This window comes from Pontibacillus yanchengensis Y32 (assembly GCF_000770635.1).
Classification (GTDB): Bacteria; Bacillota; Bacilli; order Bacillales; family BH030062; genus Pontibacillus; species Pontibacillus yanchengensis.
This window is the reverse complement of record NZ_AVBF01000015.1, coordinates 1-57,671: the sequence shown is the minus strand read 5'-3', so window position 1 is coordinate 57,671 and position 57,671 is coordinate 1. Positions and strand designations below refer to the sequence as shown.

Sequence of the window (57,671 nt, the reverse complement as noted above, 5' to 3'; positions counted from 1 at the left end):
TGGCGAATCCTTAATTAATGCAGTGGTAGATAATGCAACTGTTCCTGTACTGGAAACAGGTGTAGGAAATTGCCATATCTACATTGATAAGGAAGCGGATGTGGAGAAAGCAATTAGTATTCTTATTAATGCGAAAACGGACCGGCCAGCCGTTTGTAATGCAGCTGAAACGGTAATCGTACATCAAGACTGGCTACAAGAGCATCAAGAAGCATTCAAAAACGCACTAGCAGAACATGGCATTCATGCTCATGCGGATGAATATGCACAAGCTCTTCTTCCAGGAGCTGATGCTGCAACAGAAGAAGATTGGGCGAATGAATATCTTAGCAGAGATATTGCCGTGAAGACTGTAACAGATGTACTAGAAGCTATAGAGCATATTGAACTTTATGGTACGAAACACTCTGAAGCGATTGTTACGGAAAACCAAAAGAATGCTGACACATTTATGAAACTTGTCGATGCAGCAGCTCTTTACCATAATGCGTCTACTCGTTTCACTGATGGAGGGGCACTTGGATTTGGAGCGGAAATTGGTATTTCCACCCAAAAGCTTCACGCTCGTGGTCCAATGGGACTACCAGCACTTACAACGATTAAATATATGATGACTGGAACAGGTCAAGTAAGATAAATACCAAAATGATGCCTCTCCCGGAGATAAGGAGAGGCATTTTTTATTGCTTAGCGTACTGATGCGGCCACGTCCAGCTCCATCGTGCAGCAACATCGAACCAACCCACGTCGTGTGGGCCGCAGCATATACGTCGCTAGCAGGGCGCCCCGAGCTTTTGTTCTTGTCAGACGGTATGCGCAAGAAAAAGATTCTGCTGTCCTACAAAAGTTTGCATAAATATTGTTACTTCATCTCTGATTACTTATATTAATACAATGTTATACGGTAATTCTTCAAATTTTTTATTGAGAAAATAAAGCAAACCCCTTGCTAAAAATGTTTTGTTTGATATGATGAAAGATATTTAATTCTTCGTAATATTCAATAACAGGAATATTCATTCATATGAAGAATACATATTCTTATCATGAAAATATGTAAGGTACATGCCATAGAAAAGGAGTGAGTGGATGATACACGACAAAGAAAACAAACGGGTTGTCGTAAAAATTGGTAGCAGTTCGTTAACTAGCTCTCAAGGAGAATTAAGTCGACGAAAGCTAGAAAAGTTAATTAACGAAGTAGTGTTATTGAAAGATGAAGGATACGAAGTGTTACTCGTATCATCCGGAGCGGTTGCTGCGGGTTATCGGAAGTTAGGATGTTTAACAAGGCCTGACTCCTTACCCGAACGTCAGGCTGCAGCATCTATTGGCCAAGGCTTGCTAATGGAGACTTACTCTGAACTATTTGTGTCGCACGGTTATATCGCATCGCAAATTTTATTAACTCGCAGTGATCTCGCGAACGAAGAGCGATACAATAATGCTCAAAATACTATAAATGTACTATTAGAACGCGGTGTAATCCCAATTGTAAATGAGAACGATTCCGTCACCACGGATGAACTGAAATTTGGTGATAATGATACGTTATCTGCAAAAGTGGCTGCACTAGTAGATGCACATCAGTTAATTGTACTTTCTGATGTAGATGGGCTTTATGATGGGGATCCTAAATCTAGTGACTCAAAGCTTATTGAACACGTCTATGATATTACCGAGGAAATAGAAAGCGTAGCCGGAGGGTCTGGAAGCAGTGTAGGAACTGGTGGTATGAAATCGAAAATTGATGCTTTTAAAATTGCCATGGCTTCTGGTATCTCAGCATTTCTAGGCAGAGCTACCGTTTCTAATATTATTTATGATGCAGTTCACTTACAAGCAAGAGGAACGTATTTTGATCCCAATCCTGAGTCACTTAATCTGGATAAGAAACAGCAATGGATAGCGTTCAATTCTGGTCCAGAAGGTGAATTAGTGCTTAAAAACAGCCGTGTTGGCGAAGTCATCGAGGAGGAGGTTCATATATATCCTGCAGATATAGAGGCAGTTCGAGGTAGTTTTGAGAAAGAGGCTGTGGTGCGTATTTTAGATGAAGCCAATGTTGAAGTTGGTCTAGGAGTAGTGAATTTCTCATCCTCTATGATTAAGCAGTGGAGTGATGTTGATTCTAACTTGAAATCCGGGAACGAAATTGCAATTGATAAAGAACAGTTTGTGTGCCACCTTACCACAAAGGTATCGATGAAGTTGTAGAAATCAAGCTCTCCCTTCTAAGGGAGAGCTTTTTTATCGTCTTGGAAATTATAAAATTCAGTGCTTGTGTATAACTAAAAAAGTAAAGTGGCCACGTCCAGCTCCAGCGCCCAGCGACTAGTGTGCTTCCCTCACCTCTGTACGATAAGTCAACATCGAATCGCTATGGCTCTTCGTGTTTCCTTTATCTCCTACGGTTCAGTCCAGCACATACGTCGCTACCCGGGCGCTTGCGCTTTTGTTCCTTGTATAAGCGTGTTTATTTTGCTAGAGAGTTGTGCCCACATCTAGCTCCAATACCCGTTTTCACAATAAATTCACAAAATGAAAATATAGTCAAATTTTTTGAAAATTTTTCTTGTAATCTCTTTGAATTGAAACTATAATAAATTTAACGAAAGCGCTTTCGAAGTGATGAGGTGGATGCTATGGTTACTATTTATGATATAGCGAAAAAGACAGGTTACTCTGTTACAACTGTATCCAAAGTCATTAATAATTATCAAGATGTCAGTGAAAAAACCAAAAAAGCCATCCAATTAGCCATGGAAGAAATGGGATATTTACCTAACTCTCATGCTAGATCACTGACTACTAAAAAATCCTGGACAATAGGTGTCGTATTTATTGAATCATTAGGTATTGGTATGAAGCACCCTTTCTTCAACGCTGTCATCGAGAGCTTCCGAAAGCAGGTCGAACTATTGGGATATGATTTACTTTTTGCCTCTAGAAGCATTAGTAATCAAAAGAAAAGTTATTTAGACCACTTTCGTTATAGAGGTGTGGATGGGGTGGTTATTGTTTGTTCAACGTATGATGATGAACAAGTGCAAGAATTAATAGAAAATTCCATTCCAAGTGTCGTTATTGATCTTAATAGTAAAGAATCAAGCGCAGTCTATTCAGATAATTTAGATGGCAGTAAACAAGCAGTAGAGTATTTATATGGTCTTGGTCACCGTGCAATCGCACACATTAGCGGACACCAATCCACTCATGCTGGGGAACAAAGATTACTTGGGTATAAACAGACTTTAAAAAGCCTAGGGATACCTATTCGAGAAGAATACATTGAGAATGGGAAGTATTTTTCAAGAGATGGTGGATATGAAGCAATGGAGAAATTACTCACTTTAAAGAATCGTCCGACTGCAGTTTATGCAGCTGGGGATAGTATGGCGATTGGTGCCATTGAAGCTATACGCAATCGTGGTTTACGTGTCCCAGAAGATATATCGGTTATTGGATATGATGACATTGAATTATCACAATATGTTCATCCACCGTTAACTACTATTAGACAAAAGACAGACTTAATAGGAAATGAATCTGCAAAACTATTAGTTAAACAAATTAATGAAAAAGAGAAATGTATAGAACATCATATAATACCAGTAGAATTAGTGGAAAGACATTCTTGTAGTAGCTTATAATTTTTTTCAATAATTTCGAAACCGATTTCGGATGGTCACATGTATATGCCATTTTTTTTAGAATGAAACGAAACCGGTTTCAATTAAGTTGATTAGTTTAAGGCGTGATTGCCTTTCTAATACATTAAAAAAATACTAGGAGGTTTTCCTTGTGAAAAAAAGGTTTGGTTTGTATTTCATGTTAGTGCTAATGTTACTTATTTCTGCTGCTTGTTCGTCTGACACAAATGCTAATTCTGGTTCAGATTCAAAGGATGATGTACTTAAGGTTTGGTCTTTCACCGATGAATTAAAAGAGCCAATCAAGACATTTGAAGAAAGAAACGGCGTTAAGGTTGAGCTAACGATTGTACCTATTGCCGATTACCCTACTAAGCTGAAGCCAGTTTTAGAAAGTGGAGTAGGAGCACCTGATGTCTTTACTGGTGAGATTGCTTTCTTAAAGCAATGGACAGATCGAAATTATTGGGAAAACCTGTCTGAAGAACCTTATAATGCTGATCAATTATCAGATGATTATGTTGATTATGTATTTGATTTAGGTAAAGATTCTGAAGGTAATGTTAAAGCGCTTTCATGGCAAACCACACCTGGTGGTATTTTCTATCGTAGAAGTATCGCAAACGAAGTACTAGGAACAGATGATCCTAATGAAGTGGGCGAAATGATGTCTTCTTGGGATGGTGTGTTCGAAGTAGGCGAGAAAATGAAGGAAAAAGGGTATAGCTTATTCCCAGATGAAGGAGCTATTCGTTGGTTCTCCAAAGGGGAAGACCCTCAGCCATGGGTGAATGAGAATGATGAATTAATCATGACAGATGCGAAATTAAATTACTTTGATCATGCTAAAAAATTACGTGATAAAGAATACACTGCTTTTGCACCGGAATGGTCTCCTTCATGGATTGAATCAATGAACGGTCCAATTGGTATTGATAAAGATGGTGAAGAAGGCGAACAAGAAGCAACTGGCGAAACAGAAGTGTTCTCTTACGCTCTTCCAACTTGGGGCTTACACAGTGTTCTAAAAATAAACGCTGAAGATACAGCTGGAGATTGGGGAGTTACGAATGGTCCTTCTCCTTATTTCTGGGGTGGTACTTGGTTAGGTATCTATAGTGGATCAAAGAACAAAGATCTAGCATGGGATTTTGTGAAAATGATGACTCACGAAGAAGAATTCTTAACAGATTGGGCTAAAGAAACAGGAGACGTACTGTCTTATCTTCCTGTAACAGAGAAGATTAAAGATGATTTTAGCGAGCCATTCTTGGATGGTCAAAATAACTATACTTTCTTCCTAGAACAAGCACAAAAAATCGAATCTGGAATCGTAACGAAATACGACCAGCAAATTGATACGTTGTTGGGGGCTCAAGTACTAGAATACGTTGATGGTAAGAAAACAAAAGAAGAGGCTGTTAATGAGTTTTACAAGCAAGTTAAAAACGCATATCCAGAATTAAAAATGCCTCAATAAGTGCACTAAATATGGACACAAGTTGGGATATAAGCAAATGCTTTTATCCCAACATTTTTATAAAGGTATAAAACATTTCATCCTAACTAAGGAACTTCTAGCTCAAGCTTCTTTCCCCCAATATGATATTTAAGGCAAATTGTCATAATGAGAACACATTGGATACGTTAAGGTTTGTCTTAATAACTAATGGAGGAGAAAGTTGCTTGTAGCATTTCTTTAGCCTAAGAGAAAGAAGGAGTGCTATATGAAAAAATTAGATTACAAAGGATACTTCTTTATAGCCCCGTTTTTTGCAATCTTTCTGGTATTTAATATCTATCCGGTTCTACTTACCTTTTACTACACTTTTACTAGTTATGAGGGATACGGAACACCTGAATTTATTGGGCTTACTAATTATATTCGCATTTTTTCAGATACTTATTTTTATGAAGCATTTTTCAACACTTGGAAAATATGGGGATTAAACTTTGCCCTCCAGCTAGGGATTGCATTGCTATTAGCAGCATTGTTTTCTGATCTACGATTTAAAATTAAGGGGCTTGGGTTTTTTAGAGCCATTTTCTATCTACCAAACTTAATAACTATCAGTTCTGTCGCTATTCTATTTAGTATTATGCTAGATTGGCGTCACGGTTCTGTGAATATGTTCCTTCAACAGATAGGAATCATTTCAGAACCAATAAACTGGCTAAATCAACCTGTAACTGCTCAGGTTTCTGTTGCGCTTATTCTCACCTGGATGTGGTTCGGATACACATTTATTGTATTAATGGCTGGGGTTTCCGGTATCCCGGGAGAATTATATGAAGCAGCACTAATTGATGGGGCTAACCGCTGGCAAACCTTTGTACATATAACGCTACCTCTTCTAAAACCAATAATGTTATATGTCATGATTACTTCGTTGATTGGTGGTCTTCAATTATTTGACTTACCAATGCTTATTACAGATGGTTTAGGAGCACCAGAAGGTTCACTAAATACGATGGTTTTGTATTTATACAACCAAGCATTCCGTTACAACAATTATGGCTATGCGGCGACCATTGCATATGCATTATTCCTTATTACAGTAATCTTTTCAGCAATTACATTTAAATCTATGTATCGTAAAAGTGTCAAAGAATAGGGGGGTCTTAAGATGACTAGAAAGCAATATATCAAACTGATTGTCTATGTGTTCTTAGCTTTATTGGCTGTAATCAGTGCCCTGCCTTTTTATATGATGATTGTAAATGCCACACGTGACACAAAAGAAATTTTATCAGGCTTCTCCTTTATACCAGGAAGTTCCTTAGTGGAGAACTATGAAACAATGATGGATTACGTGAATATTTGGCTTGGGTTCAAGAATAGCTTAATTGTTTCTGTTTCTGTGACGGTTCTAAGTGGGTATTTCTCCGCCTTAACTGCATTTGGTTTCGCGGTTTATAACTTTAAGGGTAAAAACCCGCTATTCATTTTTATGCTATTGATGATGATGGTACCAGGCCAGTTAGGGTTAATTGGTTTTTATGAACTAAATAAATTTATTGGGACTCTTGATACATTTATTCCATTAATAGTTCCAGCCATTGCAAGTCCGTTTGTAGTGTTCTTCTTAAGACAGTATTTAGCGACCACCTTGCATCCAACACTATTAGAGGCAGCTCGTATGGATGGGGCGAGTGAATTGAAAATTTTCCATACGATTGCACTTCCAATTATGATGCCGGCAGTAGCTACCATGTCTATCTTTACGTTTATCGGATCTTGGAATAACTATATTGTTCCATTGGTTGTTCTGTTTTCACCAGAGAAATTCACGTTACCTGTATTAATGGGTTTCTTAAAAGGTTCGCAAGTTGCACAGAATTTAGGCTCAATGTATATAGGAATTGCAATTTCGGTTGTGCCAATTATGGTAGCCTTCTTGTTCTTCTCTAAATATATCATAAGCAGTATTTCAGCTGGATCTGTAAAAGAATAATAGAAGAGGTGTAGAGTATGCAAACATTTTCAAAGGATTTTATTTTTGGAACAGCAACGTCTTCCTATCAGATTGAGGGGGCGGCTAATGAAGGAGGAAGAACACCCTCCATATGGGATGAGTTTTCAAAAACACCAGGAAAAGTGTGGAACGGGGATACTGGTGATGTAGCTTGTGATCATTATCATCGTTTTGAAGAAGACATCGAGATTATTAAGGCGCTTGGAGTTGACTCTTATAGATTTTCCATTGCATGGCCAAGGATATTTCCTAGTGAAGGGCAATATAATCCGGAAGGGATGGAGTTCTACAAGAAGCTGGCGAAAAAATTAAATGATGCAGGGATTAAGCCGTTTGTAACCTTATATCACTGGGATATGCCGAAATGGGCGTATGATAAAGGTGGATGGGTGAATAGAGATTCTGTACAATGGTTTTTAGATTATGCAGAAAAATGTTTTGAAGAGTTAGATGATTTAGTCTCTATGTGGATTACGCATAATGAACCATGGTGTGCAGCACTTCTGGGGTATTATGAAGGCGTTCATGCACCAGGTCATATGAACTTGGACGAAGCTGTAAGAGTTTCTCATCATTTGTTGTTATCTCATGGCAAAGCTGTAGAACTCTATAAAAATCAACTTCACTTAACAAAACCGATTGGAATTACATTGAATCTATCTCCTGTTTATCCTGCTAGTGAACGTGTAGAAGATGAGCTTGCGGCTAACAATTATGATGGGTATCTGAATCGTTGGTTTTTAGATCCGGTATTCAAGGCTAGTTATCCAAAAGATATGATGAACTTATACTCCAAGCAAGTTTCAAGCTTTGATTTTATTCAAGAAGGGGATATGGGTACTATTGCAACTTCTTGTGACTTCTTTGGAATTAACTTTTATAACCGAGCACTGATCCGTTATTCTACTACCTCACCACTTCTTTTTGAGCCAGCAGAATCAGATTATCCTAAAACTGGTATGGGGTGGGATGTATCACCGAATGAATTTAAAGAACTAATTCGCACGCTTAGAAGGGATTTTACTGACCTACCTATGTACATTACGGAGAATGGTGCAGCATTTCAAGATGTTCTTGAAGAAGATGGAACGGTGAAGGATGTAGAACGAAGAGAATATATGGAGCAACATATTGAAGCCATAGCTTTTTTAAATGAGGAAGGTATGAACATTCGAGGGTATTATTTATGGTCTTTGCTTGATAATTTTGAGTGGGCATTTGGCTATGATAAACGGTTTGGAATCACTTATGTGGATTTTCAGACGCAAAAAAGATATATGAAAGACAGCGCAAAACGATATGCAGAGATTGTGCATAGTAGACAACTTTAGGTAAAATAGAAACCGGTTTCGTTCATGGAAGGAGTGAAAGTATGAGAACAGTAAAACAATTCATAACTGCACGAGACACAGAAGATCGACTAACAGAAAAGGAAACAGTGTTGTTTGAGTCGGATAGTCAGAAGGTGGATGTTTGTATTGATCCGTCCATAACCTATCAATCTATCTTTGGTTTTGGAGGCGCTTTTACAGAAGCTGCAGCTTACACGCTTAGTCAAATGTCAGAGGATAAACGTGCAGAAGTACTGCATAAATATTTTGATCAAGAAGAGGGAATTGGGTACAACATTGGTCGTGTTCATATTCATAGCTGCGATTTCGCGCTAGAGAATTATACGTACGTTCAAGAAGAAGATGTTGACTTAGCAACATTCGATATTTCTCGTGATCATAAATGGGTACTACCGCTTCTAAAAGATGCTATGAAAGTAAAGGGAAGCCCAATCCCACTCCTTGCATCTCCATGGAGTCCTCCTGCTTGGATGAAAACGAATCAAGATATGAATAATGGTGGAAAGCTTTTGCCAGAGTACCAACAAGCATGGTCGAACTATTATGCAAGATTTATTCAGGAATACCAACGTGAGGGAATGGACATATGGGGCGTTTCAGTTCAAAACGAACCAGCCGCTGTTCAAGTCTGGGACTCTTGTATTTATTCTGCTGAGGAAGAACGAGATTTTGTGAAAAATTATCTCGGACCTACTCTGCATGAGAATGGACTAGAGGATATTAATATCATTATCTGGGATCATAACAGGGATCAAATCGTTGACAGAGCTTCCACTGTTTTGTCTGACCCTGAAGCAGCAAAATATGTATGGGGGACTGGGTTTCATTGGTATGTAAGTGAAGATTTCGATCAGGTTGGGGAGGTTCATAACCGATTCCCTGATAAACATCTCTTGTTCACGGAAGGATGCCAAGAAGGTGGAGTAAAGCTGGGTGAATGGTTTACAGGTGAACGATATGGAAGAAACATGATTGGTGATTTAAATAATTGGACAGAAGGTTACTTGGATTGGAACATGGTTCTCAATGAACAGGGTGGGCCTAACCATGTACAAAACCTTTGCGACGCTCCAATCATTGCCGATACCAAAACCAATGAACTTCATTACAACAGTTCGTACTATTATATAGGACATTTTAGTAAGTTTATTCGTCCTGGAGCTCAGCGAATTGGCGTTACGAATCATCATAGCGACTTACAAATCACGGCATTTGTAAACAAGGACGGAAGTATTCCTGTAGTCGTTATGAATGAGTCTGAGAAGAACCAAGTATTTTCTTTAGGAGACCATAGTTATCAAGTAAATCTTGAACTACCTGCCCATTCTATCGCTACGTATATTGTTACCGAATAATTTATTATGGATAAGGAGGTATCATATTTATGAGAAACAGCCACTATTATTATGATGCGCAAAAAGGGTTTGTTATTGAAAATTTTGATAAGGCAAAGACATTTTCTAGTTTTCTACCTGGGATAGCAGGGGTGAAAGGAATCCCAATGTGGACGTTCTACGTAAATAGAGGGCAAGGAATTTGTAGCTTTGGAATTGAGAATAAAAATTCCCCAATCATGGAATTTTCACCGGCGAGTATTGCCTATCGCAATGTTTCGAAAAACGGCTTTAGAACGTTTATTAAAGTGAAAAATCAGGAGCGCATAATAGAGGCTTTCAGTCCTGACGTAGATTCGGAACACATTCAACGAAACATGTATATCAAAGAAAACCGACTAACAATTGAAGAAATAAATGAAGAAGTCGGAATGAGCGTTACTGTGAACTATTTTCAAATTCCTCATGACCAATTCGCAGGACTCGTACGTAATGTGGAGATTACCAACTTAAATGACACACCATTGGATTTGGAAGTCGTAGATGGTATGCCAGAAGTTCTTCCTTATGGAGTAGAAAATATGGCTTATAAGGAAGTAGGCAATCTATTAAGAAGTTGGATGGAAGTGTACAATCGAGAGAATAACATTCCCTTTTATCATGTTCGAGCAAGTATAGGCGATGAAGCAAAGGTAGAGGAAGTGACCAAAGGGCATTTTTATCTATCTTTCACAGATGATAAGCAGCTACAGTCACCTATAGTGGATGCAGATATCTTATTTGGTACAGAAAGCTCGCTTCGTTTTCCAGAAGTTTTTATGCAACATTCCTTGGATGAGATAGCTACTTTTTCACAAGTTACAGCCAATAAAGTACCTTGTGCTTTTACTCCTGTCAAAAAGTATCTAGATTCACAAGAATCTTTTACTATCTCTAGTATTATAGGCCATGTAGAAGATATTGATGTAATAAATACTAGAGTCAATGATCTGACAAGGTTGAATTACATACAAGAAAAGCAGCAAGAAGCTGATGATCTCGTTCATCAACTTACAGATTCCATTCAAACTGAAACGAATTCAGCTGTTTTTGACCAATATTGTCGTCAAACGTATTTAGACAATGTGTTACGTGGAGGCGTTCCATTATTGTTAGAAAATGGAGAAGATAACTTTGTTTATCACGTTTTTTCTAGAAAGCATGGTGATATGGAAAGGGATTATAATTTCTTCCGTATAGCACCGGAATATTATTCACAAGGTAATGGGAACTTCCGTGATGCTAATCAAAATAGACGAAATGATATCTTCTTTAATCCTAAGATTGGTAGCTTCAATGTCAAAATGTTTATGAGCTTAATTCAAATTGACGGCTATAACCCACTTTCGGTAGAGGGATGCACGTTTGAAATCCCACAAGCACACCTAGATAAGGTGAGACAAGTTATAGAAACCCATTTATCTTCCCATCAAGAAGAAATTATGCAATTGCTTTCTTCCCGTTTCACTCCTGGTAAACTCATGCATTATATCGCTCTTCATCAGGTAAACGTAAAAGGGGATGATGATGAATTCTTAGCAAACATTTTATCCTATAGTACTCAACAAATAGAAGCTAGTTTCGGAGAAGGGTTTTGGACGGATCATTGGACGTATAACCTTGATCACATTGAAAGTTATTTGGCTATTTATCCAGATCAAATTGAAGCTTTCTTATTTGATGATCGTACGTATGCGTTTTTTGATAGTCCTGTACGTGTGCTTCCTAGAAAGCAAAAGCATGTTCTCTCTAACGGTACGGTACGGCAGTATGGAGCAATTCAAGAAGACGAGCAGAAAATGAAGAAACTTAGTATTGGTCTGCAGGATACGAATTGGCTTCGATCAAGATCGGGTGAGGGTGACATTTATCAAACCAGTTTATTTGCAAAATTAATTTCGCTATCCTTAGTTAAATTCTCTACCTTAGATCCATATGGGATGGGCATTGAAATGGAAGCAAATAAGCCAGGTTGGAATGATGCCTTAAATGGTTTGCCAGGTTTAATAGGATCAGGTATGAGTGAAACATTTGAGTTGAAACGATTGATTCAATTTATGCTGACAAATTTGTCTAAGTATGAGAATAAATCTATTTATCTTCCTGAGGAAATGACAAGCTTTCTTAACGATGTGAATACTCAAGTTCAGGAGTACTACGCTGGCCATATCAATGAATTTACGTACTGGGATAATGTATCCACCATTAGGGAGACATTCAGAGACAACGTTCGTTTCGGGATAACTGGGAAGGAAGAATCTGTACCATTAGCTGAACTAAAGGTTATGTATGAAACGTTTTTAAATAAAATCAACCAAGGCATTGAACGTGCCATCGAATTAGGCGATGGACTTTCACCAACTTACTTTTCCTATGAAGCAAGCGATTATGATGTCATAGATTTAGACGAAGCTGAACAATTATCTACATTTGAAGGTTTGCCACCAGTACAAGTTAAAGAGTTTACGGTGAAACCTCTTAATCACTTTTTAGAAGCGCCTGCAAGGGCTTTGAAGACTTCTGAAAATAAAGAATCATCCTTATCTATGTATAACACTGTAAAGGAAACAGCTTTATTTGATGAAGAGTTAAAAATGTATAAAACCTCTGTTGATCTAACAAATGAATCCTACGAGATTGGTAGAATTAAAGCATTTACACCAGGTTGGTTAGAGAGAGAATCTGTATTTCTCCATATGTCCTATAAGTATTTACTAGGGTTGATTAAATCTTCCTTATATGATGAGTTTTTTGAGGAAATGAACACATCTCTTATTCCATTTTTAGATGCTGAGAAGTATGGAAGAAGTACACTTGAAAATGTCTCGTTTATTGCTACATCTGTGAATCCAGACCCAGCTGTTCATGGACAAGGTTTTGTGGCAAGACTAAGTGGATCTACAGCAGAGTTTTTAAGCATGTGGAAAGAAATGATGTTTGGGCATTACCCTTTCACTCAGGTAAATGGAGAACTAGCATTCGCGTTAAAACCGATTTTACCTGGATGGCTATTTAATGAGAATGGTGAGGTATCAGCTACATTTTTAGGCAGTACAACCATTACGTATAAAAACAAGGAGAAACGTAATACGTATGGATCAAATAAAGCGGAAGTTACATCTATGAAAGTAATGTACAGTGATGGAAGGTCAGAAACGTTACATGATGCTATCATAGTGGGAGATATCGCTTACGACATACGTAATGGTGCCGTAACTTCTATTGAAGTGGAGATGAGCTAGGCACAATGGGACGGGGGGACAGGTACGTTGTCCCATTTCAGTGAGATATGAAATGAGAGAGATGGGATGAGGGGACAGGTCCCTCATCCCATTCTAGAACACCTGCTTTTGCTTGAGCAGGTGTTTTTTTTGTTAAATTAAGTAGTAAATTAATTGAGACGGAGGGACAGGTCCCTCGTCCCAACTTCAGGATACAGTGGGATGAGGGACCTGTCCCCTCATCCCACTCTTTTTACATCATTATACATATTTTCTGAATACTTTTTGTAAGTATAAGATAAAGGATACTATGACAAAAGAAGGGGGTAATTAAGTGGGGATACCGTTCTTAAAAATGGCTGTTGTCTACTTTTTGGTGGGGATTGGGTATGGAATTTATATGGATATGACGCAGGATTTTGCATTAAAGGGTGCTCATGCCCATATTAATTTAGCTGGCTGGGCTTCTATGGCTTTATTTGGAATTATTTATCACTATTTTCAAAGTATTGATAATTCTTTAGCAAAAGTGCATTTTTGGTTGTATAACATTGCTATGCCAATATTCATGGTGTCTTTAAGCTTTGTTCTGATAGGAAATCTAAGCTTTGTTCCTGGTATTATTGTCGGTAGTAATTTGTTAGCAATTGCCGTTTTAGTATTTGCTTACAACGTTCTATTCAAGTTGAAAGCGAGTAATGAAGCGAAGCTTAAGCAAGAGCAGAACATGCAAGTTTGATTAATGTTTAACAAAGAAAAACAGGTTACTGAATTCTGTCTTTAGACACAAAAATATCAATTTAATACGTTACCTTAATTTCAAAAGGCTGTCTCTCCTAAGGGGCAGCCTCTTTTTAATGAGGTAAGAGAAAATATCTTATACATGTTGGATAATTTATCAAAGGACTTTTTACACAGTTTTAAATTTTCTAAAAATTATGCTTCACAGCGAAATTTATCGTATTGTATAATTGTCATACAAATTAAATGATACCGCTTACATAATTGCGGTGTTTGGGAGGGTATTCATTGTCTGTATGGGATTTAGCTGTTGATTTAGGATTGATTTCGATGTTGTTGTTGGTAGGGGTTGTGCTTCGAGCGAAAGTGACTGGCATTCAAAAAGTATTTATTCCTGCGAGTATTATTGCTGGGTTGGCTGGACTAACTTTAGGTCCAAATGGGTTCAATCTATTACCATTTTCTGATCTGGTTAGTCATTATCCTACGATTTTAATAGCTGTCATTTTTGGTGCTATTCCAATCGGGGCTGCGAAAGTGAATTGGAAGCAAACGTTTGGACGTATTCGTAACATGTGGGTTTATTCTATGATGTTGACTCTGTTGATGTGGGGCGGCGGAGCAATGATTACATATTTATTGCTTGAAAGAGTATGGGACATTCCTACTGGATTTGGCTTGGTCCTAGGAGCAGGTTTCCTTGGAGGTCACGGAACAGCGGCTGCAGTTGGAGAAGCGTTTAGTGGACTTGGCTGGGAGGAAGCGACAGCTCTTGGCTACACATCGGCAACGATCGGTTTAATTTGCGCCATATTAGGTGGCCTATTTTTAATCAAGAAAAGTGCTAGAAACAACCAGACTAATTTCATCTCAGACTTTAAAGATCTACCAAATGAACTTAGGACAGGCCTTGTGCCTCAAGACAATCGTAAAAGCTTTGGCGATGATACTGTTTCTAGTAACACAGTAGATCCCTTATTTTTTCATATTGCGATTATATCCTTAGTGGTAATGGGAAGTTACTTTCTACAATCTTGGGTTGAGTCCGTCTTCCCAAGTATTAGTGTTCCACTGTTAAGTCTATCATTTGTAGTTGGATTGATTGTCCAATTCGTTCTGAACGCCACCAAGGCAAATGACTACGTAGATAAGCGGATTATTGATCGTATTAGTGGCACGGCTACAGATTTAATTGTTGCATTTGGGATTACATCTATTAATCTAGCTGTTGTAGCAGCCTATGCTTGGCCACTTATTGCATTGTTTATCTTCGGTATTATTTGGGCGTATTGCATTTTCCATTTCATTGCACCACGAGTATTTCATCAACACTGGTTTGAAAACGGTATCTTTGGATGGGGATGGAGTACTGGAACAGTAGCAATGGGGATAGCGCTATTACGCATTGTTGATCCAAAAATGAAAAGCTCAACTTTAGATGACTATGCATTAAGCTATGTTGGTATGGTTCCAGTCGAGATTCTAATCATTACCTTTGGTCCGATCATGATGATGTCAGGACTTGGTGGAGTATTCCCACTTATTTTACTAGGAGGTAGTGTGGTTATCTTATTCATAGCAGCAAAGTCAGGTTGGCTAGTCTCAAAAGAAACAGTCGATTATCGAAATAGCAAACCTGTTTATTCCTATGAGGAGGCTCAATGATTGAAATGAAAATAGAACGAAAGAAAGTATCCATGCAAGTATTCGATCGCATAAAAGAAATGATTCAACAAGAAAAAATGAAGCCTGGAGACAAGCTTCCAACTGAGAAGCAACTCTCAGAAATGTTTGGAGTTAGTAGGACGCCAGTTAGGGAAGCGTTAAGTGTTCTCGAGGCGAGTGGTCTTACAACTTCCAAACAAGGAGGAGGAAGTGTCATTCAAGCAACTTCTCTGAGCAATCTGATGGAGGAAACGCAGTTTGAGTTTGTAGATCCAGAGGAAGTACTGAATCTCCTTGAAACAAGAATCATTTTAGAAACAGAAGCTGCAAGGCTAGCAGCTGAACGAAGAACTCCCGAAGAGCTAGATGAAATCAAACAAAATTTAGATGCAATTCGATTATCACAGGATGAAAACCAAATTGGGTACAAGGAGGATATTGCGTTTCACAATGCAATCGTAAAAGCCTCTCACAACCCTATTTTAAATCAAACCATAGAAGGAGTAACGAATTTGTATGAAAAAGCAATTCGTTTCTCTCTTATGAAAAATATGGGTATTTCAGAGAAGAGAGCTCAAGTATTAAGTGAGCATGAGCGTATTTATGCAGCAATTAGCCAGGGAAATGGTCCAAAAGCGAAAGAAGAAATGCAAAACCATCTATCGAATGCGCGAAAGAAATTTGAAGAAGAACTTAATCAAGCAGCTAATTCATAAAAGGGAGAGATAATAATGATCGAAAAACCAGTGCAATTCTACAGTGAAGGACTCCTACTACAAGGGACATTATATTTTCCAGACAACTATCAAGAAGGGGAAAAGCTTCCTGCTATTATTCCAAACTCTGGCTATCAAGGGGTTAATGAATTCTATCCTCGGATGTTCGCTCAATCGATGACAGATAAAGGCTATATTTGCTTAGGATTTGATTATAGGGGATTTGCAGATAGTGAAGGGGATCCTGCTAGGGTTTTATTAGAGGAACAAGTTCAGGACATTCATAATGCCGTTACGTTTCTTCAGCTGCAAGAGGAAGTGGACCATGAACGTATAGGGCTTATTGGTTGGGGCATGGGTGGTTCGAATGTCATTCGGGTTACAGAAACCAATAATAATGTTAGTGCTGTTGCGGCATTAAATGGCTTTTATCATGGAGAACGCTGGTTGAAGACGGTTCATTCTTACGAGGATTGGATGAAAGTGCTAGAAACAGTAGAACAAGATCGCATTCGACGGGTGGTTGAAGGAGAATCAAAGGAAGAGGAACCATTCCTTCATTATCCACTAGATCCTGCTACAAGAGATTATGTTGAGAAAGAATTGGCAGATCGAAAAGGATTTGGTGGGAAGACGCGCATTCAGTTTACTGAATCTATACTAGAGCTTGATGCAGATCGAGCTGCACAAAATCTTGATGACATTCCACTGTTTGTTGGTCATGGAGTAGAAAATATCCTTCATCCTTTTGAAGAAGCTATTGCTTTATATGAACAGGCTGCAGAACCAAAGCAGTTCTACCGCATTGAAGGAAAACATAATGACTTCATGTATAGCGAACATAATGAATATATCGCTCTAATGAATGAATTGGAAACCTTTTTTAACGAGGCATTGGCATAAAAGGGAGGCATTACAATGAAAGAATACTACCATCCTCTTTTACAGGGAGCTTATGATCTTCACGTTCATAGCTCCCCTAGCCTTTTTCCGAGAAAACAAACGGATTGGGAACTTGTTGAAGAGGGGAAGAAAGCTGGCATGAAAGGATTGGTCATTAAAGCACATGAAGGAAACTCCTATGATCGTGCGTATTTAATTCGAGAAAAGATACCAGATATCGATGTGCAAGGTGGTCTTGTATGTAATTTGTTTACAGGAGGGCTTTCTCCTCATGCTGTAGATACAGCTCTGCAAATGGGGGCAAAAATAATTTGGATGCCCACCATATCAGCAAAACAGCACGCTGATTACTTTCAAAATCATTCCCAGGGAAATTTTTTTAATAGTAAAAAGTCGCTGGATTATTCAGCTTCTGTATTAACGATATGGAACGACCAGGGTGAAGTAAAGGAAGAAGTAAGACAAATCCTCTCTCTTATTGCTTCTCATGATGCTGTGCTAGCAACAGGTCATCTTTCTCCTGATGAAGTGGGCGCCTTAGTTGATGAAGCGATTCATATTGGAGTAGAACGTATTTTAATCCAACATGCTGATTTAGGTATTGCCCAAATTCCACTTGATATGCAAGTGGAACTAGCAGAGAAGGGGTGCATGATTGAGAAGTGCTTTCTTGCATGTGGGAATGATTTCAATAATTTATCCGTTCCAGAAATGGCACATACAATCCGGACAATAGGAACAGCATCTTGTGTATTAGTTACCGATTATGGTCAACCGCATAATTCGACTCCAATAAAAGGATTAGAAGAATTTATCGAGAAATTGTTAGTAGCGGGAATAAAAGAAGATGAAATAACGGAAATGGTGTCGACTAACCCAAAATCCTTATTAGGTTGATATCATGTAAAGGAGGTCACATACGTGAACGAATGGATAGAAGCACTACAAAAGCACCTCCCTGAAAAGCAAATCATGACTGATTTAGCAGATCGGCACAGTTATAGCTTTGATGCTTCGTTTGGAGAATATTTACCTGAAATTGTGGTCCAGGCGAAAAACAAGGGGGAGGTTGTTCAGATTGTAAAAATCGCAAATGAACACCAGATTCCCATTTACCCTCGCGGACAGGGAACATGCTTAAGTGGTGGACCGTTACCTGTAAATGGTGGAATTGTCTTGGATTTATCGCAATGGCCTGAAGAAATCGACGTTAGTGCTGATGATTTAACCGTTACTGTCTCACCAAGTGTGTTAACAGCAAATATTGATAAAGCTGCACGAGAACATGGCTTGATGTATGCTCCAGATCCAAGCAGTGCCCATGTAGCAACCATAGGAGGCAATCTTGCCGAGAACTCTGGAGGACCTCGAGGCTTGAAATATGGGGTGACAAAGGATTTCGTACTTGGCCTTGAACTGGTTACACCAGAAGGAGAAATCATTCGTACAGGTGGAAAGACAATTAAAAATGTTACAGGTATCGATTTGACGAAATTGCTCGTTGGATCGGAAGGAACGCTTGGAGTCATTACAGAAGCAACGTTAAAATTAGTTCCGAAACCACCTGCCGTTCAGACGCTAATGGCGGTTTTCGATGATGTGCGTCTTGCTGGCCAGGCTATTTCGAGGACATTAACTTCAGGCATTCTCCCATCTAAGATGGAATTTATGGATCAAGCATGTATTAGAGCGGTAGAAAATTTTCAACCAGCAGGATTACCTACCGATGCTGCTGCTATTGTCATTATCGAATTGGACGGCCATCCGGAAACGCTAAGCATTGAAAAAGAGCTTATCCAGGATATTATGAAAAATATCGGAGCAAGGGATACCGTCATTCCTGAGTCACAAGAAGATGCAGCAAAAATTTGGCACTCTCGTAAACAAGTATCACCAGCCATTGCCAAAATAAAGCCAACCAAAGTCTCCGAGGATGCTACCGTACCAAGAAGTAAAATTCCTGATATGATGGATCGCCTTAAGGAGATAAAAGAACGCCACAACGTCGAGATTGTTGTATTTGGTCACGCAGGTGATGGCAACCTTCACCCTAATGTTCTTTGTGATAAACGTGATCAAGAAGAAATGGGGCGCGTTGAATTAGCTGTAGAAGAAATTTTCCAAGCGGCTATTGATCTTGGAGGGACTCTGTCAGGAGAGCATGGCATAGGTACGATGAAGGCTCCATTTATGGAAAATGAACTCGGAGAAGTTGGGCTAGACATGATGCGTCGAATCAAGGACGCCTGGGATCCAAATGGTATTATGAATCCAGGTAAAATCTTTCCGGAAAAAGGCCAGAAGCTGGTGTTGCGTAGTGAGTAGTGTTAAAACGCTTCAGGAAAAGATTAATTATGACAAGACCTTTGATTGTGTCCAATGTGGCTATTGTCTTCCGGCATGTCCAACCTATGAAACAATGGAGAGGGAAACCCATTCCCCTCGGGGGCGCATCAATTTAGTGAAAATGGTTGCGGAAGGAAAAGCTGCTATTGAAGATTTACAAGAGCCTATAGAGAAATGTCTTGGATGTATGGCATGTACAACAGTGTGCCCAACGGATGTGCAATATGGTGAAATTTTAGAAGGTGCCAAAGAAGTTATTGAAGACAATCAAGTGAAATCGAAGACCCAACAAAAAACAGAACAGTTTTTGTTTGAATCTTTCTTTCCTTCTAAAGGGTGGATGGACACACTAGGAAATGCCACATGGTTGTATCAAAAAACAGGCGTGCAAAAAATAGCCAGATCCTTTCATTTAACGAAGGTAGCCCCAATGAACCTCGATCAATTTGAAAAGGTGCTACCAGATTTACCGTCACCTAAAGAGCGCAAACGACGTGCCAAACGTTTTATTCGCAAGCGTCCTGCTACAGCAAAAGTAGCCTTTTTTACAGGCTGCGTGATGGATAGTATGTTTTTTGATACGAACCAAAATACGATAGAACTATTACTAAGGAGCGGCACAGAGGTTGTACTTCCTGAGCAACAAACGTGCTGTGGAGCTTTGCATGCACATTCGGGTAAAATTGATCAATCGAGAGAACTAGCGAAAGAAAACATTAAAGCCTTTGAAGAAGAGCAAGTAGATTATATTGTGAACAATGCTGGGGGATGTGGCGCTAGATTAATAGAATACCATCATCTCTTTGAAGAAGGTACAGAGTGGTATGAGCGTGCCAAGCAATTTGTTGCAAAGGTTAAAGATATAACCGAAGTTCTCGCAGAGCTTGATCAAATAAACTATACAAAACCTGTAGAGAAAACGGTAACCTATCAACCTTCTTGCCATATGAGCAATGTTCAAAAGGTTAAACAGCCTCCACGTCAACTAATGGATAAAATACCTGGTTTGACATTAAAAGAACTCGATCGTCCAGATTTCTGTTGTGGTTCGGCAGGTATTTATAACATTCTAAACTACGAAGATTCCATGGATGTACTGGATGTAAAAATGAAGGACGTCTGCTCAACACAACCTGAGGGAATAGTAACGACGAATCCTGGTTGCCTGTTACAAATGAAACTAGGAATTGAACGGGAAGGAGCAAGTGAAGACATGGAAGCTGTGCATTTGGTAGACTTACTAGCACAAGCTGGACCTGTTGGAAAATGGGAATAATGATAGCTATAAGAACGAGCTAATATGCTCGTTCTTTTTCGCTGTCCAGGAAATTATAAAATTCAATTCTTGTGTATAACTGAAAAAGTGAAGTAGCCACGTCCAGCTCCAGCGCCCAGCGACTAGCAAACTTCCTGCACCTTCTTACGATAAGTCAACATCGAATCGCTATCGCTCTTCGTGTTTCCTTTCGGTCTACACGACGTAGGTTGGTTCGATGTTGCTGCGTGACGCAGCGGGTCTAATCGAACTTCCATTACCACAGGACAGTTTGTACGTCGCTACCGGGCGCTTGCGCTTTTGTTCTGCTATAATATAACTTACTTTAAAGCAACTATTGGAGGAAATATGGTTATATGTCTTTTGTTTATATTGGATTGATTGGTTTTATAGGGTTGTTGTTTTTTGGTTCTGAGGGTTTTGTGATAGGTGCAATTGTGGGCATGATATGGACAACTCAATCTAATAGAAAAAGAATCCTAGAATTAGAAGATGAACTCTATGAATACAAGTATAATAGAAGTTAAGAAAGAATCATTAAATGAAAATACGCACTATCTCGAGAATATGTCTTATGGTATCGTTGCAGATAAAGGACAATATAATAAAATTCTATAAAAATTGACGCTTAGAAATAAAAAATATATAAAGGATTGGACACTTATACTATTTTTTATACGAAACATTATAGTATATCGCTCATATCGCTTTCCGCTACAGAGAAAAAATGGTTGGAATGATTGTGTTAAAAATACACTTAGCATCTTAAAGGTACATCTTGTTGCTAATTTGCGTACCGTATCGGTAGGCGATATGAATTGCAAAATCACGTTATAAATTTCATATTTGTAATAAAAGGAGGAACGGTATGCGACACGATATAGAGCCAAATGAACGTGCCTTTTCGTCCAAGGCAGTAGCGGATGAACTTGGCATTGCTACAACAACTGTAAGGAAGTATGGTCAAATTCTAGAGAGAAACGGCTATGAGTTTTTTAAAGATGGAGATCGTCGTATATTTGTCCGTTCAGATATTAAAGCGCTTATAGCGATACGCGACACAGCTAAGAATAGAGACGATACAGCAATAGAGATAGTAGCCCAGCAAAAAGAGAGATTAGAAGAAAAACAGGAAGCAATGGAAACAAAACCAGCAACTCAAGATACATATGATTTTTCACTCCAAGACCCCAATCAATTACATGAATTTATAAAATTCCTCTCTAGTGAATTAGCTGCTACACGTGAAATGAATGTTCAACTGCAAAATGATATGTCACATCTTAAATCAACCGTATCGCAACTCCAGCAAGATCACCATGTAATTAGTTCAGGAGTGGGAAATTTCTCGCAAAAGACAAACACAAAAATTGAAAAATTAGTAGAACAACAACAAAACCATTATGAACAATTACTGGAACAAGAAAAGCAAAAAAGTGAACTCTTACAAGAAGAAATAAAGCAGATGCGTGAAGAACAGCAGAAAGAATGGCGTGTACAAAATGATTTTAATAAGCAATTACAGGAATCATTTCAAAAACCAAAAGGGTTTTGGGAGTCTCTTTTCTCTGTATTTCGTAAATAGTTGGTATTCGTACACTCATATTCGAGGTGAACGATTTGAAGGGTATAAAGATTACTAAGAATAGAGCAGCTCTAATATCTCTAACTGCTCTTCTAATAACAACTTTGATATTGACTTCTAATGAAAAAGGAATTTCGTATGTAAGGCGTAACTTAGATATGCATCAGGCAGAAACAGTACCTTATCAAAATGATATTACCTTCACACTAACAACAAAACAAATTCTAAATGGCCTGAGCGAACCTATACATATAAATCAAGTGTACGATACAGATATTTATGTAGAAGAAGTAAAAGAAAAAATGAATGATTTGAAAGAAAAAAAAGAATATTTAATTATTGTGGGATTTAATAGCCATTACCATGCAGACGGTGGAAAAATGTTAAGCTTGTTTCGGTTAAACAAAAATCAAACAAGAACAAATACAATTCGATTAAGAGCGTATGGAGAAAATGGTGATGAAGGGGATTATGGAAGTGGCTTTGGAGATAGTGAAGGTAAGTCAGAACAAATGGCTATGTTTGTCTTTACCAAAAAAGAATTACAAAAAAGTAAGCGATGGACTTTTCAAATGAGCAACATGCATTTATTAAACTATAGTAAAAAGAACTAGTATTTCTTGATGATAGAAATGTAATATTGTTAGTAAAGGGAAAAACCAGTCATTATTATAAAAAAATATATAAGAGGTGATTGTCAGTTGAATATCCAATTGTTTCAACAAATGGCGCAATTACAGGCAATTCGTACGATGGGGTCGGGAAATTCGGCATCGTCTTCTATGAATACGTCATCGTTTTTTACGCAGTTATTGCAAAATGAAATGGCGTCGTTTGATGTTCCAACAGCATCTAAACAAGCTAGAAGCATGACATCTTCCATGCCTCCTCTTTCTATGGGGTCTATGAATCAGGTGATGACATCTTCTAACTCGTTCAAACCTCAAATAGAGGCTGCTGCTCAAGAGCATAATATAGATCCCAAGCTACTAAATGCCGTTATTAAACAAGAATCAGATTTTAATCCAAATGCAGTAAGTAATGCAGGGGCAAAAGGATTAATGCAGCTGATGCCTGCTACAGCGCAAGGATTAGGGGTAGAGAACATTATGGACCCTATCGAAAATATCAATGGGGGAGCAAAGTATCTACGGCAGATGCTAGATAAATACAACGGAGATACAGAACTAGCACTGGCAGCTTATAATGCTGGGCCTGGTAATGTAGACAAGTATGGTGGGATTCCTCCATTTGAAGAGACAAAAGCTTATGTACCGAAAGTAATGGCCAATTATATGAATGCATAAACGATATAAAAAACGCTTGGACAACTATATTAGTTATCCAAGCGTTTTATTTGAATATTAATCGTTAACTCGCTCTCGCTCTAGGTATTTCACCTTGAGAAAGATTAGGTCGAACTAATTGCTTCACAAACCAGCCTGCTACTAGCAACCAGATAATGCCACCTAATATCATGGAAGTGGTGTAGGCTAATCCAAACCCTTCAGGTGCATAAAATATATACGTGCTCACGACAGCTGTCATTGCGAGAGCTGGGATGCTGGCAATCCAGTGGAATTTTCCTTCTCTTAAGAGGTACATCGCTGCGGTCCATAGCATAACGGTAGCTACGACCTGGTTGGACCATCCGACATATCTCCAAAGAAAGGAATAATCTATTTGTGTTAATAGGAACGTTGGAAGGGCTACAGGAATCGACAACCATAGAGGAGTCCATTTCCCTGTCAGCTCTTTTTTACGTAATTGCGTAATTAAATCTCCTAACATCATCCGTGAGGAACGAAGTGCTGTATCACCAGTAGTAACAGGTAAAATAATAACACCAATGACGGCGAGCACCCCTCCAAAGGCACCAAGAGTAGACGTGCTAATTTCATTAACAACACCAGCTGGACCACCAGCATCAAGTGCTTCAAAAAGTCCCTCTGTAGATCCAAAGAACGTCATACCTGCTGCTGCCCATATCAAGGCAATAATACCTTCTGCAATCATGGCTCCATAGAACACCTTACGACCTTCGCTTTCTTTTTTTAGTGTGCGAGCAAGAATAGGACTTTGTGTACTATGAAATCCTGAGATAGCACCACAAGAAATGGTTACCATTAATAGTGGCCATATGGGAGTATCTTTAGCTTCAGGATGTAAATTACTGAACGTTAAATTTGGTATCGGGTTATCAAAGAAAAAGATTCCCACACCAATGGAAACAGCCATAAATATTAAAATAGCCCCAAAAATAGGATAGATTTTACCGATTATCTTATTCACAGGTAACAGTACAGCGATTAAGAAGTAAGCGAAAATAACAAGTAAAGAAGCCATAAAAGTTAAAGGGGTCACTTCCGCCATCAATTGTGCTGGACCAGCTGTAAAGGCAGCTGCCACTAGAACCATTAAGGCAATAGATAACACATTGATAACAGAGCGAACAGGTTTACCTAAGTATTTTCCGACGATAGTAGGATATTGGGCCCCATTATGACGGATTGAAAGCATTCCAGAGAAGTAATCGTGCACTGCTCCACCAAATATAGATCCAATTACAATCCAAATAAAAGCAACAGGACCATATAAAGCGCCTAAAATAGCACCAAAAATAGGGCCAAGTCCTGCAATATTCAAGAGTTGTATTAAACTAGCTTTCCACCAGCTCATTGGCATATAGTCAAAACCATCCTGATAGGTATAGGCAGGTGTACTGGTTTGATCATTAATGCCAAAAATTCGCTCAACCACCTTTCCATAAACAACGTAACCTAAAATTAGTAATAAGATGGATGCAACAAATGTAACCATCGTGACAGCCTCCTTTCGAAATAACGATTTTAGAATATAAAAATTATTGTAAAGTCAGTTGAGGGAAAATACAATTAAAAAAAATGAAAAAAAATAATTTTCTGATAATACTAGGTGAGACATCCGAAAAAGGAATTGTTACAACAAGCGAAAAATGAGGTATACTAGTACAAGCGATTAGCCGTAAAGAAGAGAAAGGATTTTTCTATTATGACAAATGCTCATTCAAATACAGATTTTTATGCAGCACTTCCACCCTTCCTAAAAAACGCATGGGAGAAAGCTCAATTTACAGAACCAACAGCTATCCAACAACAAGCTACCCCTTTTATTATGGAAGGAAGAGATGTGTTAGCGGAAGCACCTACAGGAAGTGGTAAGACGTTAGCTTATCTGCTTCCACTATTAGATAAAATTGATTTTAATCAAAAACAAGTACAAATCGTTATTTTGGCTTCTTCTCATGAACTAGTTATGCAAATCCATCAAGAAGTACAAAAATGGACAGAAGGATCAAACATCAAAAGTACAACCCTTATTGGTGGAGCTAATGTGAAGCGCCAAATTGAAAAGCTAAAAAAGAAACCACAAGTCGTTATCGGTACACCAGGACGTGTTCTAGAGCTAATTAACCAAAAGAAACTTAAAATGCATGAAGTGAAAACAGTCGTTTTTGATGAAGGCGATCAATTACTCATTCCAGAACATCAAGATACAATCGAACGAATTGTAAAAAGTACCCTACGTGAGCGTCAATTGTTACTGTTCTCAGCAACTGTATCTGAACATGTACAAAGGAAAGCGAAAGAAATGATGGACGACCCTGAAATAATAAATGTGCAACAAGGCGAAGGAAATCAACCAGAAGTGGAACATGCTTATATTCCATGTGAGGCACGTGAAAAAGTTGATACACTTCGTAAAGTGATTCATGCAATTGATGGAAAGGCTCTTGCATTTGTGCGTGATGTTGGAAATCTTCAAGTGATGGCAGAGAAATTAGCATACAGAGGTCTTTCCGTCGCAGTACTCCATGGAGATACAAAGAAACAAGACCGCGCTAAAGCTATTCAAGCCTTCCGTTCAGGCGAAGCTCCGCTTTTACTAGCAACAGACGTGGCAGGACGTGGACTAGATATATCCGATATTACCCATGTCATTCATGTCGATGTACCAGACGAACTTGACCAGTACATTCACCGCTCAGGGCGAACGGGTAGACTTGGATCCGAGCAGGGTACAGTATTATCCCTTACAACAAAAGAGGAAGAGAAAGAATTACACAAGTATGCAAAGAAATTAAACGTTCCCCTTCATAAGAAAGCTCTTTATAAGGGAAAACTTCGGGATGATTCCAAGCAGTAATGAATAGATATTAAGTTAAAGCCTAAGTCACAGTTGACTTAGGCTTTTTCATTGATAGGATCTTGCTGGCGGGGTTTGCGAGCAAAAAATTTGATTTGAGAGCAACTTTTCAAATTTGCGAGCAAAATTTTAGATTTCAGAGCAACTTTTTCAATTTCAGAGCAAAAATTGAGTTTTCCGAGCAAATCGGATTTTCACAGTGCTCACAATAGCGAGTGAGCCTGATACATAGTTGGGAATTAATGTTAAATTGATTAGGTAATCTCTTATCATTAAAATAGGGGGAGATGGCTTGCACTTTTTAGCTAACCTTATTGAATATGTATTCTCAAGTAAGAAAACATTGATTTATACCACGTTTAGTAAGAAGGAATATTACCTGATTGTATCGAAGTTGAAAGCTGTGTCTGTTAAGTATCGAGTAGCTTCAACAGCTGATTTTTCCTCAGCACCTGGTGGTTCCTATAGCGATCTTGGGAATGAATACAAGTTTTACGTAGCCAAACAAGATGAGGGAAAAGCATTAGAAGCCATCCATCATAAAAGTAAGTAATTGTTATGCAATAATCAAGAAAGATTCTTGATGAAGGGAGCATCTCCATGAGAGTGTTATTGGAACTGTTACGAATCATATGTATTTTTGGTATATTAGGCGGTGTGTTAGGCGGAATTTTAGATGTTTTTTATGATAACTTTGTTGGTCCTGAAACAACGGCTTATCGATGGTTGGGTTTTGTAGCCATCCTTGTCTTTTTATTTGTACACTATCGAAATCATTGGCAATTCAGTGGTTGGTATAAAGGAAAGGGGAGAGAGAAACTATCGACTCTAGTTACTAGAATGTTATTAGTTATTTCTATAATTCTAGTGATAGCTCCTACCTTTATTGATGTTATTAGAAGGGGGTAGGTATCTGTGAATCAACGAAATAGAATTGCCACCATACTTCAAATTATTGGTGTATTATTCTTCCTAATGGGGATCATTATTGCATTTATTGCTGAGAGTATCCTGTTCTTTTATTTAGCTTTTGTAGTACTCATGTTGTTTCTTGGTTTTGCTGAAATTATTCATTTGTTACAAAAAATTCATGTGGATCTTGTTCTTTATACGAGAGGGGAGGAGTTTATAGAACAGAAACAAGCAACGGATATAGGTGAAGGAAACTTCTATACAATCCACCCCCTAACAGAAAAGGACAAACAAAAAGTATATGATCTTTTTGAAGATACACCAGCAAAACATATGAAACTAATCCATACGCCATACGAACATGTGTGTATCGTACATAAGAAGGATTCGTATTACGTTGTGACGGTGACTGAACAACAGGCGAGTGTTGTTCCTGTAAATCAATTAAGAACTTCCATGCCAGGTGTCATTAAATGGGCAAAGGAACGTAAAGGCATTCAGTTAATTGAGGTTGAGAAAGATGAAGATGGCTGAATTGATGTACACTATAGTAAAAATAATTCTATATGCTGGTCTTGCAATGGCTGTTTTCTCCAATTACTATGAACAAGGTATAGGTCAAGTAGCATCGATTATTTTAATAGCCATCGCAACTAATGAGGTGATTTACGGGATTAAGCGGATTGACAATCGAAATCATTCATGAGGGAGACCATCTCGTTCTTTCACTCTTATCTTTAGCATTTGTATAGTGTGATTATCATCGAGCAGCTCTTGAATTTCCTCTTGTGATCCTCCACTAAATGCTTGAATTTAATTATGGTGTGGACTTTGAACATAAATTCCCATTGTTTTTGTCTCTTCTTCTTGTATTCTATTGTTTTCTCCTTTTCAATGCTATATCCAAATCCATGTGCTTTGTTAGATTTAATAGGGTCACCATCTATAGGCTTATGGCTTCACAGATGTGGCAGTAGAGTATAGGAAAAATTGTTCCTCTTCAGAAAAAATACTTTTTCTTTATAAGCAAAAGTATTTTCTCGTTTCTTGACACGCTGTCCTATATAATGTTATATTAATAATTAATTATTCTTGTTCGTTTGCAAGTTATGAAAGAGAAAGTTTCTAGTAAGTCACTTTAGTCTGGAATGAATATGCAGAGCATTAATAGTAATACATTGTGGATTTTGATCCACGCAGGAGGTAACAATTATGTTACAAGGAAACGTGAAATGGTTTAACGCAGAAAAAGGATTCGGTTTTATTGAAGTAGAAGGTCAAGACGATGTATTCGTTCATTTCTCTGCTATTCAAGAAGAAGGCTTCAAAACATTAGAAGAAAATCAAACTGTTACATTCGACATTGTTGAAGGTAACCGTGGCCCACAAGCAGCTAATGTTCAAAAATAAGTGAATACTAGTAAAAAGAGACTCCCTAAAATAAGGGAGTCTCTTTTTTTGTAGGTAAAGAAATAAGAAAATTGAAGGGCTTTGATGGTAAGCTGCTGTTTAGTAACTTGGATCTTCATACAATAAGTTATCATCGGAGCGCTACTGCTCTCGGTATCAATTAACCTGCTTTTCAGTGAGTAATATCTACCGTTGAGATTGCACCGCCCTATGCTGGACCGGTTGTAACTTGTTCTTGTATAGGAAATTATAAAATTCAATGCTTGTGTATAACTAAGAAAGTGATGCGGCCACGTCCAGCTCCAGCGCCCAGCGACTAGTATGCTTCCCTCGCCTCCGTACGATAAGTTAACATCGAATCACTTCGTTCTTCGTGTTGCCTTTATCTCCTACGGCTCAGTCCAGCATATACGTCGCTAGTCGGGCGCCCTGAGCTTTTGTTCTTGATGTAAACTTAAAATGGAAATCCTCCATATCCTTGGTTTGATCCGAAGAGTTGACCTAACATATTTCCAAAACCGGTACCACTATTAGGTCCTCCATATCCTGGTCCGAATCCTCCGTTATAAAAGCCTGGGCCTTGACCGTATCCAGGTCCATACCCAGGTCCAGGTCCGAAACCCCCGCCATATTCTGGATTGTATCCATTTCCATAAACAGGTCCATTACCTGGTTTAAACCCATACCCATTTCCGTAATTGGGACCGAATCCAGGGTTAAATCCACCATAGCCAGGCCCAGGTCCATATCCTTGATTAAACCCTGGGTTTCCTGGTCCTCCAAAACCTGGTCCAAAACCATTATTCGGTGGACCAAAACCTTGAGGATTATTATTTCCGTTCAATGCTTTATTCAGTAAAAACCCTCCTGCTGTTAGCATGAGGGGACTAATAAATCGTTCATCTTCACCATGTTGCGAGTTAGGAACATGGAAATAGTGATGATGCATGATTGTACCCCCTTTAACACATCGTACATTGTAGCTTATGATATTTGTCTTGATGTGTGCCTAGAAAGAGTGGCGTATGCTGTCTCTCAACTAAAAAATAATTGTTACAATTGAGTGAAAACTAGAATTAATGATTTTTAGGGAGGTGTAAAAATCTTAAAATATTGTTCTATCATTATATTCATTTCGCTAATATTGGTAGCGGGATGTTCCAAAGAATATACTAGTGGGCCTACAGTAGTAGGGTATATCGTAGAAACCAACCCCGATGAACAAGAGATCCTTGTTGTTAACCAAATTAATAAAGAGCAAGCCATGGATTTCAAACTCGATCAATATAGTGGGAAAGATATTGAGGCGTATTATGTAAATGTAGATAAGTTTTGGGATTTCACCTTCGACTATGAGGTGGGACAAAAGGTCCGTATTTGGGTAGATGGGATAGTTGATGATTCCTTTCCAATGCAGGCTGAATTAGGTAAGATTGAAATAATTGAAGAATGATTGTAGTGTGAAAATGTACATATCGTTAATAGAGGTTGGAATAACAATAAAAGTATTAAAAATTTCGGTAAAGCTTTTTAAATCTTACAAGGTATTTCATTAACGGTCATTTTAAGTGCAGCATAGTCGGAAGATACAAGGATATAACATCAGTAGTAGGGTTATTCCCTACTACTGATAAGACTGGTCTTGGATACGTAATTGTTGTTTAGCGAAATTTTGGTATAACGTATGAGTTGAAAAGAGCTCCTGATGTGTTCCTGTGCCAGTAACAATCCCTTTTTCTAAGAAAACAATTTTCTCTGCATCAACTATGGTCGATAATCGATGGGCAATGACTAGCGTTGTTCTACCTTTCATCAAGTTCTTTAGTGCTTCCTGGACGACGATTTCCGAGTGACTATCGAGGCTTGACGTTGCTTCGTCTAGCATAAGGATTTCAGGATCTCGTAAGAAAGCTCGTGCTATTGCTATTCTTTGTCTTTGACCACCTGACAATTTAATGCCACGTTCTCCTACCTCCGTTTGATACCCATTTGGGAATTCTAATATGAAATCATGCGCATAAGCCATTTTTGCAGCAGCTATGATTTTCTCTTCTGGAATATCTTCATCTAGTCCATAGGTTAAATTTTCGACAATGCTACCAGCATAAATAGGGCTTTCTTGAGAGACATAGCCAAGCATTTTCCGCCATGACATCAACGAGAATTCATAAATTTTCGTATCACCATAGCGAATTTCACCTTGTTGAGGTTTATAGAATTGTTCAATGAGTGAAAATAATGTTGTTTTTCCACTTCCACTTGGGCCGACAATGGCTGTAACATCCCCACTTTTGGCGGTGAAAGATACGTCATATACTACTTTCTCAGAATCATCATATCCAAAGGTCACGCCATCAAGAACGAGTTCATTATCGTGTTCAATCCATTTTCCTTCTGTAAAATCCTCTTCTTCTAAATCAAGGATGTATAATACTTTCTCCGTAGCGCCGATTGTTTTTTGAAACTTTGTGAAGAACACCACGATTTGAGTGAGTGGCATAATAATTTGAAACAGATAAATGAAAAAAGCAGCCAATTCCCCTGCAGTCATTGCTCCAGAAGATACTCTTATTCCACCAAATCCAATAATAAGAACAAGGACCACAATGATAAGGGAGGAGACAAGAGGCGACATAATCGCTTGAATCATTCCCTCTTTTAGCCCAAGTTGATAAAGGTTATGGATTCCTGATTTTCCACTTCTATATTCTCGTTCCTCTGCATTAGAAGCTTTCACTAACCGTATTTCTGAAATCACTCTTGTTAAATGGGCAGAGAATTTTGCTGTCTTCGATTGTAAGCTTCTTGAAATTTGAGCGCTCTTCTTGCCGATTGGTATAAGGAATAATAGGGCTATTGGGATAATGGAAAACATAACTAATGTAAGGGGCCAATCTAGAAAAAACAAAATAATGATGGCACCTGTAACAGATATGATTCCTGTCACAAAACCTGTGAAATTGTCAGTGATTAAGTCTTTAATAACCCCTGTATCATTTGTCATTCTGCTAACAGAATCACCAGTCTCATGTGAATCATAGTATGAAATGGGAAGAGCGAGAAGCTTCTCCCACAATCTTTCACGTAGGGCAGCTATGATATGTTGGCCAACTCTAGCCAGGATGTACACGGACACTCCGCCTGCTATCGCCTGTATCAAAAAGGCGATCACAATGCCAACAATGACGGTAGTATTCAGGTTCTCTAAATCGAAATTATCAATTAATCGACTCGCCAGTAAGGGAATGCTTAAACCTGCCATCGTAGTAAGAACACTTAAAAATAGAGAAAAACCAAATAAAAATTTAGGTGGATTTGTTGCTCTAATTAATTGGACAAGATTCTTCCAATTTGCTTTTTTATGTACAGTTTCCATTATGTACCTCTCATCTTAATTAGTCGTTATCTTTTCAAATCATTCGTCGCAAACTATGGTTGCGAGGTGATAAATTCTAATACCTTCCAATTCTATTTTAAACTATTATCGTGATAATTGTAATAAAAAGAGAATGCCGTTACACTTTAGTTGAGACGAACAAATATAAACTAGTAAGGGAGTTTAGTATTATGAAAATTGCCTTGGCAAATGATCATGCTGGTTTCGCATTAAAAGAAGAAATTAAACAATTGGTAGAAGAAGAGGGGCATGAGGTTGTAGATTTTGGAACGCATGACGAGGAGTCTTGCGATTTACCTGATTTCATATATCCTGCATCTCTAGCGGTAGCAAAGGGAGAAGTAGAACGAGGGATATTCGTAGATGGAGTTGGTTACGGAAGTGCGATGATTGCCAATAAAATCTATGGTCTGAATGCAGCGGTTTGTCAGGACCCATTTTGTGCAGAGTTAGCAAGGTCTCACTCCAATACGAATGTGTTATGTATTGGTGGGAAGATTATTGGTTCAGCTATAGCCTTGAAAACCGTTGACGTCTGGTTGAATACTGCTTTTCATGAAGAAGAAAAGTATAAACGTCGTGTGGAAAAAGTAAATAGAATAGCTGAAAAGCATTTGAAAGAAATCTAATTATTTTTGGGGGACTATATGCAATCAACGAATAGTAATATAAAGCAATCTATTCCCATATTTCGTATTTTTGATGTAGAAAAGGCCAAGGAATTTTATATTACGTATTTAGGGTTCTCATTAGATTGGGAGCATCGGTTTGAAGAACATTTCCCTTTGTATATGCAAGTTTCCTCTGGAGGGATTACGCTTCATCTATCGGAACATCATGGGGACTGTTCTCCAGGAGCGGCGGTTCGCGTCGAAGTAGAAGGTCTTAAAGCATTGCATAATGCATTAGAGTCGAAGGCCTATGCATATGCTAACCCCGCCATTGAATCAAAACCATGGGGAACCAAGGAAATGCAACTTACAGATCCATTCGGGAATAAGTTGATTTTTTACCAATGGGTGTAATAGGTGGAGATTTGACTAGGATTGTTATATAATTCGAAAATTACACATTAAGTAAATACATTATGTGTAGATGGTAACCGCAGAATAAAGTAATTGTTTTAAAATGAAAGTAGGCGCATAAATGAAAATGAGTAAAAAAGGGGAATGGCTCGAGATACAGGTACCGGAGCATTGGATAGGAAATTCAATCGAGTACATATTAAAGAATCTCTTACATGTTCCTAAAAAACAATTGCATCAATTACGAATGGAAAAAGGTGCAAAACGAAATGGCGAGGATGTCGCATGGTCAACTGAATTACAAAAAGGGGACAAGCTTCAAATTCATCTATTCCCTAAAGAAGAGTTAGATGTTCAACCTACATATATGGATGTAAAAGTTCTATTTGAGGATGATCATGTGCTAGTTGTCAATAAACCAGCCGGAATGAAAGTTCACCCTAATATGGAAGGGCAGACAGATACCTTAGCCAATGGTGTTGCTTTCCATTTTCAAGGTCAGGGGTTAGAGGCTAAAATTAGGCATATTCATCGATTAGACCAGGATACTACCGGAGCGGTTATTTTTGCTAAGCATGCTTTAGCTGGCTCTAATATGGACCGTTTGCTTGAGCAAAAGAAGATTAAAAGAACTTATATAGCTCTTATAAAAGGTAAAGTTACCAAGAAAAAAGGGATCATAAACGAACTGATTGGCAAGGATCGGCATCACCCTTCAAGAAGAAGGGTGTCACCAAAAGGGCAAGAAGCGATAACACATTATGAAGTAGTAAAATATGATGCTAAAAATAATCAATCGGTCGTAAAAATTGATCTTGAAACAGGGCGAACCCATCAAATCCGCGTGCATATGAGCCACATTGGTCACCCATTAGTTGGGGATGTGTTGTATGGTGGCAAGAAGCAAGCACCAAGACAAGCATTACACGCAGCAAAAATCACCTTTCCACACCCTATTACCGAGGAGGAAATCGAGTGCATTGCACCTTTGTTAGATAATGTATTCCCTCCTGGTTGTACGAACCTAATCAAATAATTAGCAAGGGCTAAATCGTATTGGTTTAGTATCTTTTTTGAGCTAGAAAATGGGGGGAGACCTTATTAGAAAACGAATCTTTGGGTTGGTCTTTATGTCTATAACGATTATGATGGTTGGTTGCTCGAGTGAACAATCAAATAACCAGGAAGTTAGGGAAAAAATTGAAGCTTATATTACTGAATCACTTGAGTATGAGGCAGGATCTTATGTGAAAGTGAATTCTCAAATTGTTATGCGTGGTTCAGGCGAACTTTTAAGTGTAGAAACAAGACAAATTAAAGATTACTTTACGAAACAAGGCTCATACATAAAAACCAAATTGATACGATCATCATCCGATAAGAAAAATGATGAGGAGCAAGTAGTTAAAAAAGGGCCTATAACAATATTGTTGCCTGAAGACTTTTCTTTAGACGAATCTGCGACTTTTCCATCAGGTGAAAAACTTGAGGAAAAAGAAAAGGAAAAAGTAAAGCAACATATTTTAGCTACCTTTGATGAGGCGTTCTAACGATATTATATAAATGAAAGGAGCTTACATTTATTAGGAATGTAAGCTCCTTTCTGTCGTCCAGGATATCTTAAACTGATAGCGGTTTTTGGATAAATTAAAACTGCAGTGATGTGTCCACTTCCAGCTCTCAAAGGTTAGCAAACTTCTTGCCTTTCATTTCGATAGCGCTGGGCTTATTCTAAAGTAATTCTGAAGCGTACTTATTCAACTGCTTACTCTTTTCTTCAATTTCTTCAATAAATGCAGAAATTTCTTCTGTAGAGGAAGCTTGCTCTTTTCCAACGGCTACAATGTTTTCAATGGAGGTGGACATGTCATTTATTGATTTATGTATGTTTTCCAGTGTGTTTCGTATTTTTTCTGTGGATTCAACTGTCTCATTTGAGAACTTTCTAATTTCCTCGGCAACGACACTAAACCCTTTGCCCATTTCCCCAGCTCTTGCAGCTTCTATAGAAGCATTTAATCCTAATAGATTTGTTCGATCAGCAATTTGTTTCATGAAGGCTAATATATCATCAGTATTTTTCACTTCAGCTGTTGCTTTTCTTGATTGTTCTAATAGGGTGTTACTAGATTCGGACAGATTTTCAGCTCCTTCTGCTATCGAAACTACCCCTTTATTTGCCTGCGTGAGTGATGTGACAATTTGTTCTGATATGTTTAAAAGCTCTTTCTCATTTTGTTCTTGCAGCTGAATTGCGACTGCACCTACAACCTCATTTCCGTCATAAATGGGTGTGGCTAAGCCAGTGAAGCTAAAACCAAAAAATTCCGGGTCAACTTCTGTACGGATTTCTTTTTTTAGATTAATACAATCAGCTAATGGTTCTTTTGGATTGATTTTCAACCCGGGTTTAACTCCTAAATCGATTTTTCTACTTGGATAATAAGCAATCCACTCTTCTCTGTTAGTGATGCCTATCGCAATATCCGGAAGCATGTTCTTTATAACTGGAATAACATGTGTAAATGAATCTAGGACGTCATTCCTTTGGTCAGAAGCTTTTGCAGGTGTTTCTTGTGCTGCTTTCAATGTCATCAAATTCCCCCAATAAAAGTCCTATGAATAAAGTTTATCATTCCAAAGGCTTAAAGAATAACAATTTTCAAATTAAAGAGCCGTGATCTTACATCTTACATTATATTAGAATCATAATATCTGGTGATTATAGTTGATGTGCTCAAAATGTTTCAAATATAGCAATGAAGGTTACATTTGATAAGAATAATAAAATAGAAGTTTTACTTTAATAGATTTAGATAAAGGAGTCGTTTATCATATGCGTAACTATAATCAGTTGAAACATTACATTAACGGAGAATGGGTGGAATCTACTGGTTCTGAGACAGAGCCTGTTATTAACCCAGCTACTGAGGAAAAGCTTGGAGAAATTAGTTTAGGAACACAAGAGGATTTAGATAAAGCAGTTTCAGCAGCAAAAGCCGCATTTCCTTCCTTTTCACAAACAAGTAAGGAAGAACGTATTGAGATGTTAGAAAGAATCGTAAAAGAATATGAAAAGCGTAAAGATGAGCTTATTGAAGTGATCACTGATGAGCTTGGCTCTCCACTTACGGTTTCAGAGAATGTGCATTATAAAATGGGACGTGCTCATTTCGCTCAAGCTGCAGAGTCACTAAGGAATTTCTCATTCACTGAAGACCGAGGTAGTCATACAATTGTTAAGGATACAGTTGGTGTAAGTGGACTTATTACACCATGGAATTTCCCGACCAATCAAGCATCGACAAAAATAGCTAGTGCGTTTGCTGCTGGAAGTCCGGTTGTCTTAAAGCCAGCTGAATTGACACCATATGCAGCAATTATTCTAACAGAAATATTTGATGCTGCTGGCGTGCCAAAAGGAGCTTTTAACCTTGTAAATGGTTCAGGTTGGGTTATTGGAAATGGTATTAGCAGTCATCCTGACATTGATTTTGTTTCCTTTACTGGATCAGCTGGTGTTGGTCAAAAAATCATGGAGAATGCATCTGAAACGATTACCAATGTAGCCCTTGAACTAGGAGGAAAATCACCACTAGTAGTGCTTGAAGATGCTGATTTAAATACAGCTGCAAAATCTGCTGTGAATCACATTGCGATGAACTCCGGTCAGGTTTGTTCAGCTGCAACAAGAATCTTAGTCCCTTCCTCTCTTAAGGAAGAGTTTGAACAAGAAGTAAAAAATGTACTACCAGAGTTTCCAGTAGGAGACCCAAGAGGCGGTAATTATGTCGGTCCACTAGTAGCTCAAAAACAATGGGATAGAGTACAATCTTACATTGAAAAAGGTATCGAAGAAGGTGCTACACTTCTAGCTGGTGGAACAGGTAAACCAGAAGGACTTGATACAGGGTTCTATGCTAGACCAACCATTTTCACAGATGTACAAAATGACATGGTAATTGCTCAAGAGGAAATCTTTGGACCAGTAATGTCCATTATTACTTATGATACAGTTGATGAAGCCATTGAAATTTCCAATGATGTCGTTTATGGACTTGCGGGTTACGTTATTGGTAAAGATCGTGATACCGTTCGTAAAGTAGCAACTAGTATTCGCGCTGGACGTATTGGCGTAAACAACGCTGACTTAGATTTCTCTGCACCATTCGGTGGCTATAAGCAATCTGGTATAGGAAGAGAATGGGGCGATTATGGTATTGAAGAATACCTCGAAACAAAAGCAATTATGGGTTTGCCTAAGTAATTATAAAGAATAAGTTACCCTAAGGTAATAATTATTATTTGGAGGATGGAATCAAAATGATTTCATCCTCCTTTGTTTCGTTTTAATTACCATAAGGGTAAAGCTTTTAAGAGTGAAATAAGGAGGGATATCATTTTTAAATATTTAATTGGAAAAAAACCAGCCAGAGTTCTATCTTATGAGCATGAATTTAATAATGCTAAGCGTATAGCTCAAAAAGGGGAGTCGATTCCACCTGATATAAGGGAGAAAAAACTATATGGTTTTCCGTTAATACGTGTCATGGCAGATTATTACGAAGAACATGGGGAATTGCTCACACTAAGGCAGTCATTTCAGCACTGTGTTCGAGATATAAGTCGTGCAACAAGATGGTAAATGAAAGAATATTTATTAAAAGATACCTTAAGGTTTGAGAATATTTTACGTCTAAAGTAACTAGTTTCTTATACCGACAAATTACTTTTAAATGGATTAATATAAATTTTGTTTCTTAGAACAAAGATATTAATCTCCCATTACTTTTATGGAAGTTATGAAAATTATTTTCATAAATAATGAATATGGTGAAAAGGATTTTCTTTTTTGGTGACGAACTACTATAATAGGTAACAATAACCTTTATAGGTGGAAGTGTTTTTGAAAGCGCTATACCAAAATAAAGGAATCTAATCTTCCAATAAGGATGGGATATGAGATGAGTACAAACCTATTTAACCTAGAAGGAAAAACAGCAGCAATATCAGGAGCTACTCGCGGGATTGGCTATTCAATGGCCTTAGCATTGGCTGAAGCAGGGGCTGATATTGCATTACTCCAACGTAATGTAGAAAAAACGGACGTTCAGGAGGAAATAAAGGCCTTAGGGAGAAAATGCGAAATTATTCCTTGCGATTTAGATGATTCGCATCAAGTCAAAGAGTCTGTTCCTACTGTTGTATCTACATTTGGTAAGATTGATATTCTAGTAAACTGTGCTGGGATTCAACGCCGTTCTCCTTCCGTTGATTTTCCTGAAGAAGACTGGGATGATGTGCTCCATGTTAATCTAAAGACGGTATGGCTTTTATGCCAACAAGCAGGTCGTTATATGACTGAACAAAAAGGCGGAAAAATAATTAACTTAGGTTCGTTATTATCATTCCAAGGTGGTATAAATGTTCCGGCGTATGCTGCTGCTAAAGGTGGCGTAACTCAATTAACGAAAGCTTTGTCCAATGAATGGGCTAAACATAACGTAAATGTCAATGCGATAGTGCCGGGTTACATAGCTACGGATATGAATACTGCTTTAATCAACGATGATTCAAGAAATCAACAAATTCTTGATCGAATTCCAGCTGGAAGATGGGGAAATCCTGAAGACTTCAAAGGTACTGTGTTATTTTTAGCTTCAGATGCTTCCAACTATATTCATGGCCACCAACTAGCTGTTGATGGTGGTTGGTTAGGTAGGTAAAAGTACCGTAAGCCAGTATTAAAGCAAGAATGAAGTTTTAAGGCGAAATCTTAATGATTTCGCCTTATTTTATTATCTATTAATTTAATACTTAGGTTATCCGTTGATAAAGGAATTGATAATATCATATTGTTTTTTCTATATTCGGTCCATTACTTCTTTCTGGAGATGGGGTTACTTTTTCACCTGTAGGCATTAAGAGGACGCCTGAGCTTTTTAGTTATGAGTGTATTTCTTATCTAAATATTGTAAAATGTAGGTGAATATATGAATGAAGAGGGTGGTCTTTTTGAAAATATGGATCAGCTCGATAGTATATATTTGTTTTACATTGGTACTCGGAGCGTGTTCATTGGAAGAAAATAAGGTAACGATACCTGAGGATGCGCCTGAATTTGTGAAAAAATCGGATATTGAGTCTATCAATTGGGAAAACAAAGCGGTGAAATTTAATGATGGGATGATTGGCAATAAACATAAAGTAGGCATTATTGGTGCTAATCAACCTAATACGAATGAACAAAAATGGATGTGGCACTTGTGGGGAGAAGATATTCAAAACGCAACATTAACAGTCTTAGGTTATCAACCTGAATCCAATGAGATCCATCCAATATTATTTGACCATGGAAGTGAGCAAATGATTTGGTCACAGAAGCTTGGACCACCCCATAACGGAGCTGATGTGCATATGCCATCAATGGTGAGTGTTCCTAAAGCAGGGGATTGGGCTCTATTGCTTTATGTAGATGGAGAGTATTTTGACACAGTGGTCCATGAGATCAATTAGAGAAAGGGGTGGATTTTTATGAAAAAACAATATTTATTCGCACTATCTCTATATATAATTAGTTTAATACTTGTTATCTACTACTCTATACAATCGTTGATTTATTCCACAATGAATCCTTCCTTTCCGAATACCACTTTTATAGGAACTCTTGTAATAATGATATCAGTAACCTTTGCTATTGGTATGGTAGTAAGAACATATATAAGTAGATGTTATAATCCTAAACAGGCGAAGAAGCATTTTCTAGTGGGAACTGTAACATCATGGATTATTTTATTAGGTCTCTTTACAATGATGTGAAAAGAAGAAAGGAGGCTCATTTATCAAGTATATAAAACCCATTGTTTATTTAGCTCTATTGCTAATCATGTTTACAGGAGGCTTTTTTATTGGAAAGGCAAATGGCGATAAAGCTTCTAGAGTAATTGAATTTGGCTATCAACATCCAGAGCAAGAAAATCGCATTGATACAAAGGAAATGTACTCTGACATTGAGCATCAATCGACTATCGACAATATCATGATGATTCTGATGGCAAAAGAAAAAATAACGAATGTTCAAGTTAATAGCACTCAACCAGACATTTATCTTACGGTCAAAAGCCCAAAAAAATATGTGGGACTAATTAGTTCAAGTGTGTGGTTTACGGATGAGGGGGCAATCATCGGACCAGTAGGAGAAGACCAAAATGATAGCTATTATCGTATTAATAAAGGTGAAGCTGACTACATAAAAGAAAAGGCAGGTTATGATAATTATCAAAATTCCTCCATGTGAAAAATCAATGCCTGTTATTCGGCTACGCTACATTTTTAGCTACGATATAATGAAACTATCATAGCAAGGTGTGAAATGGAGGAGAATTATGATTACCACTGAATCTAAAGAAAAATTGTATCAGGCATTATTAGAGCGTAACGCTGAATACGAAGGTGTGTTTTTTGTAGGAGTGATAACAACTGGGATCTTCTGTAGACCAACATGTCCTGCTAGAAAACCTAAATTGGAGAACTGTGAGTTTTACCAAACAGCTCAACAAGCACTTCTTGCTTCTTATCGCCCATGCCAGCGTTGTCGTCCACTTTCTCATCCTAACCATGAAACAGAGCTTGTACGTATGTTAGTAGATGCAGTGGAGGGAAATCCTGAAAAAAGATGGAAGGATGCTGACTTACAAGGGCTGTCAGTTGATCCCTCTACAGCTAGACGCCACTTTAAAAAACGTTTTGGTATGACTTTTGTGGAGTATGCCCGAGCGAGACGAATGGGGGTAGCCATGAAGCACATCAGGGCTGGTGACAAAGTGATTGACACTCAAATTTCAACTGGTTATGAATCAAGCAGTGGTTTCCGTGATGCCTTCTCTCGCATAATGGGAGAACCACCTACTTCTAATAAGCAAACTCAGGTGTTGTACGCTTCTTGGTTGGATACAGAACTAGGTCCTATGATTGCTATAGCAGATGAACATGCTCTGTACTTATTAGAATTTGTCGACCGTAGAGGGCTAGAAAAAGAAATTGAACGGCTTAGATTTAGAAATAACTCGGCTATTGTTCCAGGTGAAACAGAACCCATTCGTTTAATCGAACAGGAATTGAAGGAATATTTCACAGGAAGTCTTAAGGCATTTACTACTCCTGTTCATTTCATTGGTACTCCTTTTCAAAAGAGAGTTTGGGAACAGTTAAGAAACATAGCCTTTGGTGACAAGATAACTTATACTAAAGTAGCAGAACAGATTGGAAAACCAACTGCTTTTCGAGCTGTAGCAAATGCTAATGGAACAAACCAACTTGCTATCATCGTTCCGTGTCACAGAGTGATTAGAGAGGATGGTAATCTTGCTGGATATGGTGGTGGAATGCATCGAAAAAGATGGTTATTGGAGCATGAAGAAAAAAGAAGTTAATCGTATCTACTAACAATCCACTTCATTTATGAGTTGGATTGTTTAACATTTTGTAGAAAAGGCTTTAGCTAACCAAAAATTCTAGTAGCATAGTTAGTTAAAGGAGGAAATTTATTTGAAACGATTTTTATTGTATTTTATATCGACAGTCACATTTATTGCTTTAGTCTTCTGGGGGTACCAGTTACCTGATTTGGCTAGAGAAGCATTAATGTTTGAAGGACGATTAGAAGGCTTGTATATACTCGTTGTAATTTTTACTTTTCTTTTTCCAACTTTAATCGGAATACTATTACGTTTACCAAAATTTATCAAAGAAGTTAATGAGAAAAGAAAGTGGTCTATTGATTGGGTTAAATTATGTGCAATGGGCATCCCGACGTTATATGTTTCCCAAATTATAATTTTGTTCTCTTCATTACCACACAGTGTACCTCTACCATTCAGTGGAGCACTTATGAGAAATATTGAATCTCCATTATCTACAATAGCAGGTATTATTTTTGGTTATATTGTTTTAGATAGTCTTAAAGAAAAGAATGATAGTTAGTATTAAAAAAAGGTTTAGTTAGCAGATAATACTTATAAGAATAATAGCATACTTCCTAAAGAATCCTAAGAGAAAAACTGTCTTTTTAACCTTGGTCTACTCCCAGAGCCATCTTTAAATAATCTACAAACATAATGGATTGTTCTTTTAGTTTTACGTCCTCTGGAGGAAGGATGGAGTAGTCAAGGGCGAGACCATCTATGAAGGAAATAATGGACCTTGCCAGAATATCGCTATCGAATTTTTTTGAGAATTCTCCATTCTCCTGACCTTTTTCAATAATACTTTTGTAGATTTTTAAGCCAGTGTAATAACGTGTTTTTCCATATTCTCTTCTGCGTTGATCATTTCTTCCCGTAATAAAGAACTCCAAATTAGATGGAGCCATAGGGTCCATTTCGTCGTCAGGCTGTTGACCTTTTCCAAAGATGCGAGTGAGTAATAAGTCCCAGTAAGAAGATACTTCCTCGTCAAGTTGATCTAATGTATGGTGCATGGATTCATTAATTGATTCCTCAAGAAGAGCTTCGTATACATCCTCTTTATTTTTGAAATATTGATACAATCCACCACGACTCACATTTGCAGCTTCTAAAATATGTTTCATGGTAGCTTTCTCGTAACCATGTTCGATAAATACGTCTTTTGCTGCTTCTAATATATTAGCCCGGCGTTGTTCCTTGTGCTGCTTGCTTACTTTCGGAGACATGCTTTTTCCCCCGTTCTATTTTTTCTCTACTTATTAGTCCAATTAGGGAGACAACGATTAACAGTGAGGCCGTTATCATAAATGTTGGGAGAATTCCTAACCATGTTGCAAGCCAACCACCTAATAATGGTCCCACTATTGTAGCACTTGTGGTTACACTATTAATAACACCAAACACTCGACCTGTCATGCGTGCTGGTGTTTCTGTTTGAACAGAAGCTTGGAAAGGAATGAAGATCAGTCCAGCAGAAATTCCTGCCAAAAAGCCAAGTACTGGTCCCCAAATGGAGGAAAAGGATAAATCTAAGCTTGTTAATAATCCCATCATACCAAAGCTAACACCAATACCACAAACACCAAGAAACATTAAAAGAAGTGCATTGTAATCCGTTTTCTTTGTAAGTACCAATCCTGCCAAAAACATACCAAGTCCTGACCCAGTTACTATTAGCCCGAATAAATTAGGAGAAGCATTTGATAACTCTCGAACTAAGACAATAATTTGTGAGTCAGATAACTGGAGAATCATTAAGCTTAACCCTAAAACAAACATCCCGACTACTAAATAACGACTTTGCTTAATGAAGTGTAACCCCGTCTTAAAGTCATCTTTAAACGTATGGCTTTCTTCCTCGTCTTCGTTTCCATCGTCCTCTAAAATGATTACGGATTTAGGTATAGCTATTATCAGTAAAGCTGATAGAAAAAATGTAGCTGAGTCAATCATAAAGACTAGTTGGGCACCGAACACCGTCACCAACATCCCACTTAATAATGGCCCAAGCACCTTGGTCGTGGAACCAATCATGGATGAAATAGACATGGCACTCTTCATATCTTCTTGTTTAACAAGTTCTTTTAATTTTCCATTTTTAGCGGGAATGAACACCGCTGAAAGCAATCCAATTAGGAATAGACATACATACACCACCCAAATCGAACTAGCTATCGCTAAAACCAAAATAAGTCCTGCTCTTACCAAATCGGAAACAATCATTAACCATTTTCGATTAACTCGATCCGCAACCGTTCCTGTAAATGGGCCTAGTAAAGCCATGGGAAGTGCTAAGCATAATATAACAAACGAAACTTCCATAGGTGTAGCATTCCACTTCATGCCAACCATCGTTATTATGGCAACAATACTTAACCAATCACCTAAACTAGAAATCAATTGTGCTGTCATTAGGGTCATAAACGGTTTGTTTCGTAATAATGTACTCTCCATATAAAATCACTCCATTTATAACGACAATGATGTCGTTTTGTTACTCTTATTATAACGACATCGATGTCGATTTACAACCTTTTTCTGGATAATTGCTAAAAGTAAATATCTTATTACATAGAATGGTGTGAAACAAAATACCTTTCTAGCCGTATACATTAGTTAAGATGAGTGGGAAGTTGAGAAATATTAATAGTAAAAAAGAGGTTTCTGTTACTTCGCAAAGGAGGGGGATAGAATGGATGGTTTTTGGATTGGCTTAGTAGTTGCTCTAATAGCTGTCATGAGTGTTCTCTTCAGAAAAAACAGAAGAACAAACAAGGTCATATTCCTCATTGGCCTTGTTGCTGCTGTGATTGGAATAGTTGCGTATATGTTTTTAGGGTGGAGGTTTTAACTACTTCAATATAAAGGAGAGTTAGTTAATGTCTATAATTGGCTGGATCTTTTGGGGAGCAATTTTAACGCTGGTGGGAATTAGTGTAGGTTTGCAAGTGAAATATAAAATGAAACGACCTCATTACAGTCAGCATCAACGAGAGGCAGAAGCCCAAGCTAAAGCATATGCTTCATATCATTATCATAATCCAGGCGGAGGCGGAGATGGAATTTAAGTAGGAAGATGTAGTGGTTCAACTATTAAAAAGTTGAACTGCTTTTTTTGTATGACACTAGTATATACGAGTGTATATTATGCCAGTCAGAACTAACCTTTTATTTCTGCTTTTTTCCTGTTAAATAAAATGATGGAGTAGTAGTAAATTTCATGTAGTAGCGTTCTCAAAAAAGTAGTATGAACAATTATAAGGGTATCCTAATACTTATATGGACTAACATGCTAGTGGGAAATGGGGAATAGGGGATAGCTATTATGAAACCAAAGATTGGTGTATTGGAAGAGAAGAAGCTAATGGGTATGATCGAAGAAGTTTGTGTACCCATAAAATTGAGGTTATGAGTTTCAGAATGCTAGTAGTTAGGAGATTTATATGGACTTTATTATCTTTCTTATCATAGTGCTTGTTTTCTTTATTTCCTTAGAGAAATTACTTAGGAAAAGGCTAGGTATTCAAAAGCAAAAAATTTCTAATACTCCAGGTAAAAAAGTGTACCATTGGGGGAAAGGAGTTATAGTAGTCGTTTTTCTATGTTGTCTCCCTTATGCGATTACACTAAATGATCTTATGATGAGATGGTTTTGGATAGGATATTTGTCGATATTGTTAGGGTTTGAAGCATTCATTCAATGGAAATATATACGAGATTCAAAATAATATATTATTACACTGGTAATACTATTTTTGGGTGTATTAGTTATGTATAATATGGTGTATTTTATTTAGGATTTCTTCCGAATGGATCCCTACTTTATTTACCTAAAATTCTAAAAACGTCTTAAGTAAAAGGAGGGAACTAGGCTGAATAACCAAATCATTAGACCATTGGCTATATGTATTTTTCAATATGATGAGAAAATTTTAGTTGCAGAAGGGTACGATAACGTAAAAGGCGATTACTTTTATCGACCAGTTGGTGGTGGCATAGAGTACGGAGAGAAGAGCTCCGATACATTGAAAAGAGAGGTGAGAGAAGAGATATCGGCAGAAATAACAGACATAGAATTCCTGGGTACCATTGAGAATATTTTTACTTTTAACGGGGAAGTAGGACATGAGATTGTTCAGGTGTATGACGCATCCTTTGAGGATTTTTCCTTTTATTCTGTAGATTCTTTTGAAGGAATAGAAGATAATGGTGAAACTTTCAAAGTGTTCTGGAAGCCAAAACAATCGTTTCAAAACAACCAGTTACGTCTAGTTCCGGAAGCGTTGCTAGAATTGATTTAGATATAAAAGAGCAAGAATCAATTTCTATTTTTTATATCTAAGAAAGCATAATTTTAATGGTAAGGAGCTTCGAGTTAAGTGATATAGAAGTCGTGGAAAAATGCCATATTTTTTCTGAACAATCTGATAAATTAATCTATCATCCATTTTATATATCTGATATAGTGTTACCAATATACGGTTTTCGGATAGATTACGGTTTTCTGATAGATGAAAGGTTGTTTTTAATGTTGTATCGTGGTCAATTTCAAACAGATTTAGACGAACTGCAGAAATCAGTGCTAGCCATGGCAACGAGTGTTTCTAAGCTATTTCAAGACTCAATTGAAGCCTTGCATGAACAAGATAAGTTTCGTGTAGAAACGATTATAAATCACGATAAAAAAATAAATGAGATGGAATATGCAGTTATACAAAAGGTAAATAAATTAATCGCGCAACAACAACCTGTAGCATCCGATTTAAGAAGGATAATCATAGCAATGAAAATGGCCAATGATTTAGAAAGAATGGGTGATCATGGGGTTAACATTTGTAAGAGCATTCTTCGAATGAAACATGAGCCACCTAACCAAGTTAAATCTAATATTAATATTATGAGTGATCTTGCGATAAAAATGTTGAACATTTCTATGGCCTCTTACGAGAATGAGGATGTTAGGTTAGCGAAACAATTGAAAGAAATGGATGAGGAATTGGATGTTCTTCATAGAGATAATTACATGAGAATCTCTGAAAATATTGCGCAAAACAAAGAATGTAGTTTAGAAACGATGATGGAATTTGCTTTTATTTCTAGATATATAGAACGTTTTGCTGACCATGTTACAAATATCGGAGAGAATGTCTTCTATTTAGTGAAAGGTGAACGATTTGATTTGAATACCTAATACAAGGTGCCATACAAGGTGCCAGACCCCCGCCACGGTAATGCGTTAATGCTAAAAAGTGGTAGGGGTCTGGCACTTTTATTACGAATACCTACCTGTCACACACATATTAATGGAGAAATACCTAGGTTACTAACATCTAAATTATAGTGAACCTTTACTACTGTATAATGTTGGGGGGGGTGACACCTTTTGTCACCGAATTTATTAAGGTGTCTGATTGAGGTGCCAGACCCCCACTCTGATAATACGGTGATACTGTAGTGAGGTGGGGGTCTGGCACCGTAATCGCTCACGGCACCGAAACCCACCACCACCGCCATCGAATAGGTGAGATGGTTTCTTATAGATGCATTTTAATAGAGGGCGTTAAGAAATAAGCATGTTTCAAACATATACGTAATCAACATGATATTCTAGGGTTACCCAACAGAAAGGAGATAACTCTATGAATATTTTAATGATAAATTTTCCTGCTGAGGGTCATGTTAATCCTACTATCGGAATGGTAAAGGCTTTTACTGATAGAGGAGATGAAGTTCATTATATTACAACTGAAAAATATAAAGAACGCTTAGAAGGAGTTGGTGCGAATGTTCACCTTCATAACGATTGGTTACGTACCATAACTCCAGATTTATATACGTTTGAGGGCATGAATACTTTCCTGAAAGTACATATTCAAACATCGCTAGAGACGTTAGCTATTACAAAGAATTTAAAAGAGCTTTATACCTTTGACCTTGTGTTTTTTGACAACTTCGGTGCTGGTGAATTAGTTAGAGATTACTTAGATATTCCGGGTATATCGTCTTCATCCTCGTTCTTGATGCCTGATATGGCATTAAAGGAACTTCCCTTCCATCCACAATCAGAAGCTTCTTTTGAACCTGATCAGGAAGCGAAGACCCAGTTACACAATATAGAAAAAACGTATGGAGTGAAACCGAAATCCCTAGCTCAATTCATGATGAATCGTGGTGAGTGTCAAATCGTGTACACTAGTCGTTACTTTCAACCATACAGCGAACATTTTGGAGACCACAATATTTTCATTGGACCGAGCTTTCCTGATAGAAAAGGTGCTCATGATTTCCCAGTAGAGCAATTAGTTGATGAACTAGTACTATATATATCCATGGGGACCGTGCTAAGTGACCAAGAAGCGTTTATAAACGCCTGTATAGATGCATTCGCAAATTTTGATGGAAAAGTAGTAATCTCTACCGGAAATTATACGGATGAGTCAAAATTAAAGTCCGCACCAGATCATTTTCTAATCGCTTCCTATGTACCTCAGCTTGAAGTGTTACAAAAAGCGAATGTGTTCATCACACATGGTGGGATGAACAGTGTGAATGAAGCGATTCATCATAATGTTCCAATGGTCGTAGTGCCACATGACAAGGATCAGCCTATGGTGGCCCAGCGTTTGGAAGAATTAGGAGCAGGATATCCAATCTCAAAGGACTCAATTACGACAGCAACCCTTCAAGGTGCAGTACAAGAGGTAATAAATGATGAGCAATATAAGCAAAATATAGAGAAAATCAATCAAAGTTTTAAGGAGAGTGGAGGAGTTGAGAAAGCTCTTCGGGAGATTGATGCATTTTTAGGTAAGTAGTAAAGAGTAAAAAAAGTGCTAAAAAAAGTGCCAGACCCCCACTGCAGTAGCGCGTTCACGCTATAAAGTGGTGGGGGTCTGGCACTTATATTGTGGCGCTTATATTGTATTTGCAGGTTGATTTGTATAAGCGAGTGCTTGCTCGAAGTCGGCAATAAGTTCATCGACATCTTCCAGTCCTACAGATAAGCGGAGTAACCCTTTTGTAATACCTCGCTGGTCACAGTCATGATCAGGCATAGAACCGTGTGACATATTCCTTGGATAAGAGAGGATGGACTCAACTGCTCCAAGGCTAACAGCGAAAACGGGTAACTTTAATCGCTCCACGAATTGCTCTACGGCCTGTTCATTGGCGAGTTCGAATGACAGAACAGCACCGCCATTTTTGGCTTGTTTTTGTTGAACATCATAATAGGAGTTCGAAATCAATCCAGGATAGTAGACTTTTGTAATAAGGGAATGACCTTCTAAATAATTGGCTAGTTTCTCTGCTGATTCAACAGACTGACGCATTCTGGCATGTAGTGTTTTGAGGCCCCTTAGGACCAGCCAGCAATCTTGAGGTCCTAGAATGGCGCCACATGAATTTTGTAAAAAACCAATTTGTTGGGCTAATTCTTCATCATTTACCACTACTAAACCAGCAACCACGTCACTGTGACCTGCTAAGAACTTGGTGGCACTGTGAATAATAATATCCACACCAAGATCAAATGGTTTTTGTAACAAAGGGGTTAAGAACGTATTATCAATATACGATATGCAGTCATGTTCTTTAGCAAGTTGTGTAACTGCTTCAATGTCCGTTACTTTTAAAAGAGGGTTCGATGGTGTCTCGATAAAAACTGCCTTCGTGTTCGATTGGAAGGCTGCTTTTACTTCATCGAGCTTTGTCATATCAACAAAGGTATGCTCAATGCCAAAACGTGAAAGCACTTGAGTGACAAAACGGAACGTACCTCCGTACACATCCTCCGTTATGAGTAGGTGATCACCTTTCGACAAAAGCATCAGAGAGCTAGAAACAGCAGCCATTCCAGATGCAAAAGCGAACCCATGCGTCCCACCTTCAAGGTCAGCGATGGTGGTTTCTAGTGCATCGCGAGTGGGATTACCTGAGCGTGCATAATCGTACTGACCAAATTCACTGATATCTTCTTGGTGAAACGTAGAAGCATGTTGAATCGGGACACTAACTCCATTGGATGTTTTGTCTACAGAGTAATCATTGTGAAGTAGCTTGGTTTGAACAGAATAATTAGACATGCTGCTGAACCTCCGTTTGTGCTTTTTCAAGTGCTTGTTGTAAATCCTTCGTTAGATCTCGATCATCTTCAATCCCTACAGATAAGCGCAGTAAACGATTATCTACACCATAACTAGAACGAACCTCTTCTGGTATATCAGCATGGGTTTGGGTGGCTGGGTACGTTATAAATGTTTCCACGCCACCAAGGCTTTCGGCGAAGGAGATAAGCTCAAAGCTCTCTAGCAAATAAGGAACGAACTCTTCTTGTTGAACACGGAAGGAAAGCATCCCTCCCTGACCAGGGTAAAGAACATCTGTTACATTGGGATCGTTCTCAAGGAACTCAGCGATTCGTTTTGCATTCGTCTCATGCTGCTTCATGCGAAGACCTAGTGTTTTCATACCTCTCATTAATAACCAACAATCAAAAGGAGAAAGGACGGCACCAGATGCGTTCTGTTCACCAGCTAGACTTTCACAGATGGATTCATCATTGGCAACAACGAGTCCGGCGAGTACATCATTGTGACCCCCAAGGTACTTCGTTGCCGAGTGAATAACAATGTCTGCACCTAATTGTAGTGGTTGCTGTAAGTAAGGTGTGAAGAAAGTGTTATCCACGATAAGGAGTAGGTTATGTTTTTTAGCTAATGTTGCCATGGCTTCGATATCAATTTGTGTCATGAGAGGATTTGTCGGAGTTTCAATAAATAGCCCTTTTGTCTTTTCTGTTATGACTTGTTCGAAATCATCTGGTTCTGTGCTATTCACATAAGTGAATCCAAGCCCGAATTTTTGAAAGTGATTTTCGAATAAACGATAAGATCCACCATACACATCCTGGGTAACCACGAACTCATCCCCTGGTGTGAACATGGAGAAGACCGTTTGAATGGCAGCCATTCCAGAACTGAATGCAAATCCATCTCGACCTGCTTCAAGTGTGGCAATGGATTGCTCTAGTAAATCGCGAGTTGGATTTCCAGTACGTATATAATCATAACCAGTTGACTGTCCAATCCCTGGATGACGGTAAGCGGTAGAGAGGTGGAGTGGTGGGTTAACAGCCCCTGTTGTGGACTCACTGCGGTTTCCTGTTTGAGCTAGTTTTGTATCTAAATGATGACTACACATGTCGATCGACTCCTTTTGGATGGTATAGATGATATTAAAAAAAGCCCTTCCGAAGAAGAGCTTGATCGATTCAAGTTTATCCTTCTTCTTATCTTTCAAGTGGACATTCATCCCACTTGCTGGAGGTAGCACCTCACCTAAACAGGCCGGTTGCTGAAGCTTCGACGGACCAGATCCCTCAGCTTCTCTGAATAAGAATGTGTTATGCGATTGGTAATTTATTTAATTACTACCATACAGCATTAAAGGATGTTACGCAATGATTGATTTTAGAAAATTTAAAACTATCTTACTTTGGTTGAGTAGGATAGGGAGGGAGGTGGGAGTTGCTCTGAAATCTTGAATTTTGCTCTGAAATATGAAAAGTTGCTCCGAAATTTCAAATTTTGCTCCGAAATTCGAAAAGTTGCTCCCAAAACCCAAACCTTGCTCTGAAATTCCGACTAGTAGCTCCTAAGTCACCAAAGGATTCAATTCATGTCATAAAAAAGCCATTAAGGTACCCCCCTCAATGGCTAATGTAATTTATTTTCGATTTTCATAAACTTCATCAAAACGCTGTGCTAAGTCAAAATCTCGGTTTGTTAGACCTCCAACATCATGTGAAGTAAGGGCAACGATAACTTCTTTGTATTCTAACCTGATAGATGGATGATGATCTTTTTCGTCTGCGATGGTGCCAATTTGTTGTACGAATTCTAGACCATCTTTATATTGTGCAAACGTGTAAACCCTCTCAATTTCCACTTCGTCTTTTACTTCCCATTGAGGAATATCCTCATGTTTTTGTTTAATTTCTGTTTGAGATAGAGTACTCATGGTAATCCTCCTTGTTAGGTATAGACTTCTCTCTATTTATATTCCTGTTCATAAAATAGTTAAACTATCCATGAAGTTCCAAAAGGATTTATGGTACAGATAAAGAATAATATATAGTATTGAATCAATCATGATTTAGCTAACTAGGGAAGTGAAAAAGATGAGAGAATGGTTGAAAGTTTTAAGAAAAGAAAAAGGATTCACCCAGGAATATGTTGCTTCCTTGTGTCATATCGATCGAGCTTATTATGCACAAATAGAAAACGGAAAACGAACACCTAGTGTACAAGTAGCTGAAAAAATAGCTGATACTTTGTCATTCAATAGCTCAAAACTTTATGTGGATTATTTTATTGAACCATTACAAGCATCTTTGTCCGACATACCTATCACCTTTACCCATTGTGATTTAGATTTGAAATATACATGGGTTTTTAATCCTCAGTTTGATTTTGATGATAATTGGCTTATTGGTAAGCAAATTAACGATATAATGGAGGAAACGTTTTGTGAGAAATTGGTTAATTTAAAGAAGGAGGTTATAGAAACAAGGGAAATAAAAAAAGAGGTGGTCACGTTCTCTTTTTATAATAAAGAACGTGAGTACTTAATATACGCTAAACCACTGTATAATAAGAGTAATAATATAGTGGGGGTAGCAACTGCTGCAGTAGATATTTCGTTTATTCTTTAATGTGAATATTTCTTTTACCTAATTCTTCCTCAAGCATAGCAAGAAAAGATGTTTCAACATCCTTGTTCTCTTTCGCCTCTTTATAGGCTTTAATTAATAGTTCATCTGTCAATGCTACGACCATTTTCACCCCTCCGTACCAGCTATCTATCTCTATATATTTATCTTGTACTACTAAGTCCCCTATTGTCATGTGGCTCATTTGTTACATTTGCCAGCCCCTGTACTTTTTACTTTTATAATATAACAACGTTTAGATATGGGGGGAGAGGTTGTTTAAAATGTGAATCTTTAAGGAGGATATCATAGGAGTGTATATGTTCCTGTTCGTTTTGTTGTTTTTTCTTACGATAAGCACAATTGCCAATATAATGTTAAAAATGACACAAAAGAAAGATTGGATTATCTCATTGTTATTAAGCTTAGCATTAACCTTAATAACAATCCCCTTTATAATATAATTCACAAGAAAAGTGCAAGCGCCCTGCTATCGACGTATATGCTACGACCCTTGGGGGGATGTTGTTGCGTGATGTGGACCTACAGGATGTAGGTCAGTTCGATGTTGAGACTTATCGAACGTAGGTGAGGGAAGCACACTAGTCGCTGAAGCTAGTCACATAAGTTCCATAAATTTACTTTCTTTACTTTTAAAAAAAGCTCGGAATGAAATCCCGAGCTTTTTGTAGTTTTATAATATTGGCGACAAAAGTCTTGATACAGATTCCTTTATTTTGATTAAGTTAGTTCGGTTACGGTACACTTCTTCGGTGATTTCATAGGAGTGGGCCAAGTCTTCGATAAAGATTTGTTGCAGCTCATTGGATAAGATAGGATCATAAACAATAGCATTCACTTCAAAGTTAAGTTTAAAGCTTCTTACATCGATGTTTGCTGTTCCAACTGAGGCAACTTTTCCATCCACCACAAGCGTTTTAGCGTGCAGAAACCCATTCTCATAGGTGAAGCTTCTTACTCCTGCATCAATCAATTGGCCAATGTGAGCATAAGTAGCCCAGTACACAAACATATGATCCGGCTTGTTTGGAATCATGATTTTTACATCAACACCACTTAGGGATGCAATCTTAATGGCATCCATTAAACTATCATCTGGGATGAAGTAAGGGGTTTGAATATAGACGCTTTCTTTGGCGGATAAAATCAATTTGATATATGCATTCTTAATCTGTTGCCACTCCGAGTCTGGTCCAGAAGTGATAATTTGCATTCCACTGTTTCCCTGTGGTTGAATGTCAGGAAAATATTTAGGGGAAGGAGCCATTTTATACTTAGAGGCATGGTTCCAGTCCAGGTAAAATCGAGTTTGCAGAGAATAAACAGTACTTCCATTCACCTTAAGGTGGGTGTCTCTCCAATAGCCAAACTTCCTCACCATTCCAAGGTATTCATTACCAATATTAAAGCCACCGATATAACCGATTACGCCATCAACAACAGCAATCTTCCTATGATTACGATAGTTTAGACGCAAGTTAATATAAGGAATTCGAGAAGGGAAAAAAGCTGCTACGTGACCTCCTGCTTTAATAAGTGGAGCCAAAGCAGATCTACGTAAGCTTAATGAGCCCATATCGTCATATAAGAAGCGGACTTCAACACCTTCATAAGCCTTTTTGGTTAAGGCGTTAATCAATCGTTGTCCAGTGTCATCATTCCGCACAATATAATATTGAATATGAATGAATTCTTTAGCTCCTTCTATTTCTCTTATAAGATCGTCCATTTTCTTATGACCATCTGTAAACACTTCTACATGGTTATCATTTGAAAAAATAGAATCATTGTTAACTAGATTCATATACATAAGACCTTGATATTCATAATTTGATTCATGGTGATGATCAAACAGCTTCTTCTGTCGTTGTTTCAAACTTGTAAAAAATTCTGAGGCTTCACTGGAAACCCTGAATAATTTTGCTTTGCTTAAATTCTGACCTAAAAATAAATATAATATAAATCCGAAAATAGGGATAAAGAATAAGACCATTAACCAAGCCCAAGTTGTACTTACTTGCTTTCGTTCTAGAAAGATAATCGTAATGCCTAATAGTACGTTTACGAATGTGACAAATATCGCTAGACCTGCTAATAAACCCATAATCGTACTCCTTAAAGAAGTTTTAAAAAGAAAGAGAGATTCCAATGAAATGATAGCTTACTATGAGTATAAAAGGAATACTTTTTGCAAAAAGAATAGTATGGAGAATAATACCATACCAATAATTATCTTTAAGCAGACTCAAGAAATGCAATCATGTGTTGGTTAAATTCCTCAGGACGTTCCATATTTACCATGTGACCACAACGTTTCATAATTTGTACAGAGGTGGTTTGAGATTCTTCAATCTTTTCTAATAGGGAAGGAAGCAATGTGTGATCTTCTTCGCCAGATATGTATAACCGTGGTACATTTGTCTCACTAATTTGTTCATCATACATTTGTTCAATTCTTGCAATAGCATGTAGCCAATTGATGAAATTCAATCTTCCCAGTGTACTTCCTTTTTCCATAATGATGTGATTGGATGGCTGGTGGTTCTCATTAGGCATCATGTAGACCATTAGCTTCCGCATATACCATTTATAAGGGAAAAATTTAATCCACCTCTTTGCAATCCTTAAAAAACGCATTGCCTCAGGAGTAAATGCAATAGCAGCCCCACCAAGTACTGCTTTTTTTACACGCCAAGGTTCTTGTAAAATAAGTTGATGGATGACCACCGTTCCTAAGGAAACCCCAACAAAATATGCATCTTGAATTCCTACATGATTCATGACTTTTGTTACTTCTCGAATGGTGTGATCAAATGGTTCCTGTAAATTGACAGGTTGATCTTTTGATTGATAGTGTCCTGGTAAATCAATAAGAAGTACATTATAGTGCTTGCTGAGCTCATCCACTTGTCCATCAAAAATAAAATGCCCTGTACATACGGCATGTAAACAAACAACCCAGTCTTTTTTATTGTTATGATATATTTTATAAAAAAGCACGAACAGGTTCACCTCCTAGTCTTTTCCTATTATAAAGCATTTGGACAAAAATAGAAAAATGTACAAATGAAATGCATTCTATATTTTATTATGGAACAAAAATTTATCTACACAATTTTTGCTAATTCTAAAACTGCATCTATTCCAAACTTTACTCCAAACCCAATTAGCACAATACTTGCGATACCATTTACTATTTTCATAACAAAGGGTGTCATGAGCAACCGACCAAAATGTACGGTGAAAGAGAGGTTTAGGTTCCAAATACCAATGCCGATAAACACTAAACTACTTAACAAAAAAGAGTGAATCGTGTTACCTTCTTGCAGGGCAGTGCTAAGAACAGAACCATATATGCCGAGCCAGAATAATAGGTTCATAGGGTTCGTGCCCGCGATTGTAGCTCCGGTTAAATAGGATTTGATGGGCAGACGCTTATTGTTCGTTGTGACCCTTTCATTTGATTCGTGTACGGAGGTAATTGAACCCATATTCGTAATGCCAGAGTGAATTAGTATAATACAGCCAAGTATCATTAGAGAAATTTTCACCCAAACTATGGTGAGTAATTGAGCAAGTCCAAAAAACATACCTACCATAAGTAAGAGGTCAGAGGACATGCCTCCTAGCCCTACACAAAAAGATGGCCAAAATCCATAAAGTAGCCCCCGCTTAATGATTTCAATATTGATGGGGCCTACAGGAGCGGCAATCGATAATCCCAGTACAATATATCCAATAACTAATGTAATCATGAGCAAATACCTTTCTATACTATAGCTTGTCTCTATTAGTACATGTAAGAAAGGCTTTAGTTAGTACTTTTTTAGTGAAATGGATAGAAAAAATTCTGTCTTAGTAATGAAAGGTGGAGTAGTAAATGGAAAGATTTATTTATCGATAATGGAAAAAAAGCAACTATTTAGCTTTTCCTGAACTATTTGTGTGCAAATTTTATCCTCAATCAGAAAATGGATCAAGTTATCATCAAATGCATAAATAATACAAAAAAGGACCCAAAAAGGATCCTTTTAATCGAATATTTCGTTTTTCATTTCTTGTTTTAGTTTTTCTTCATCGTCTCGAAAGCGAGCCAGATAGGTTACGATTTGCTGTATTCTAGGCCCTGGTAAATACACCCTATGGTAAGACATATACTCGTTAACTTTATCTCGGATTTGCTCATCGGATAGTCCCCATTCTGTCCGGTCTTTAGCTCGCATTGCTAAGGTCTCACTAACTTCCTCTTTGGTTTTATCTAGTGCGGTTTCTAGAGAGCGAAGTTCCTCATCCGACACCTTTTCATCACTATACCATTTGGTCAATAAGTCTTGTACGGTTTTGATATGTTCACCCATTGTAGGAATCCCATCCTTTCGAGTGTAGTCCCTTTCATTATACGACAAATAACAAGGGAAATGTTATCTTTCCTTTAATCTAGTACATCTTAAACTTCCTATTTGATACCATTTCGCTAGAATAGTAGTGCTTATTAGATAACCATTTATGTGTTTTTCTCAATTTCTATCATTTTATGTGTTTTCCTCTAATTGAATTGTACTATTATAGCAACCCAACAAGTCTATGGTTTCTTAATCCGAAGATATAGTAGGATCTTTTGAATCCTTATTGCGATTGAATAGGATAAAAATCCCTACAAAAATAAGTACGAGTGGCCAGAGTTTCGCTGCGAATGAAAGCCACGCCTGTGCAAAGAAAATGAGAGCTAATATAGTTAGAATTCCTACTGGTATTAATAACCCACGATTTCGATAGCCAAAAAACCATAGCTCAAACAAACCAAAAGCAGGAGCTAACAAAAAGGTTGGCCATGTGTAATCCGAGTATTGAAAATTCGTTAAAATTTCTAAATAAAAATGGAGACTTAATACTAGTAAAATACCGCCTGGAACCAGCAGTCCAGCTAGATCTTTGCGCATACCTGATAAAAAGAATGCAATATGAAACCCTAGTGCTGGTAACAATAATGCGATAGGCCATGAAATAAAACCAAATTCAAATTGAATGAGTCCAAAGTTTTCTAAAAAGATATAACTTCCAATAATAATTAAAACGAGTCCTATTACAATATTACTAAGCTTCTCTTTACTCATGAATACTCCCTCCCTTTCTTATAAGTATATAAGGCTATACGGGTCATTTGGTGTAAATGTTTCATTTTTTTCATCGTATAGGAAATTATAAAATTCAATGCTTGTGTATAACTAAGAAAGTGAT

General features: G+C 37.8%; 60 protein-coding genes and 1 riboswitch (1 of these 61 running past the window's edge). Of the genes, 45 read left to right on the top strand and 15 right to left on the bottom strand.

Annotation, left to right across the window (positions count from 1 at the left end; translation table 11 throughout):
- The 20 genes from N782_RS07515 to N782_RS22080 form a co-directional block, all read left to right on the top strand.
- Positions 1-637, top strand: the 3' portion of a protein-coding gene (locus N782_RS07515) for a glutamate-5-semialdehyde dehydrogenase (protein ID WP_036818067.1). 626 nt of this gene lie to the left of the window's left edge; 637 of the gene's 1,263 nt are visible here — the last part of the coding sequence; its start codon lies beyond the left edge, outside the window; its stop codon occupies positions 635-637.
- Between the two features lie 452 nt (positions 638-1,089).
- A complete protein-coding gene (gene proB, locus N782_RS07510) occupies positions 1,090-2,217 on the top strand; it encodes a glutamate 5-kinase (RefSeq protein ID WP_036818066.1) in 1,128 nt (375 codons plus the stop codon).
- A gap of 428 nt (positions 2,218-2,645) precedes the next feature.
- Complete coding sequence (locus N782_RS07505) at positions 2,646-3,653, top strand: LacI family DNA-binding transcriptional regulator (protein ID WP_036818064.1); 1,008 nt, start codon at positions 2,646-2,648, stop codon at positions 3,651-3,653.
- A 151-nt stretch (positions 3,654-3,804) separates the two neighbouring features.
- The gene (locus N782_RS07500) at positions 3,805-5,133 is read left to right on the top strand and encodes an ABC transporter substrate-binding protein (RefSeq protein WP_036818060.1); all 1,329 of its coding nucleotides are present in this window, start codon (positions 3,805-3,807) and stop codon (positions 5,131-5,133) included.
- Between the two features lie 247 nt (positions 5,134-5,380).
- A complete protein-coding gene (locus N782_RS07495; RefSeq protein WP_036818059.1) occupies positions 5,381-6,268 on the top strand; it encodes a carbohydrate ABC transporter permease in 888 nt (295 codons plus the stop codon).
- Positions 6,269-6,280: 12 nt separating this feature from the next.
- The gene (locus N782_RS07490; RefSeq protein WP_036818058.1) at positions 6,281-7,108 is read left to right on the top strand and encodes a carbohydrate ABC transporter permease; all 828 of its coding nucleotides are present in this window, start codon (positions 6,281-6,283) and stop codon (positions 7,106-7,108) included.
- 17 nt (positions 7,109-7,125) lie between these two features.
- Positions 7,126-8,460: a GH1 family beta-glucosidase gene (locus N782_RS07485; RefSeq protein ID WP_036818055.1), complete on the top strand. Its 1,335-nt coding sequence runs from the start codon at positions 7,126-7,128 to the stop codon at positions 8,458-8,460.
- A 41-nt stretch (positions 8,461-8,501) separates the two neighbouring features.
- Positions 8,502-9,836, top strand: a complete 1,335-nt coding sequence (locus tag N782_RS07480; protein ID WP_036818052.1) for a glycoside hydrolase family 30 protein — start codon at positions 8,502-8,504, stop codon at positions 9,834-9,836.
- A gap of 29 nt (positions 9,837-9,865) precedes the next feature.
- The gene (locus N782_RS07475) at positions 9,866-13,096 is read left to right on the top strand and encodes a hypothetical protein (RefSeq protein WP_036818050.1); all 3,231 of its coding nucleotides are present in this window, start codon (positions 9,866-9,868) and stop codon (positions 13,094-13,096) included.
- Between the two features lie 313 nt (positions 13,097-13,409).
- Positions 13,410-13,814, top strand: coding sequence for a hypothetical protein (locus N782_RS07470; protein WP_036818047.1), 405 nt, complete (start codon positions 13,410-13,412; stop codon positions 13,812-13,814).
- 290 nt (positions 13,815-14,104) lie between these two features.
- A complete protein-coding gene (locus N782_RS07465) occupies positions 14,105-15,481 on the top strand; it encodes a sodium/glutamate symporter (RefSeq protein WP_084103011.1) in 1,377 nt (458 codons plus the stop codon).
- Positions 15,478-16,197, top strand: a complete 720-nt coding sequence (locus N782_RS07460; RefSeq protein ID WP_052111227.1) for a FadR/GntR family transcriptional regulator — start codon at positions 15,478-15,480, stop codon at positions 16,195-16,197. Before N782_RS07465 ends, N782_RS07460 begins: the two co-directional genes overlap by 4 nt.
- 15 nt (positions 16,198-16,212) lie before the next feature.
- Positions 16,213-17,100: an alpha/beta hydrolase gene (locus N782_RS07455; protein WP_036818042.1), complete on the top strand. Its 888-nt coding sequence runs from the start codon at positions 16,213-16,215 to the stop codon at positions 17,098-17,100.
- A gap of 15 nt (positions 17,101-17,115) precedes the next feature.
- Positions 17,116-17,997, top strand: a complete 882-nt coding sequence (locus tag N782_RS07450; RefSeq protein WP_036818040.1) for a DUF6282 family protein — start codon at positions 17,116-17,118, stop codon at positions 17,995-17,997.
- A gap of 24 nt (positions 17,998-18,021) precedes the next feature.
- Complete coding sequence (locus tag N782_RS07445; protein WP_036818038.1) at positions 18,022-19,425, top strand: FAD-binding oxidoreductase; 1,404 nt, start codon at positions 18,022-18,024, stop codon at positions 19,423-19,425.
- Positions 19,418-20,722 (top strand): (Fe-S)-binding protein, encoded by a 1,305-nt coding sequence (locus tag N782_RS07440; RefSeq protein WP_036818037.1) that lies wholly within the window; start codon positions 19,418-19,420, stop codon positions 20,720-20,722. The genes N782_RS07445 and N782_RS07440 overlap by 8 nt, the downstream gene beginning before the upstream one ends.
- Positions 20,723-21,078: 356 nt before the next feature.
- Entirely contained in the window at positions 21,079-21,249 is a 171-nt protein-coding gene (locus N782_RS21485; protein ID WP_161783085.1) for a hypothetical protein, read from the top strand.
- Between the two features lie 341 nt (positions 21,250-21,590).
- Positions 21,591-22,307: a kinetochore Spc7 family protein gene (locus tag N782_RS07435; protein ID WP_036818036.1), complete on the top strand. Its 717-nt coding sequence runs from the start codon at positions 21,591-21,593 to the stop codon at positions 22,305-22,307.
- 158 nt (positions 22,308-22,465) lie between these two features.
- Positions 22,466-22,921 carry a hypothetical protein gene (locus N782_RS07430; protein ID WP_036818033.1) on the top strand — a complete coding sequence of 152 codons (456 nt, stop codon included), beginning with the start codon at positions 22,466-22,468 and terminating at the stop codon, positions 22,919-22,921.
- Between the two features lie 87 nt (positions 22,922-23,008).
- Positions 23,009-23,614 (top strand): lytic transglycosylase domain-containing protein, encoded by a 606-nt coding sequence (locus N782_RS22080; RefSeq protein WP_036818030.1) that lies wholly within the window; start codon positions 23,009-23,011, stop codon positions 23,612-23,614.
- Between the two features lie 64 nt (positions 23,615-23,678).
- Here N782_RS22080 and N782_RS07420 read toward each other — a convergent pair whose 3' ends face one another.
- Positions 23,679-25,127, bottom strand: coding sequence for a carbon starvation CstA family protein (locus tag N782_RS07420; RefSeq protein WP_036818027.1), 1,449 nt, complete (start codon positions 25,125-25,127; stop codon positions 23,679-23,681).
- A gap of 210 nt (positions 25,128-25,337) precedes the next feature.
- Between N782_RS07420 and N782_RS07415 the strand changes: the two genes are divergently transcribed.
- The 6 genes from N782_RS07415 (at position 25,338) to N782_RS07390 (ending at position 28,814) form a co-directional block, all read left to right on the top strand.
- Entirely contained in the window at positions 25,338-26,492 is a 1,155-nt protein-coding gene (locus N782_RS07415) for a DEAD/DEAH box helicase (RefSeq protein WP_036818025.1), read from the top strand.
- Positions 26,493-26,784: 292 nt separating this feature from the next.
- Complete coding sequence (locus N782_RS07410) at positions 26,785-27,045, top strand: hypothetical protein (protein WP_036818023.1); 261 nt, start codon at positions 26,785-26,787, stop codon at positions 27,043-27,045.
- Positions 27,046-27,092: 47 nt separating this feature from the next.
- Positions 27,093-27,401 (top strand): hypothetical protein, encoded by a 309-nt coding sequence (locus tag N782_RS07405; RefSeq protein ID WP_036818021.1) that lies wholly within the window; start codon positions 27,093-27,095, stop codon positions 27,399-27,401.
- 6 nt (positions 27,402-27,407) lie between these two features.
- Entirely contained in the window at positions 27,408-27,938 is a 531-nt protein-coding gene (locus N782_RS07400) for a hypothetical protein (protein WP_036818019.1), read from the top strand.
- A complete protein-coding gene (locus N782_RS07395) occupies positions 27,925-28,110 on the top strand; it encodes a hypothetical protein (RefSeq protein ID WP_036818017.1) in 186 nt (61 codons plus the stop codon). The genes N782_RS07400 and N782_RS07395 overlap by 14 nt, the downstream gene beginning before the upstream one ends.
- A 506-nt stretch (positions 28,111-28,616) precedes the next feature.
- Entirely contained in the window at positions 28,617-28,814 is a 198-nt protein-coding gene (locus N782_RS07390; protein ID WP_036818015.1) for a cold-shock protein, read from the top strand.
- Between the two features lie 454 nt (positions 28,815-29,268).
- Here N782_RS07390 and N782_RS20660 read toward each other — a convergent pair whose 3' ends face one another.
- Positions 29,269-29,763, bottom strand: coding sequence for a hypothetical protein (locus tag N782_RS20660; protein ID WP_052111226.1), 495 nt, complete (start codon positions 29,761-29,763; stop codon positions 29,269-29,271).
- Positions 29,764-29,958: 195 nt separating this feature from the next.
- Between N782_RS20660 and N782_RS20990 the strand changes: the two genes are divergently transcribed.
- A complete protein-coding gene (locus tag N782_RS20990) occupies positions 29,959-30,267 on the top strand; it encodes a DUF3221 domain-containing protein (protein ID WP_161783083.1) in 309 nt (102 codons plus the stop codon).
- Positions 30,268-30,438: 171 nt separating this feature from the next.
- On the opposite strand, the gene N782_RS07375 is transcribed toward N782_RS20990, so the two are convergent.
- The gene (locus tag N782_RS07375; protein WP_036818013.1) at positions 30,439-32,190 is read right to left on the bottom strand and encodes an ABC transporter ATP-binding protein; all 1,752 of its coding nucleotides are present in this window, start codon (positions 32,188-32,190) and stop codon (positions 30,439-30,441) included.
- Positions 32,191-32,381: 191 nt separating this feature from the next.
- Between N782_RS07375 and rpiB the strand changes: the two genes are divergently transcribed.
- The 4 genes from rpiB to N782_RS07355 all read left to right on the top strand — a co-directional run bounded on the left by rpiB (position 32,382) and on the right by N782_RS07355 (position 34,786).
- A complete protein-coding gene (rpiB, locus tag N782_RS07370) occupies positions 32,382-32,840 on the top strand; it encodes a ribose 5-phosphate isomerase B (protein ID WP_036818011.1) in 459 nt (152 codons plus the stop codon).
- Positions 32,841-32,858: 18 nt separating this feature from the next.
- Positions 32,859-33,236: a glyoxalase superfamily protein gene (locus tag N782_RS07365; protein ID WP_036818008.1), complete on the top strand. Its 378-nt coding sequence runs from the start codon at positions 32,859-32,861 to the stop codon at positions 33,234-33,236.
- Between the two features lie 121 nt (positions 33,237-33,357).
- On the top strand, positions 33,358-34,272 hold the full coding sequence (locus N782_RS07360; RefSeq protein WP_036818006.1) for an RluA family pseudouridine synthase: 915 nt from the start codon (positions 33,358-33,360) through the stop codon (positions 34,270-34,272).
- Positions 34,273-34,366: 94 nt separating this feature from the next.
- Positions 34,367-34,786, top strand: coding sequence for a hypothetical protein (locus N782_RS07355; protein ID WP_036818003.1), 420 nt, complete (start codon positions 34,367-34,369; stop codon positions 34,784-34,786).
- Positions 34,787-34,967: 181 nt separating this feature from the next.
- On the opposite strand, the gene N782_RS07350 is transcribed toward N782_RS07355, so the two are convergent.
- A complete protein-coding gene (locus N782_RS07350; RefSeq protein WP_052111225.1) occupies positions 34,968-35,831 on the bottom strand; it encodes a methyl-accepting chemotaxis protein in 864 nt (287 codons plus the stop codon).
- Between the two features lie 241 nt (positions 35,832-36,072).
- On the opposite strand from N782_RS07350, the gene N782_RS07345 reads away from it, so the two are divergent.
- The 7 genes from N782_RS07345 to N782_RS07310 all read left to right on the top strand — a co-directional run bounded on the left by N782_RS07345 (position 36,073) and on the right by N782_RS07310 (position 42,218).
- Positions 36,073-37,503, top strand: a complete 1,431-nt coding sequence (locus N782_RS07345) for an aldehyde dehydrogenase family protein (RefSeq protein ID WP_036817999.1) — start codon at positions 36,073-36,075, stop codon at positions 37,501-37,503.
- Positions 37,504-37,575: 72 nt separating this feature from the next.
- Positions 37,576-37,881: a hypothetical protein gene (locus N782_RS21480; RefSeq protein ID WP_036817997.1), complete on the top strand. Its 306-nt coding sequence runs from the start codon at positions 37,576-37,578 to the stop codon at positions 37,879-37,881.
- Positions 37,882-38,200: 319 nt separating this feature from the next.
- On the top strand, positions 38,201-38,962 hold the full coding sequence (locus N782_RS07335; RefSeq protein ID WP_036817995.1) for an SDR family oxidoreductase: 762 nt from the start codon (positions 38,201-38,203) through the stop codon (positions 38,960-38,962).
- 352 nt (positions 38,963-39,314) lie between these two features.
- Positions 39,315-39,752, top strand: a complete 438-nt coding sequence (locus N782_RS07330; protein ID WP_052111224.1) for a DUF4871 domain-containing protein — start codon at positions 39,315-39,317, stop codon at positions 39,750-39,752.
- A gap of 370 nt (positions 39,753-40,122) precedes the next feature.
- The gene (locus N782_RS07320) at positions 40,123-40,533 is read left to right on the top strand and encodes a hypothetical protein (protein WP_152600735.1); all 411 of its coding nucleotides are present in this window, start codon (positions 40,123-40,125) and stop codon (positions 40,531-40,533) included.
- Between the two features lie 88 nt (positions 40,534-40,621).
- Positions 40,622-41,668 (top strand): bifunctional transcriptional activator/DNA repair enzyme AdaA, encoded by a 1,047-nt coding sequence (locus tag N782_RS07315; RefSeq protein ID WP_036817989.1) that lies wholly within the window; start codon positions 40,622-40,624, stop codon positions 41,666-41,668.
- A gap of 115 nt (positions 41,669-41,783) precedes the next feature.
- The gene (locus N782_RS07310; protein ID WP_036817986.1) at positions 41,784-42,218 is read left to right on the top strand and encodes a hypothetical protein; all 435 of its coding nucleotides are present in this window, start codon (positions 41,784-41,786) and stop codon (positions 42,216-42,218) included.
- Positions 42,219-42,303: 85 nt separating this feature from the next.
- Here the strand turns inward: N782_RS07310 and N782_RS07305 are convergent, their stop codons facing one another.
- Both N782_RS07305 and N782_RS07300 read right to left on the bottom strand, forming a co-directional pair.
- Positions 42,304-42,927 carry a TetR/AcrR family transcriptional regulator gene (locus N782_RS07305; protein ID WP_036817983.1) on the bottom strand — a complete coding sequence of 208 codons (624 nt, stop codon included), beginning with the start codon at positions 42,925-42,927 and terminating at the stop codon, positions 42,304-42,306.
- On the bottom strand, positions 42,881-44,155 hold the full coding sequence (locus N782_RS07300; protein ID WP_036817981.1) for an MFS transporter: 1,275 nt from the start codon (positions 44,153-44,155) through the stop codon (positions 42,881-42,883). Before N782_RS07300 ends, N782_RS07305 begins: the two co-directional genes overlap by 47 nt.
- Positions 44,156-44,393: 238 nt before the next feature.
- Between N782_RS07300 and N782_RS21475 the strand changes: the two genes are divergently transcribed.
- From N782_RS21475 to N782_RS07275, 6 genes are all read left to right on the top strand, one after another.
- Positions 44,394-44,552, top strand: coding sequence for a hypothetical protein (locus N782_RS21475; protein WP_161783082.1), 159 nt, complete (start codon positions 44,394-44,396; stop codon positions 44,550-44,552).
- A gap of 28 nt (positions 44,553-44,580) precedes the next feature.
- Complete coding sequence (locus N782_RS07295; protein ID WP_036817979.1) at positions 44,581-44,769, top strand: hypothetical protein; 189 nt, start codon at positions 44,581-44,583, stop codon at positions 44,767-44,769.
- 375 nt (positions 44,770-45,144) lie between these two features.
- Positions 45,145-45,429, top strand: coding sequence for a DUF4181 domain-containing protein (locus N782_RS07290; RefSeq protein ID WP_036817977.1), 285 nt, complete (start codon positions 45,145-45,147; stop codon positions 45,427-45,429).
- A 168-nt stretch (positions 45,430-45,597) separates the two neighbouring features.
- Positions 45,598-46,002 (top strand): NUDIX hydrolase, encoded by a 405-nt coding sequence (locus N782_RS07285; RefSeq protein ID WP_237582612.1) that lies wholly within the window; start codon positions 45,598-45,600, stop codon positions 46,000-46,002.
- Positions 46,003-46,229: 227 nt separating this feature from the next.
- Positions 46,230-46,892, top strand: coding sequence for a phosphate signaling complex protein PhoU (gene phoU, locus N782_RS07280; RefSeq protein ID WP_036817974.1), 663 nt, complete (start codon positions 46,230-46,232; stop codon positions 46,890-46,892).
- 448 nt (positions 46,893-47,340) lie between these two features.
- Entirely contained in the window at positions 47,341-48,516 is a 1,176-nt protein-coding gene (locus N782_RS07275; RefSeq protein WP_036817973.1) for a macrolide family glycosyltransferase, read from the top strand.
- A gap of 99 nt (positions 48,517-48,615) precedes the next feature.
- Here N782_RS07275 and metC read toward each other — a convergent pair whose 3' ends face one another.
- The 3 genes from metC to N782_RS07260 form a co-directional block, all read right to left on the bottom strand.
- Complete coding sequence (gene metC / locus N782_RS07270) at positions 48,616-49,785, bottom strand: cystathionine beta-lyase (RefSeq protein ID WP_036817971.1); 1,170 nt, start codon at positions 49,783-49,785, stop codon at positions 48,616-48,618.
- Entirely contained in the window at positions 49,778-50,902 is a 1,125-nt protein-coding gene (locus tag N782_RS07265; protein ID WP_036817969.1) for a methionine biosynthesis PLP-dependent protein, read from the bottom strand. Before N782_RS07265 ends, metC begins: the two co-directional genes overlap by 8 nt.
- An 85-nt stretch (positions 50,903-50,987) precedes the next feature.
- Positions 50,988-51,100, bottom strand: a riboswitch (SAM riboswitch).
- Between the two features lie 327 nt (positions 51,101-51,427).
- A complete protein-coding gene (locus N782_RS07260; protein ID WP_036817967.1) occupies positions 51,428-51,721 on the bottom strand; it encodes a 4a-hydroxytetrahydrobiopterin dehydratase in 294 nt (97 codons plus the stop codon).
- Positions 51,722-51,881: 160 nt separating this feature from the next.
- On the opposite strand from N782_RS07260, the gene N782_RS20985 reads away from it, so the two are divergent.
- Positions 51,882-52,415, top strand: coding sequence for a helix-turn-helix domain-containing protein (locus tag N782_RS20985; protein WP_036817964.1), 534 nt, complete (start codon positions 51,882-51,884; stop codon positions 52,413-52,415).
- On the opposite strand, the gene sda is transcribed toward N782_RS20985, so the two are convergent.
- From sda to N782_RS07230, 6 genes are all read right to left on the bottom strand, one after another.
- The gene (gene sda / locus N782_RS20980) at positions 52,405-52,617 is read right to left on the bottom strand and encodes a sporulation histidine kinase inhibitor Sda (RefSeq protein WP_084103008.1); all 213 of its coding nucleotides are present in this window, start codon (positions 52,615-52,617) and stop codon (positions 52,405-52,407) included. The two genes, N782_RS20985 and sda, sit on opposite strands and share 11 nt — an antisense overlap.
- Positions 52,618-53,106: 489 nt before the next feature.
- Positions 53,107-54,537, bottom strand: coding sequence for a cardiolipin synthase (gene cls / locus N782_RS07250; RefSeq protein ID WP_036817962.1), 1,431 nt, complete (start codon positions 54,535-54,537; stop codon positions 53,107-53,109).
- Positions 54,538-54,668: 131 nt separating this feature from the next.
- Positions 54,669-55,433, bottom strand: a complete 765-nt coding sequence (locus N782_RS20650; protein WP_052111223.1) for an alpha/beta fold hydrolase — start codon at positions 55,431-55,433, stop codon at positions 54,669-54,671.
- 107 nt (positions 55,434-55,540) lie between these two features.
- Positions 55,541-56,188 (bottom strand): LysE family transporter, encoded by a 648-nt coding sequence (locus N782_RS07240; RefSeq protein ID WP_036817960.1) that lies wholly within the window; start codon positions 56,186-56,188, stop codon positions 55,541-55,543.
- A 276-nt stretch (positions 56,189-56,464) separates the two neighbouring features.
- Positions 56,465-56,791, bottom strand: coding sequence for a hypothetical protein (locus N782_RS07235; RefSeq protein ID WP_036817958.1), 327 nt, complete (start codon positions 56,789-56,791; stop codon positions 56,465-56,467).
- A gap of 234 nt (positions 56,792-57,025) precedes the next feature.
- Complete coding sequence (locus tag N782_RS07230; RefSeq protein WP_036817955.1) at positions 57,026-57,547, bottom strand: LiaI-LiaF-like domain-containing protein; 522 nt, start codon at positions 57,545-57,547, stop codon at positions 57,026-57,028.
- Positions 57,548-57,671: the final 124 nt, after the last annotated feature.

Excerpts from the sequence above, each read along its gene's own strand:
- proB (WP_036818066.1), top strand. The coding sequence starts at position 1,090 with ATGATACACGACAAAGAAAACAAACGGGTTGTCGTAAAAATTGGTAGC.
- N782_RS07505 (WP_036818064.1), top strand. The coding sequence starts at position 2,646 with ATGGTTACTATTTATGATATAGCGAAAAAGACAGGTTACTCTGTTACA.
- N782_RS07495 (WP_036818059.1), top strand. The coding sequence starts at position 5,381 with ATGAAAAAATTAGATTACAAAGGATACTTCTTTATAGCCCCGTTTTTT.
- N782_RS07490 (WP_036818058.1), top strand. The coding sequence starts at position 6,281 with ATGACTAGAAAGCAATATATCAAACTGATTGTCTATGTGTTCTTAGCT.
- N782_RS07485 (WP_036818055.1), top strand. The coding sequence starts at position 7,126 with ATGCAAACATTTTCAAAGGATTTTATTTTTGGAACAGCAACGTCTTCC.
- N782_RS07480 (WP_036818052.1), top strand. The coding sequence starts at position 8,502 with ATGAGAACAGTAAAACAATTCATAACTGCACGAGACACAGAAGATCGA.
- N782_RS07475 (WP_036818050.1), top strand. The coding sequence starts at position 9,866 with ATGAGAAACAGCCACTATTATTATGATGCGCAAAAAGGGTTTGTTATT.
- N782_RS07460 (WP_052111227.1), top strand. The coding sequence starts at position 15,478 with ATGATTGAAATGAAAATAGAACGAAAGAAAGTATCCATGCAAGTATTC.
- N782_RS07455 (WP_036818042.1), top strand. The coding sequence starts at position 16,213 with ATGATCGAAAAACCAGTGCAATTCTACAGTGAAGGACTCCTACTACAA.
- N782_RS07450 (WP_036818040.1), top strand. The coding sequence starts at position 17,116 with ATGAAAGAATACTACCATCCTCTTTTACAGGGAGCTTATGATCTTCAC.
- N782_RS21485 (WP_161783085.1), top strand. The coding sequence starts at position 21,079 with ATGTCTTTTGTTTATATTGGATTGATTGGTTTTATAGGGTTGTTGTTT.
- N782_RS07435 (WP_036818036.1), top strand. The coding sequence starts at position 21,591 with ATGCGACACGATATAGAGCCAAATGAACGTGCCTTTTCGTCCAAGGCA.
- N782_RS07430 (WP_036818033.1), top strand. The coding sequence starts at position 22,466 with ATGCATCAGGCAGAAACAGTACCTTATCAAAATGATATTACCTTCACA.
- N782_RS07420 (WP_036818027.1), bottom strand. The coding sequence starts at position 25,127 with ATGGTTACATTTGTTGCATCCATCTTATTACTAATTTTAGGTTACGTT.
- N782_RS07415 (WP_036818025.1), top strand. The coding sequence starts at position 25,338 with ATGACAAATGCTCATTCAAATACAGATTTTTATGCAGCACTTCCACCC.
- N782_RS07405 (WP_036818021.1), top strand. The coding sequence starts at position 27,093 with ATGAGAGTGTTATTGGAACTGTTACGAATCATATGTATTTTTGGTATA.
- N782_RS07395 (WP_036818017.1), top strand. The coding sequence starts at position 27,925 with ATGAAGATGGCTGAATTGATGTACACTATAGTAAAAATAATTCTATAT.
- N782_RS07390 (WP_036818015.1), top strand. The coding sequence starts at position 28,617 with ATGTTACAAGGAAACGTGAAATGGTTTAACGCAGAAAAAGGATTCGGT.
- N782_RS20660 (WP_052111226.1), bottom strand. The coding sequence starts at position 29,763 with ATGCATCATCACTATTTCCATGTTCCTAACTCGCAACATGGTGAAGAT.
- N782_RS07375 (WP_036818013.1), bottom strand. The coding sequence starts at position 32,190 with ATGGAAACTGTACATAAAAAAGCAAATTGGAAGAATCTTGTCCAATTA.
- rpiB (WP_036818011.1), top strand. The coding sequence starts at position 32,382 with ATGAAAATTGCCTTGGCAAATGATCATGCTGGTTTCGCATTAAAAGAA.
- N782_RS07365 (WP_036818008.1), top strand. The coding sequence starts at position 32,859 with ATGCAATCAACGAATAGTAATATAAAGCAATCTATTCCCATATTTCGT.
- N782_RS07360 (WP_036818006.1), top strand. The coding sequence starts at position 33,358 with ATGAAAATGAGTAAAAAAGGGGAATGGCTCGAGATACAGGTACCGGAG.
- N782_RS07355 (WP_036818003.1), top strand. The coding sequence starts at position 34,367 with ATGTCTATAACGATTATGATGGTTGGTTGCTCGAGTGAACAATCAAAT.
- N782_RS07350 (WP_052111225.1), bottom strand. The coding sequence starts at position 35,831 with ATGACATTGAAAGCAGCACAAGAAACACCTGCAAAAGCTTCTGACCAA.
- N782_RS07345 (WP_036817999.1), top strand. The coding sequence starts at position 36,073 with ATGCGTAACTATAATCAGTTGAAACATTACATTAACGGAGAATGGGTG.
- N782_RS07335 (WP_036817995.1), top strand. The coding sequence starts at position 38,201 with ATGAGTACAAACCTATTTAACCTAGAAGGAAAAACAGCAGCAATATCA.
- N782_RS07320 (WP_152600735.1), top strand. The coding sequence starts at position 40,123 with ATGTTTACAGGAGGCTTTTTTATTGGAAAGGCAAATGGCGATAAAGCT.
- N782_RS07315 (WP_036817989.1), top strand. The coding sequence starts at position 40,622 with ATGATTACCACTGAATCTAAAGAAAAATTGTATCAGGCATTATTAGAG.
- N782_RS07305 (WP_036817983.1), bottom strand. The coding sequence starts at position 42,927 with ATGTCTCCGAAAGTAAGCAAGCAGCACAAGGAACAACGCCGGGCTAAT.
- N782_RS07300 (WP_036817981.1), bottom strand. The coding sequence starts at position 44,155 with ATGGAGAGTACATTATTACGAAACAAACCGTTTATGACCCTAATGACA.
- N782_RS21475 (WP_161783082.1), top strand. The coding sequence starts at position 44,394 with ATGGATGGTTTTTGGATTGGCTTAGTAGTTGCTCTAATAGCTGTCATG.
- N782_RS07295 (WP_036817979.1), top strand. The coding sequence starts at position 44,581 with ATGTCTATAATTGGCTGGATCTTTTGGGGAGCAATTTTAACGCTGGTG.
- N782_RS07290 (WP_036817977.1), top strand. The coding sequence starts at position 45,145 with ATGGACTTTATTATCTTTCTTATCATAGTGCTTGTTTTCTTTATTTCC.
- phoU (WP_036817974.1), top strand. The coding sequence starts at position 46,230 with ATGTTGTATCGTGGTCAATTTCAAACAGATTTAGACGAACTGCAGAAA.
- N782_RS07275 (WP_036817973.1), top strand. The coding sequence starts at position 47,341 with ATGAATATTTTAATGATAAATTTTCCTGCTGAGGGTCATGTTAATCCT.
- metC (WP_036817971.1), bottom strand. The coding sequence starts at position 49,785 with ATGTCTAATTATTCTGTTCAAACCAAGCTACTTCACAATGATTACTCT.
- N782_RS07265 (WP_036817969.1), bottom strand. The coding sequence starts at position 50,902 with ATGTGTAGTCATCATTTAGATACAAAACTAGCTCAAACAGGAAACCGC.
- N782_RS07260 (WP_036817967.1), bottom strand. The coding sequence starts at position 51,721 with ATGAGTACTCTATCTCAAACAGAAATTAAACAAAAACATGAGGATATT.
- N782_RS20985 (WP_036817964.1), top strand. The coding sequence starts at position 51,882 with ATGAGAGAATGGTTGAAAGTTTTAAGAAAAGAAAAAGGATTCACCCAG.
- sda (WP_084103008.1), bottom strand. The coding sequence starts at position 52,617 with ATGAGCCACATGACAATAGGGGACTTAGTAGTACAAGATAAATATATA.
- cls (WP_036817962.1), bottom strand. The coding sequence starts at position 54,537 with ATGGGTTTATTAGCAGGTCTAGCGATATTTGTCACATTCGTAAACGTA.
- N782_RS07240 (WP_036817960.1), bottom strand. The coding sequence starts at position 56,188 with ATGATTACATTAGTTATTGGATATATTGTACTGGGATTATCGATTGCC.
- N782_RS07235 (WP_036817958.1), bottom strand. The coding sequence starts at position 56,791 with ATGGGTGAACATATCAAAACCGTACAAGACTTATTGACCAAATGGTAT.
- N782_RS07230 (WP_036817955.1), bottom strand. The coding sequence starts at position 57,547 with ATGAGTAAAGAGAAGCTTAGTAATATTGTAATAGGACTCGTTTTAATT.